Annotated in this window: 47 protein-coding genes, 7 tRNA genes, 2 other RNA genes and 2 pseudogenes; 53 read left to right on the plus strand and 5 right to left on the minus strand. The window is 49.0% G+C overall.

Features of this window, described 5'->3' with window-relative positions; genetic code table 11:
* Positions 1-180: 180 nt before the first annotated feature.
* The 29 genes from AC506A_RS30680 (at position 181) to AC506A_RS30820 (ending at position 23,371) form a co-directional block, all read left to right on the plus strand.
* A tRNA-Met gene (locus AC506A_RS30680) sits at positions 181-257 on the plus strand.
* A gap of 9 nt (positions 258-266) precedes the next feature.
* A tRNA-Val gene (locus tag AC506A_RS30685) sits at positions 267-342 on the plus strand.
* A 13-nt stretch (positions 343-355) separates the two neighbouring features.
* Positions 356-432: transfer RNA gene (locus AC506A_RS30690), tRNA-Asp, on the plus strand.
* Positions 433-449: 17 nt separating this feature from the next.
* Positions 450-525, plus strand: a tRNA-Phe gene (locus AC506A_RS30695).
* 9 nt (positions 526-534) lie between these two features.
* Positions 535-618: transfer RNA gene (locus tag AC506A_RS30700), tRNA-Tyr, on the plus strand.
* Between the two features lie 14 nt (positions 619-632).
* A tRNA-Lys gene (locus AC506A_RS30705) sits at positions 633-708 on the plus strand.
* Between the two features lie 143 nt (positions 709-851).
* A complete protein-coding gene (locus AC506A_RS30710) occupies positions 852-1,793 on the plus strand; it encodes an MraY family glycosyltransferase (protein WP_495464767.1) in 942 nt (313 codons plus the stop codon).
* 111 nt (positions 1,794-1,904) lie between these two features.
* A complete protein-coding gene (locus AC506A_RS30715) occupies positions 1,905-3,050 on the plus strand; it encodes a PucR family transcriptional regulator (protein WP_495464768.1) in 1,146 nt (381 codons plus the stop codon).
* A 91-nt stretch (positions 3,051-3,141) separates the two neighbouring features.
* Entirely contained in the window at positions 3,142-4,263 is a 1,122-nt protein-coding gene (locus AC506A_RS30720; protein WP_495464769.1) for an ABC transporter ATP-binding protein, read from the plus strand.
* 140 nt (positions 4,264-4,403) lie between these two features.
* A complete protein-coding gene (gene hprK / locus AC506A_RS30725) occupies positions 4,404-5,342 on the plus strand; it encodes an HPr(Ser) kinase/phosphatase (protein WP_495464770.1) in 939 nt (312 codons plus the stop codon).
* Positions 5,343-5,414: 72 nt separating this feature from the next.
* Entirely contained in the window at positions 5,415-6,428 is a 1,014-nt protein-coding gene (lgt, locus tag AC506A_RS30730) for a prolipoprotein diacylglyceryl transferase (RefSeq protein ID WP_495464771.1), read from the plus strand.
* Positions 6,429-6,439: 11 nt separating this feature from the next.
* Entirely contained in the window at positions 6,440-7,096 is a 657-nt protein-coding gene (ppaX, locus tag AC506A_RS30735) for a pyrophosphatase PpaX (RefSeq protein ID WP_495464772.1), read from the plus strand.
* Positions 7,097-7,104: 8 nt separating this feature from the next.
* Complete coding sequence (locus tag AC506A_RS30740) at positions 7,105-7,593, plus strand: acyltransferase (protein WP_495464773.1); 489 nt, start codon at positions 7,105-7,107, stop codon at positions 7,591-7,593.
* Between the two features lie 178 nt (positions 7,594-7,771).
* Positions 7,772-9,040, plus strand: coding sequence for an ATP phosphoribosyltransferase regulatory subunit (locus AC506A_RS30745; RefSeq protein WP_495464774.1), 1,269 nt, complete (start codon positions 7,772-7,774; stop codon positions 9,038-9,040).
* A complete protein-coding gene (gene hisG / locus AC506A_RS30750; RefSeq protein WP_495464775.1) occupies positions 9,037-9,717 on the plus strand; it encodes an ATP phosphoribosyltransferase in 681 nt (226 codons plus the stop codon). The genes AC506A_RS30745 and hisG overlap by 4 nt, the downstream gene beginning before the upstream one ends.
* A 69-nt stretch (positions 9,718-9,786) precedes the next feature.
* On the plus strand, positions 9,787-11,076 hold the full coding sequence (hisD, locus tag AC506A_RS30755; RefSeq protein WP_495464776.1) for a histidinol dehydrogenase: 1,290 nt from the start codon (positions 9,787-9,789) through the stop codon (positions 11,074-11,076).
* Between the two features lie 45 nt (positions 11,077-11,121).
* Entirely contained in the window at positions 11,122-11,724 is a 603-nt protein-coding gene (gene hisB / locus AC506A_RS30760; RefSeq protein WP_495464777.1) for an imidazoleglycerol-phosphate dehydratase HisB, read from the plus strand.
* A gap of 1 nt (position 11,725) precedes the next feature.
* Positions 11,726-12,349 (plus strand): imidazole glycerol phosphate synthase subunit HisH, encoded by a 624-nt coding sequence (hisH, locus tag AC506A_RS30765; RefSeq protein ID WP_495464778.1) that lies wholly within the window; start codon positions 11,726-11,728, stop codon positions 12,347-12,349.
* Between the two features lie 48 nt (positions 12,350-12,397).
* The gene (hisF, locus tag AC506A_RS30770; protein ID WP_495464779.1) at positions 12,398-13,156 is read left to right on the plus strand and encodes an imidazole glycerol phosphate synthase subunit HisF; all 759 of its coding nucleotides are present in this window, start codon (positions 12,398-12,400) and stop codon (positions 13,154-13,156) included.
* Complete coding sequence (gene hisIE / locus AC506A_RS30775; RefSeq protein ID WP_495464780.1) at positions 13,153-13,836, plus strand: bifunctional phosphoribosyl-AMP cyclohydrolase/phosphoribosyl-ATP diphosphatase HisIE; 684 nt, start codon at positions 13,153-13,155, stop codon at positions 13,834-13,836. The genes hisF and hisIE overlap by 4 nt, the downstream gene beginning before the upstream one ends.
* Before the next feature lie 275 nt (positions 13,837-14,111).
* Positions 14,112-15,062 carry a ribose-phosphate diphosphokinase gene (locus tag AC506A_RS30780; protein ID WP_495464804.1) on the plus strand — a complete coding sequence of 317 codons (951 nt, stop codon included), beginning with the start codon at positions 14,112-14,114 and terminating at the stop codon, positions 15,060-15,062.
* A 143-nt stretch (positions 15,063-15,205) separates the two neighbouring features.
* Positions 15,206-16,948, plus strand: coding sequence for a tetratricopeptide repeat protein (locus tag AC506A_RS30785; RefSeq protein ID WP_495464781.1), 1,743 nt, complete (start codon positions 15,206-15,208; stop codon positions 16,946-16,948).
* A 26-nt stretch (positions 16,949-16,974) separates the two neighbouring features.
* Positions 16,975-17,922: a thioredoxin-disulfide reductase gene (gene trxB / locus AC506A_RS30790; RefSeq protein ID WP_495464782.1), complete on the plus strand. Its 948-nt coding sequence runs from the start codon at positions 16,975-16,977 to the stop codon at positions 17,920-17,922.
* Between the two features lie 358 nt (positions 17,923-18,280).
* Positions 18,281-19,231, plus strand: a complete 951-nt coding sequence (locus AC506A_RS30795) for an ROK family glucokinase (RefSeq protein ID WP_495464783.1) — start codon at positions 18,281-18,283, stop codon at positions 19,229-19,231.
* 49 nt (positions 19,232-19,280) lie between these two features.
* Entirely contained in the window at positions 19,281-20,150 is an 870-nt protein-coding gene (rapZ, locus tag AC506A_RS30800) for an RNase adapter RapZ (protein ID WP_091225630.1), read from the plus strand.
* Positions 20,151-20,157: 7 nt separating this feature from the next.
* Positions 20,158-21,141 carry a gluconeogenesis factor YvcK family protein gene (locus tag AC506A_RS30805; protein ID WP_495464805.1) on the plus strand — a complete coding sequence of 328 codons (984 nt, stop codon included), beginning with the start codon at positions 20,158-20,160 and terminating at the stop codon, positions 21,139-21,141.
* Between the two features lie 6 nt (positions 21,142-21,147).
* Positions 21,148-22,077, plus strand: a complete 930-nt coding sequence (gene whiA, locus AC506A_RS30810) for a DNA-binding protein WhiA (protein WP_495464784.1) — start codon at positions 21,148-21,150, stop codon at positions 22,075-22,077.
* A 103-nt stretch (positions 22,078-22,180) separates the two neighbouring features.
* A complete protein-coding gene (locus AC506A_RS30815) occupies positions 22,181-22,450 on the plus strand; it encodes an HPr family phosphocarrier protein (RefSeq protein WP_090583454.1) in 270 nt (89 codons plus the stop codon).
* A 147-nt stretch (positions 22,451-22,597) separates the two neighbouring features.
* Entirely contained in the window at positions 22,598-23,371 is a 774-nt protein-coding gene (locus AC506A_RS30820; RefSeq protein WP_495464785.1) for an SIMPL domain-containing protein, read from the plus strand.
* Between the two features lie 105 nt (positions 23,372-23,476).
* Here the strand turns inward: AC506A_RS30820 and AC506A_RS30825 are convergent, their stop codons facing one another.
* The 3 genes from AC506A_RS30825 to AC506A_RS30835 form a co-directional block, all read right to left on the minus strand.
* Positions 23,477-23,791 (minus strand): sporulation histidine kinase inhibitor Sda, encoded by a 315-nt coding sequence (locus AC506A_RS30825; protein WP_495464786.1) that lies wholly within the window; start codon positions 23,789-23,791, stop codon positions 23,477-23,479.
* Positions 23,792-24,012: 221 nt separating this feature from the next.
* Positions 24,013-24,594, minus strand: a complete 582-nt coding sequence (gene clpP / locus AC506A_RS30830) for an ATP-dependent Clp endopeptidase proteolytic subunit ClpP (RefSeq protein WP_091225604.1) — start codon at positions 24,592-24,594, stop codon at positions 24,013-24,015.
* 298 nt (positions 24,595-24,892) lie between these two features.
* A tRNA-Arg gene (locus AC506A_RS30835) sits at positions 24,893-24,967 on the minus strand.
* 243 nt (positions 24,968-25,210) lie between these two features.
* Here AC506A_RS30835 and AC506A_RS30840 point away from each other — a divergent pair.
* The 7 genes from AC506A_RS30840 to AC506A_RS30870 all read left to right on the plus strand — a co-directional run bounded on the left by AC506A_RS30840 (position 25,211) and on the right by AC506A_RS30870 (position 33,631).
* Positions 25,211-26,245: a sugar-binding transcriptional regulator gene (locus AC506A_RS30840; protein ID WP_495464787.1), complete on the plus strand. Its 1,035-nt coding sequence runs from the start codon at positions 25,211-25,213 to the stop codon at positions 26,243-26,245.
* 90 nt (positions 26,246-26,335) lie between these two features.
* Positions 26,336-27,340, plus strand: a complete 1,005-nt coding sequence (gap, locus tag AC506A_RS30845) for a type I glyceraldehyde-3-phosphate dehydrogenase (RefSeq protein WP_475784701.1) — start codon at positions 26,336-26,338, stop codon at positions 27,338-27,340.
* 438 nt (positions 27,341-27,778) lie between these two features.
* Positions 27,779-28,960 (plus strand): phosphoglycerate kinase, encoded by a 1,182-nt coding sequence (locus AC506A_RS30850; RefSeq protein WP_495464788.1) that lies wholly within the window; start codon positions 27,779-27,781, stop codon positions 28,958-28,960.
* Positions 28,961-28,981: 21 nt separating this feature from the next.
* Complete coding sequence (gene tpiA, locus AC506A_RS30855; RefSeq protein ID WP_495464789.1) at positions 28,982-29,734, plus strand: triose-phosphate isomerase; 753 nt, start codon at positions 28,982-28,984, stop codon at positions 29,732-29,734.
* Between the two features lies 1 nt (position 29,735).
* Complete coding sequence (gpmI, locus tag AC506A_RS30860) at positions 29,736-31,268, plus strand: 2,3-bisphosphoglycerate-independent phosphoglycerate mutase (RefSeq protein ID WP_495464790.1); 1,533 nt, start codon at positions 29,736-29,738, stop codon at positions 31,266-31,268.
* A gap of 115 nt (positions 31,269-31,383) precedes the next feature.
* On the plus strand, positions 31,384-32,676 hold the full coding sequence (gene eno / locus AC506A_RS30865; RefSeq protein WP_091225610.1) for a phosphopyruvate hydratase: 1,293 nt from the start codon (positions 31,384-31,386) through the stop codon (positions 32,674-32,676).
* Between the two features lie 178 nt (positions 32,677-32,854).
* Positions 32,855-33,631 (plus strand): sugar phosphate isomerase/epimerase family protein, encoded by a 777-nt coding sequence (locus tag AC506A_RS30870; protein ID WP_256256685.1) that lies wholly within the window; start codon positions 32,855-32,857, stop codon positions 33,629-33,631.
* A 315-nt stretch (positions 33,632-33,946) separates the two neighbouring features.
* On the opposite strand, the gene AC506A_RS30875 is transcribed toward AC506A_RS30870, so the two are convergent.
* Positions 33,947-34,867, minus strand: coding sequence for an AraC family transcriptional regulator (locus AC506A_RS30875; RefSeq protein ID WP_495464791.1), 921 nt, complete (start codon positions 34,865-34,867; stop codon positions 33,947-33,949).
* Between the two features lie 141 nt (positions 34,868-35,008).
* On the opposite strand from AC506A_RS30875, the gene AC506A_RS30880 reads away from it, so the two are divergent.
* The 6 genes from AC506A_RS30880 to AC506A_RS30905 all read left to right on the plus strand — a co-directional run bounded on the left by AC506A_RS30880 (position 35,009) and on the right by AC506A_RS30905 (position 41,939).
* Positions 35,009-35,950, plus strand: coding sequence for a phytanoyl-CoA dioxygenase family protein (locus AC506A_RS30880; protein WP_495464792.1), 942 nt, complete (start codon positions 35,009-35,011; stop codon positions 35,948-35,950).
* Positions 35,951-36,063: 113 nt separating this feature from the next.
* Positions 36,064-36,300, plus strand: coding sequence for a preprotein translocase subunit SecG (gene secG, locus AC506A_RS30885; RefSeq protein ID WP_090986128.1), 237 nt, complete (start codon positions 36,064-36,066; stop codon positions 36,298-36,300).
* A gap of 274 nt (positions 36,301-36,574) precedes the next feature.
* A complete protein-coding gene (gene rnr / locus AC506A_RS30890; protein ID WP_495464793.1) occupies positions 36,575-39,643 on the plus strand; it encodes a ribonuclease R in 3,069 nt (1,022 codons plus the stop codon).
* A gap of 114 nt (positions 39,644-39,757) precedes the next feature.
* Positions 39,758-40,237, plus strand: a complete 480-nt coding sequence (gene smpB, locus AC506A_RS30895) for an SsrA-binding protein SmpB (RefSeq protein WP_495464794.1) — start codon at positions 39,758-39,760, stop codon at positions 40,235-40,237.
* A gap of 195 nt (positions 40,238-40,432) precedes the next feature.
* Positions 40,433-40,798: a transfer-messenger RNA gene (ssrA, locus tag AC506A_RS30900) on the plus strand.
* Between the two features lie 205 nt (positions 40,799-41,003).
* A complete protein-coding gene (locus tag AC506A_RS30905; RefSeq protein WP_495464795.1) occupies positions 41,004-41,939 on the plus strand; it encodes a DUF5677 domain-containing protein in 936 nt (311 codons plus the stop codon).
* On the opposite strand, the gene AC506A_RS30910 is transcribed toward AC506A_RS30905, so the two are convergent.
* Entirely contained in the window at positions 41,932-42,327 is a 396-nt protein-coding gene (locus AC506A_RS30910; RefSeq protein WP_495464796.1) for a recombinase family protein, read from the minus strand. The genes AC506A_RS30905 and AC506A_RS30910 overlap by 8 nt on opposite strands.
* Positions 42,328-42,981: 654 nt before the next feature.
* Here AC506A_RS30910 and AC506A_RS30915 point away from each other — a divergent pair.
* From AC506A_RS30915 to AC506A_RS30965, 11 genes and pseudogenes are all read left to right on the plus strand, one after another.
* Positions 42,982-44,631: pseudogene (locus AC506A_RS30915) on the plus strand (reverse transcriptase domain-containing protein); the annotation flags it as partial.
* 39 nt (positions 44,632-44,670) lie between these two features.
* Positions 44,671-44,973: a transfer-messenger RNA gene (ssrA, locus tag AC506A_RS30920) on the plus strand.
* A gap of 207 nt (positions 44,974-45,180) precedes the next feature.
* Positions 45,181-46,422, plus strand: a complete 1,242-nt coding sequence (locus tag AC506A_RS30925) for a chitobiase/beta-hexosaminidase C-terminal domain-containing protein (RefSeq protein ID WP_495464797.1) — start codon at positions 45,181-45,183, stop codon at positions 46,420-46,422.
* Positions 46,423-46,664: 242 nt separating this feature from the next.
* Positions 46,665-47,180: pseudogene (locus AC506A_RS30930) on the plus strand (TerD family protein); the annotation flags it as partial.
* 78 nt (positions 47,181-47,258) lie between these two features.
* A complete protein-coding gene (locus AC506A_RS30935) occupies positions 47,259-47,927 on the plus strand; it encodes a vWA domain-containing protein (protein WP_495464806.1) in 669 nt (222 codons plus the stop codon).
* A gap of 187 nt (positions 47,928-48,114) precedes the next feature.
* Positions 48,115-49,890: a sensor histidine kinase gene (locus AC506A_RS30940; protein ID WP_495464798.1), complete on the plus strand. Its 1,776-nt coding sequence runs from the start codon at positions 48,115-48,117 to the stop codon at positions 49,888-49,890.
* Complete coding sequence (locus AC506A_RS30945; RefSeq protein WP_495464799.1) at positions 49,887-50,966, plus strand: response regulator; 1,080 nt, start codon at positions 49,887-49,889, stop codon at positions 50,964-50,966. The genes AC506A_RS30940 and AC506A_RS30945 overlap by 4 nt, the downstream gene beginning before the upstream one ends.
* 128 nt (positions 50,967-51,094) lie before the next feature.
* Entirely contained in the window at positions 51,095-52,807 is a 1,713-nt protein-coding gene (locus tag AC506A_RS30950; protein ID WP_495464800.1) for an extracellular solute-binding protein, read from the plus strand.
* Between the two features lie 88 nt (positions 52,808-52,895).
* On the plus strand, positions 52,896-53,786 hold the full coding sequence (locus AC506A_RS30955) for an ABC transporter permease (protein ID WP_495464801.1): 891 nt from the start codon (positions 52,896-52,898) through the stop codon (positions 53,784-53,786).
* Positions 53,787-53,801: 15 nt separating this feature from the next.
* Positions 53,802-54,689, plus strand: coding sequence for a carbohydrate ABC transporter permease (locus tag AC506A_RS30960; RefSeq protein ID WP_495464802.1), 888 nt, complete (start codon positions 53,802-53,804; stop codon positions 54,687-54,689).
* Positions 54,690-54,864: 175 nt separating this feature from the next.
* Positions 54,865-56,139 (plus strand): hypothetical protein, encoded by a 1,275-nt coding sequence (locus AC506A_RS30965; RefSeq protein WP_495464803.1) that lies wholly within the window; start codon positions 54,865-54,867, stop codon positions 56,137-56,139.
* Positions 56,140-56,442 lie beyond the last annotated feature (303 nt).

Raw genomic sequence — 56,442 nt, forward strand, 5'->3', positions numbered from 1 at the left:
GAATACTAATCGGTCGAGGGCTTATCCTACGAACATTCGCTCGGATGTTCAACTTCGGATCAAGATCAGCTAAACAAGACCTTCGCAAAGGTTCGTATCCAGTTTTCAGGGCGTAAGTTAACCTGATTATTACGGCTGCCTCAGTCGTGATGGACAAGCAGTATTTTGAGGCAATTGTGTGGCGGTGTAGCTCAGCTGGCTAGAGCATTCGGTTCATACCCGGAGGGTCGGGGGTTCGAGTCCCTTCGCCGCTACCACACCTATATGGAGGCTTAGCTCAGCTGGGAGAGCATCTGCCTTACAAGCAGAGGGTCGGCGGTTCGATCCCGTCAGCCTCCACCATAATTTTAAATGCGGAGCCGTGGTGTAGTGGCCCAACATGCCTGCCTGTCACGCAGGAGACCGCGGGTTCGAATCCCGTCGGCTCCGCCATTTAACTAAAACAATAAGGCTCGGTAGCTCAGTCGGTAGAGCAGAGGACTGAAAATCCTCGTGTCGGCGGTTCGATTCCGTCCCGAGCCACCATTTTCTTGTGGAGGGCTAGCGAAGTGGCCAAACGCGGGAGACTGTAAATCTCTTCCTCACGGTTCGGTGGTTCGAATCCATCGCCCTCCACCATTCCTTTACAGCAAGAGCCATTAGCTCAGTTGGTAGAGCACCTGACTTTTAATCAGGGTGTCGTAGGTTCGAGTCCTACATGGCTCACCATTTCATAAACCATTCACCTGTAGGTCATTGACCTGCAGGTTTTTTTGTTGTTTTCTGCCGAATATTACATAGGAAGTCAGAGTATTTCAACCTACTGCGGGTAAACTGAACACAAAGGGCTGTTCAGGGGGTTACACAAAGAGATGAGATACGTATTAGCTGCCGTGCTTTGTTTTGCCATAGTTGCCGTATTGGTGCCGATTCTGAGGAAGTATGCGATTCGCATGGGTTTTGTAGACAAGCCATCTTCGCGTAAAATCCATCGCACTCCCATTCCGCTAATGGGCGGAGCTGCGCTCTATGCAGGGATAGTGATCACTTTGTTTATATTCCAAGGTGCAACGCCGCTTAGTATGACGATCAGTATTGGCGGCTTAATGCTCGTAGTAATTGGTTTAGCAGATGATGCGGCAAAAGCAAACGGAGCGGAATTTCCGGTGTGGCCACGTGTATTGGTTTATATAGCTGCAGCGATCCTGCCGCTGTTCTTTGGTATTCGAATCGAGGGGCTTTCAAGTCCGAACGGATTAATCAATTTTCCGGCATGGCTAGGCATGATAGGTACCATTATCTGGGTGTTTGCGCTGATCAATATGATTAATTTCATTGATGGTGTGGATGGACTCGCTTCTGGGGTCTCGACATTCTCTTCATTAACACTATTTATCGCTGCGCTGCTAAAACATCAACCATCGACCGCGCTGCTCGCCGTTATTCTGGTTGGGGCATGTTTGGCGTTTCTGATTTATAATTTCTATCCGGCAAGAATCTTTATGGGGGATGCCGGCGCTGCCTTCCTAGGTTATGCCCTGGCCGTTACGGCAGTCGACGGCGCGTTCAAGAGTGCCACCCTTGTCACGGTGGCTGTACCGCTTCTGGCACTCGGCGTGCCCATTCTGGATACAGCAGTCGTCATGCTCCGCAGACTGCTTTCAGGCAAAGGACTGCACCGGGCGGACAAGCTTCATACCCATCATGTATTGATGCGCTGGGGGTTAACCCAGATACAAACCGTTTCATTCATATACCTCGTAGCCGCGCTGTTCTCCTTATTATCGATTGTTCTGCTGCTTGCCTTAAGCTGAAATAGATCCCAATCTATGGTACAATGTCCCAAGAAGAAACAGCTTTCGCCGTCCAGATACGACAAATGGTGAAAAAATTCTTCCTAGAATATATAGGATAGGGGCAGGCCGATGAGTGAAGCAAAATGGATGGCGCAATTGCAAACTGTTCTGGATTGCCCGGTCCGAGAGCATCAATTGCCAATTCAAGATTGGAGAATGCTGACCGAAGATCTTACCAGCACACAAGAGCAATCATCACTTACAAATAATACGGTATCCATTGGCGATTATGTCCACGGTACCGAAGGTACGGTCTGGTTTGTCATGAATGTTAATCTGCATACAGTCGACCTCCTGGAAATTGAGCGGAGCCAATTAACCGAGAAGGAACAGCGTCTGATCAGCTGGACGTTATCCGAAATGCTTGCTGTACGGACCAAGAGCTACGAAGGCGTTACGGAGTCTGAGCGATACGCGAGAGAACTTGGTGCTTGGATCGATGAGCAGCTTGATTCTGCTGAACCGAAGCATTCGTTACCTGAGCGTCTTATTGCACGTGGAAGATTGTTCTCTTCGATGATTCCTTTCATGCTCGTCTGTGAGCAGGCTGAATCCGGACGCTCCAGCTACAGCGAGCTGGAGAAACTGCTTCGTACATTCCTTGCGGAAGAAGTCATCATCATTCCTCTTAAGGAGCAAGAATGGCTTGTATTAGGGCCGGTTTCACTTATTCATGAAGCACAGTCCGAGGAACGTGATGACGAAGAAGAGGAATCAGTCGAGGAAAGCTTAGCTTCCATTGTAAATGGGCTGCATGAAATGCTGACCAGCGAATGGATGGGCGAGTGTCATCTTGCCGTTTCTCAGCCGATCTCCCCGGCAAATTCACTAGTTGGAACGACAGCCCTGCTGCGTGAGACGGTTCATCTGGGACGAACCTTTCATATCGGGTCCAATATTCATTTGCCGTGGCTGCTGCATCTAGAGCGTCTGTTAAACACCATTCCTGAAGCGCACCGACTTAAATTTGTAGAACAAGCGTTAAAGCGTACGGATGCTTTTCTCGATCCGGAGATCCTAACCACATTGGAAACGTTCTTCAGTCTAGACTGTAATGTAAGCGAGACTGCGAAGAAACTCTATATTCATCGGAATACACTTCTGTACAGGCTTGATAAGCTGAAACAAGAGACAGAACTCGATGTTCGGCAGTTCCGCGATGCAGTACTCGTCAAAATTATTTTACTATTGTATAAAGTGACGAAAAGGTCGTAGTTTTTTTGTAAAGTATGTGCATAGTCATTAGGACAGCACTGATATACACTAAGGTTATTGAATTACACTATTTCTTTTAGGGGGAAATACAATGGCTGGTGTACGCTTAGAGCACGTTTACAAAAAATATGCGGGAACTGATCTCGCTTCCGTAAAAGATTTCAACCTCGACATTAAAGACAAAGAATTTTTGGTTCTTGTCGGTCCATCGGGTTGCGGTAAATCCACAACACTTCGGATGATCGCAGGTCTGGAAGAAATCTCCGAGGGTAAACTGTTCATTGGCGAGCGTCTTGTTAATGACGTTGCCCCTAAAGACCGTGACATCGCGATGGTATTCCAATCCTACGCTTTGTACCCACACATGAACGTATATCAAAACATGGCTTTCGGCCTTAAACTTCGTAAATTCAAAAAAGCGGAAATCGACAAACGTGTTCGTGAAGCCGCTAAAATTCTTGATATCGAGCATTTGCTAGACCGTAAACCAAAAGCATTGTCCGGTGGTCAACGTCAGCGTGTTGCCCTAGGCCGCGCAATCGTTCGTGAACCACAAGTATTCTTGATGGATGAGCCTCTTTCTAACTTGGATGCTAAACTTCGTGGTCAAATGCGCGCGGAGATCTCCAAACTGGCTAAACGTCTTGAAACAACTGTTATCTACGTAACGCATGACCAAATCGAGGCAATGACAATGGGTGACCGTATCGTCGTTATGAAAGACGGTATCATTCAACAAGCTGCTTCCCCGGAAGAGCTGTACAACCACCCAGTTAACATTTTCGTAGCAGGCTTTATCGGCGCTCCTTCGATGAACTTCATCACGGGTACGCTTTCCGAAGCTGGCGGTTCCGTTCGTTTCAAATCGACTAACATCGATGTACTTGTTCCAGAAGGCAAAGCACAACAATTGAAAGATAAAGGCCTTCTTGGCAAAGAGATCATTCTTGGTATCCGTCCAGAAGATCTGCACGAAGAGCCAGTATTCCACGAGGCTTCCCCGCAAACAATCGTGAACGCTCACGTTGAAGTTGCTGAGAACCTTGGTCACGAAATGTTCTTGTACCTGAACGGTCTTGGCAAAGACACAGTAATCGCTCGTGTTGACGGCCGCTCCGGCGTTAAAGAAGGTACAAATGTGAAGCTTGCTCTTGATATGAACAAAGTTCATGTCTTCGACAAAGAGAGCGAACTGAACGTATTTGAAGTATAAGATAAGGCGCTGAGCCTTTACTGACAACCGCCCGAATTATCGGGCGGTTGTTTTTATTTGTTATTTCCGATACGATAACGATATCTGGTTATTTAATCTAACAACTCGTAGCTGGCTGCGATTTTGAGGAGGCCGAAATAGTGGCTAAGAAAGTGAAAGTGTCCGATCTGGTAAGTCAATTTCAGCTTGAAATATTAAGTGGAGAAGACGGACTCCGCCGCAGCATTACGTTAGACGATTTATCGCGCCCCGGACTTGAGGTAGCTGGTTATTTTGACTACTATCCGAAGGAACGTGTACAGATTCTGGGGAAGACAGAAATTACGTTCATGGATACGCTTAGCAAACAAGAACGAGTAGACCGCATGGAACGGCTGTGCGATGATGAGACGCCATGTTTCATCATAACCCGTGGCATGGATGCACCGGCCGAGCTGCTCGAGCAATCGAATTTGAAGCAAATACCGGTACTTCGCAGTAATGCGGCAACAACGATTTTTTTAAGTCGAATAACCAACTTCCTTGAACGGAAACTGGCACCGTCAGCTACAATTCACGGTGTTCTTGTCGATGTCTATGGAGTCGGTATGCTCATAACGGGCGGCAGCGGAATTGGTAAGAGTGAGACAGCGCTAGAGCTGGTGAAACGAAGCCATCGCCTTGTAGCGGATGATGCTGTTGAAATTCGTCAAACCTCTGATGGACAATTGCATGGAACAGCACCTGAACTTATTCGTCATTTACTTGAAATTCGCGGTCTGGGTATTATCAATGTCATGACGCTGTTCGGCGCAGGCGCTGTTCGCAACATGAAGAAGATCAGTGTTGTCATTAAGCTGGAGAATTGGCAAGCGGACAAGCAGTATGACAGACTCGGTCTGGATGAAGAAACAACGAGAATTATCGATACCGATGTGCCAATCGTTACCGTTCCAGTACGTCCGGGCCGAAACTTGGCGGTCATTATCGAAGTGGCTGCGATGAACTTCAGGCTGAAACGTATGGGGTATAATGCAGCGCTTCAATTTACGAATAAATTGACAGAGACGATTGCTGAAGATGCGGATGATTTTGATTGATTACTCGTTGAGGCTAAAGAGTATGAAGTCTGATTATATCCCGATTATGGTGAGAGAAGGAGCCGTTGACGCATGTATGGATTACGTTTAGATCCAATTGCTTTTTCGCTGGGCCCTATTACTGTGCATTGGTACGGTATCATCTTGGGTACGGCAGCGCTTGTGGGACTGCTTCTTGCAGTTCGCGAAGGAAAGCGGTTCGGTTTATCACCGGATTTCTTCATGGATTTGCTGCTGCTTGGTGTACCGTCTGCTATTTTAGGCGCGCGGATCTATTTCGTAGCGTTCAAGTGGGACGAGTATAAGGGCAATTTGCTCGATTTCTTCAAGATCTGGAATGGCGGTATTGCGATATTTGGAGCACTCATAGGTGCTTTCATATGCGGTATTATTTATTTTCGATATAAAGGCTACAGCTTCTGGAGAATCGCGGATATCTGTGCGCCGTCGCTTATTGCCGGTCAGATGATCGGTCGTTGGGGGAATTTCGTCAATCAGGAAGCGTATGGCGGACCTGTTGAAGAGAGCTTCCTGCGTGACACGCTTCATTTGCCGAATTGGATCGTAAATGAAATGAATATTGATGGTATATTCCATCATCCAACGTTCCTATACGAATCGCTTTGGAACCTGCTTGTTCTGGTAGTGCTGCTTGTCATTCGCCGTCGTCCGTTCTTGCGGGCAGGTGAACTGTTGATGACTTACTTCATCGGTTACTCTATCGGACGTTTCTTCATTGAAGCGTTACGTACAGACAGCTTGGCTTTCCATGGCGCTTCGTGGGCGGCTTCGGTTATGGATGCACTATGGTCGCCAATGGGCATTGTTTTCGATCAAGGTTACTTGAACCCTGCAGAGGGCAATATTCGGATTTCTCAGCTGGTATCGGTACTGTTGATTATTGCGGCGGTCGCTATGATCATTGGACGCCGTACTACGGGTGAAGCGAATGCGCGTTATAGCGATCCCGTTATCAATTACAAAACCGGTTTACCAGCAGGTGCAGCACCAGAGAAAAAGGTTGATCGCACTGAGCTGGATAAAGAATCCGCTGGCGGTCACGGAGAATCGACATTAAAGGAGTAATAAATAATCGCATGGCAGCAGTAGTGAAAACAATGTTGTTTGACTTAGACGGCACGATTATGGACACGAATGAGCTCATCATTCAATCATTCTTGCATTCCTTAAAAGGAATCGTCCCTCCTGAGTTTGATCGGGAGCATATTATACCGAGCATGGGACAGCCGCTTACGATGCAAATGCAGCTGTTCTCAGGCCGTGAAGATGTGACGGACCTTGTTGCGGCTTACCGTGAAGTCAATCTTAAGATGCATGATGATTATGTATCGGCTTTCCCACAGGTGGTGGAAGTGTTCGCGCGGCTGCATGAAGCCGGAATACGGATTGGAATCGTTACGACCAAAATGCGACTGACGACGGAACGCGGTTTACGTTATGTAGGTTTGTATGAATACGTGGAGCCAGGTGCGATCGTGACGATTGAAGATGTGGAGCATCCGAAGCCTCATCCAGAGCCGGTACTTAAAGCGTTGGAAGCATTAGGTGCAGATCCGGCGACGACGATGATGGTCGGCGACAGTGTTGTCGATATTGAAGCTGCCGAAGCGGCAGGGGTCATCTCAGTCGGTGTAGCGTGGTCACTGAAAGGTGAAGCGAAGCTGAAGGAAAGCGGTGCGCGTCATGTGATCCATAACATGCGCGAGCTGTACGCATTCGCGGGATTGGAGTAGAGCACCACTTGAGAAACGTTGAGCGTTATCCGGTCGAAGGGCCAAATGCCCTGTGGCAAGTATACCGTACGGTCAGCAGATTTAAGGCCGTACGGAATTTCGTCTTCATCCAGATAGCGCGTTATTGTCCTTCATTGCCGGTGAAAAATTGGATTTATCGCCATGTGCTTGGCATGAAGGTAGGGCGCCACTGTGCGTTTGCACTCATGGTGATGGTGGATGTTTTCTTCCCGGAGAAGATCAGTATTGGGGACAACTCGATCATCGGCTATAATACGACGATATTGACGCATGAGTATTTGATCAAAGAATACCGGCTTGGCGAGGTTCGAATCGGTTCAGGTGTTATGATTGGTGCGAACACTACGATCCTTCCCGGCGTCGTCATCGGAGATGGGGCCATTGTTGCGGCAGGATCGGTTGTTCATAAGGACGTGCCGCCTGGCGCTTTCGTCGGTGGAAATCCGATTGCACTAATACGGAGTGGAACGGATTAAGGTACATAATTGCACTCTTTGCGGGTCAGAAACGGAGAGCGATGCTCTCCGTTTTTTCTATATCTACAGGATTGACGAATAGGGGGGCGCGTGTTATTATTACGACTAATCCTTTATTTTGGCAGTATGGTAATATGGTAACACGTTAACTAACTAAAGCACTGTGGGTGAGCATATAATGTCTAAACCGAAGGTATTTGAGAAGCCGATTGGCGTGAAAGATTATTTGCCTCATGCTGTAACGAAGCTGAGACAAATTGAGAATCAAGTGCTTGCTTGTATGAGCTCGTGGGGGTACGAGCAAATTATGACCCCTACTATGGAGTATTACGATACAGTCGGTGTCGCAAGCTCGACCTCCGACCAGAAGCTGTTCAAGCTGCTTAACAATCGCGGTACGACGCTTGTGCTTCGCTCCGATATGACGGCGCCGATTGCACGTGTCGTTTCTTCCGTATTGAAGGATGCGCAGTTCCCTGTGCGTCTCTCTTATCATTCCAATGTGTTCCGAGCGATTGAAGAGGAAGCAGGCCGAGAGGCGGAATTCTTCCAAACCGGCGTTGAGCTTGTCGGAGACGCCTCGCCTGAGGCGGATGCAGAAGTGGTTGCACTTGCGATCGCTTCGCTTAAAGCAGCAGGCGTGAACCGTTTCAAGATTGCAATCGGGCATGTTGGCTTCCTGAACGGTCTATTCGAGGAAGCATTGCCGGGGCAGGCGGCTGCTCAAGAAGAACTGAAGGCTTATTTGCTTGGGCGAGATTATGTCGGATATCGCGAAGGCTTGCGGAAGCTGACGCTGCCTGATGCTATGCGCAGCGAGCTGGAAGGTATCACGCGTTTGCGCGGCGGGCAGGAGATCTGCAACCAGGCTATGGCGCTTAGTCTGGATCAGACGGCTCAGGCTTCGATTCAGCATCTTTGCGAGATGTGGGACGTGCTTGAGGCTTATGGTGTATGCGAGCATGTATTGATTGATTTGACGATGATTGGCGATTTTAAATACTACACCGGCATGACGTTCGAAGGCTATGCGGCGGATCTCGGATTCCCGGTAGTGAGCGGCGGCCGCTATGATAACTTATTGAAACAGTTTGGTCGTCCTGCACCTGCGACAGGTTTTGCGCTTAAGACAACGCGAATTCTGGAGCTTATCGGGGACCATGCAAGTGAAGCGAGAACGGAGCGCGTACTGATTGGGTATGACACTGCTGGTCGTGCTGCGGCACTTAATAAGGCGCGTGAGCTTCGTGAAGAGGCGGACACGGTTAGCGGTGGCAGCAGTGGCGATGCTGTCGTAGTGGTGACGGAGAAAATGGACGGAGCTGATGCTCAGCAGGCTGTGCTTGCTGCATCGGATTCGGTCGACGGACAGGTGAACTACAAGGGCGTCACGTTTACGAAGCTGTTGACGTTCTTCGGCGGCGGACAGGGGGGGACTTCAAGATGAGCATGATGAGCAACGGTATATACACCGGCGATACATCGGGACGTGAGCTGCTCAAGGTCGCGATGCCGAAGGGACGCATCTATAAAGTGGCATCGAATCTGTTTCGGGAAGCAGGCGTGCCGATCCCAAGTGATTTTGACGACACACGGAAGCTTATTATCGAACTGCCGGAGCTGGGCATGTCCTTCATCATGGCGAAGCCCGTCGATGTACCGACCTATGTCGAGTACGGCGTCGCGGATATCGGCATTGTAGGCAAGGATGTACTCATGGAAGAAAATAAAGACGTCTATGAACTGCTTGATCTTGGTATCGCCAAATGCCGCATGTCCGTTATCGGACTGCCGGATTGGAAGCCGGTCATTCATCCTCGTGTGGCGACGAAGTATCCGAATGTGGCTTCGCAATATTTTCGCGAATTGGGGCAGCAAGTTGAGGTCATCAAGCTAAACGGCTCTATTGAGCTGGCTCCGCTTATTGGGCTTGCTGACCGAATTGTCGACATGGTGGAGACGGGGCAAACGCTTCGCGAGAATGGCCTTGTGGAGATGGAAGAGATCTTCGGCATTACTAGCCGGTTGATTGCCAATCGTGTCAGCTACAGAATGAAGAATGATGCCATTCAGAGCCTATGCGACAAGCTGCAGACTGCGATAGCGGCTAAAGCAGGCGTATAGATAGCGAGAGTAAGCCGCCGCTAAGCAAGGTGCTTATGCGGAAGAAGAAGTGAAAGGAGCGGTGGCGTTATGCGGAAACTGCGTGCGGAACAGTTTGGATTAACACGTAAGGTGGACTACGGCTCACCGGAACAAAACGAAGCGGTACGTCAAATCGTAGAAGCGGTACGTACCGAAGGAGACGCGGCATTGCTGCGTTATACAGAGCAGCATGACCGTGTAAAGCTGGATGAATCGCGGCTGCGTGTCACAGAGAGCGAGATACAAGCCGCCTATGATCACGTAGAAGCAGGGTTTCTAACCGCTATACGTGAAGCTGCGGCGAACATTCGAAAATTCCATGAGAAGCAGATGCGCCAATCCTGGGTGGATGTACAACCCGACGGTACGATGCTTGGACAACTGCTTAGACCGCTCAAGCGTGTAGGCGTATATGTCCCAGGCGGGAAAGCAGCTTATCCATCTTCGGTGCTCATGAATGTGATACCTGCGCAGGTTGCAGGTGTACCGGAAATCGTAATGGTGACGCCTCCGGCAACGGGCGGCAAAGCAGGAATCGATCCTTATATTCTTGTAGCGGCTGCAGAAGCCGGCGTGAAGGAAATGTACCGTATTGGCGGTGCGCAAGCGGTAGCTGCTCTGGCTTATGGCACAGCGACGATTCCGCCGGTCGATAAGATCTGTGGACCGGGCAACATCTACGTGGCCCTCGCGAAGCGTTCGGTTTATGGTGTTGTCGCCATCGACAGCATCGCAGGTCCAAGCGAGATCGTTGTGCTGGCCGACGAGACGGCAGATCCGGCTTACGTGGCCGCGGATCTGCTGTCGCAAGCCGAGCATGATGAGATGGCGTCTGCGATTCTTGTGACGACATCAGAAGCGCTTGGCGATGCAGTCGCTATTGAAGTTGAGCGTCAGCTGGCGCTGCTTCCGCGTGAAGGCACAGCGAGGCAGTCCATTGACGGCTACGGCGCAATTCTGATCGCCGAAACGATGACTGAAGCAATCGATGCGGTGAACCGCATGGCGCCGGAACACTTGGAAATTATGACGGCAGAGCCGATGGCGCTGCTTGGTCGAATCGAGAATGCCGGTGCGATCTTCGTCGGACCGTACAGCTCTGAGCCGGTCGGCGATTATTATGCCGGCCCGAATCATATTTTGCCAACGAACGGTACAGCGCGATTCTCTTCTCCTGTGAATGTGGATGACTTCGTGAAGAAGTCGAGTCTGATTTACTATAGCAAGGATGCGCTGCTCGCAAACGGCGATAACATTATGACGCTCGCCCGCCATGAAGGGCTTGAAGCGCATGCTAGGGCAATTGAAATCCGACTGGAGCGGGAGCGTAACACTTAGTCAGCTCCATCAAAATATAAGGTACAGTGGAAAGAAGGATATTACATGGCAGAGAACCTCGCAATCCGCGCAGCTGAAGTTGCGCGTAAGACGAATGAAACGGACATTAAGCTGGCTTTTGGAGTCGATGGAACCGGGATCTCCAAGATTGATACGGATGTTCCTTTCCTGAATCACATGCTGGATCTATTCACGAAGCACGGTCAATTCGACCTCACAGTGGAAGCACGCGGCGATGTGGATATTGATGATCACCATACGGTTGAAGACATCGGCATTTGCCTAGGTCAAACGCTTCGTGAAGCACTGGGCGACAAGCGCGGCGTTAAGCGTTACGCTTCGGTGTTCGTACCTATGGACGATGCGCTGGCACAGGTGGTTATCGATCTGAGCAACCGTCCAGCTTTCGAATATCGCGCGCAGTATCCGTCCCAGCAAGTAGGCAGCTTCCAAGTAGAGCTGGTGCACGAGTTTCTGTGGAAGCTGGCGCTTGAAGCGCGTATGAACCTGCATGTAATCGTTCATTACGGCGTGAATACGCATCATATGATCGAAGCGGTGTTCAAGGCGCTCGGCCGTGCGCTGGATGAAGCGACAAGCATTGACCCGCGTGTGCAAGGAGTGCCTTCGACGAAAGGAGTGCTGTAGGATGATCGCGATCATCGATTACGGCATGGGCAATCTGCACAGCGTCAGCAAAGCCGTGGAACGACTCGGGTATGAAGCAGTCATCACCGCCGATGCACAGGAGATCATGGAGGCGGACGGTGCGATATTGCCTGGGGTTGGCGCCTTCGGCGATGCGATGCAGAATTTGCAGAATACCGGTCTTGAAGAAGTCACACGTTTCTACGCCGCATCCGGCAAGCCGCTGCTCGGCATTTGCCTTGGCATGCAGCTGCTGTTCAGCGAAAGCGAGGAGTACGGCCAGCATCAAGGTTTGGGGCTGCTCCCCGGTAACGTCATCCGCTTCCGAGGGGACTTCAAGGTGCCGCATATGGGCTGGAACAAGCTGACCTTCAAACAAGAGAGTCCGTTGTTTAAAGGGCTTGAGGAGGGACATGTGTACTTCGTCCATTCCTTCCATGCCAAGCCGCAGCGCGGAGATGATCTGCTCGCGATTACGGACTATAACGGTCCGGTGACCGCCATTGTCGGCAGAGGCAATGTGTACGGCATGCAGTTTCATCCGGAGAAAAGCGGCGAGCTCGGCATGAGCCTGCTGCGGAATTTTCTCGCGTTGACGACAGAATCACGTGAAACCGCTCGATAGGTGCGAGTGGTGTTCTACATATCAAGCTAGAAGGGAGGCGGCATTCAGATGCTGGCTAAACGTATTATTCCATGTCTGGACGTGAAGGATGGGCGGGTCGTGAAAGGCGTCAACTTTGTCAACTTGCGCGATGCAGGCGATCCTGTAGAGCTTGCGGCAATTTACGACAAGGAAGGCGCGGACGAGCTTGTTTTCCTTGATATCTCCGCTTCGGTTGAAGGCAGAGCGACGATGATCGAGGTCGTCAAACGAACGGCCGGCGAAATTACGATACCGTTTACGGTGGGCGGAGGGATCTCCCACGTCGATGATATGAAGCGGCTGCTTCGCGCCGGAGCCGATAAGATCGGCATCAATACGGCAGCGGTTAAGAATCCGTCGCTCGTGAAGGACGGTGCTCGTAAATTCGGTTCCCAATGTATCGTTGTCGCGATCGATGCCAAGTTTAATCAAACTTGGGGCGAGTGGGAAGTGTACACGCACGGCGGACGTACAGCGACGGGTATTAAGGCGCTTGCTTGGGTGAAAGAAGTAGAATCGCTTGGAGCGGGTGAAATTCTGCTCACAAGTATGGATGCGGACGGTACGAAGGATGGCTTCGATATTAAGCTGACGCAGGCGGTATCGCAGTCAATCAGTATCCCGGTTATCGCATCCGGCGGTGCAGGCAAGGTGGAGCATTTCTACGATGTATTTCAGCAGGGTCATGCGGATGCGGGTCTTGCAGCAACGATTTTTCATTATAAAGAATTGACGATCCGCGATGTGAAGGATGACTTGCGGCTGAAAGGAGTCGAGATCAGGTGAGTACTGGACAAGGAATTGAAACGGTTGCTGCAGCGATTAAATGGAATGAGGCTGGCCTCGTACCGGCAATCGTGCAGGATGCCAATAGCAAAGAAGTTCTCATGATGGCTTACATGAATGAGGAGTCGCTTGGTCGTTCGATCGAGACGGGCGAAACATGGTTCTGGAGTCGTTCGCGCGGCGAATTGTGGCATAAAGGAGCGACGAGCGGTCATACGCAGCAAATCGTCTCGATGCACTATGATTGCGATGGCGACACGCTCTTGCTTCGCGTGGAACAGACCGGACCGGCTTGCCATACGGGCACGTACAGCTGCTTCACGAATGAAGTGACCGGCATTCAAGGCGTAGACGCTAATGCGACAACGCTGACTAGCGACCGTTTTGCAATGTTGAACCAGCTCGAGGCTGTAATCGCACAGCGTTATACTGAGCGCCCTGAAGGTGCGTATACGACGTATCTGTTTGAGAAAGGCGTCGATAAGATTCTAAAGAAGGTCGGCGAAGAGTCGGCAGAAGTCATTATCGCAGCTAAGAACAAAGATAATGACGAGCTCCGCTGCGAAACGAGCGACCTGATCTTCCACCTGATGGTGCTGCTCCGCGAGCGTGGCTTGTCCTTGGATGAGGTCATGGCTGAGCTTGGCAATCGCCACAATAAATCCAAGCAGCCGAAGTAAATGAAGTCGCGGCTAGCTATATGGGGAACCGAGCCTGATTGCCAGTGCTCGGTTCTACGACGTTTTGCCATAAAACGTTCATAAATCGGGACAAACCGCGATAGATGTTGAAAGACGCCGAGAACGCGTAATTGGTGCGGATAATGGGTCTTTTTGCGCATTTGATCGTTTTTTGAAATATTACGATTTCCATGTATAATGAAGGGTGTCGAATCAAGCGGTGTTTTTGATGCATGTAAATAAAAAGTGGTCTAATCGCTCAGGAGGGTATTATGTTGTTTAGCGACAAGCTGCGTATTTTCTCGGGGTCCTCGAATCCCAAACTTGCGGAACGGATCTGCGAGAATCTAGGTCTGGAGCTCGGTAAAATCAAAGTGTCTCGTTTCAAAAGCGGTGAAATTTATGTTCACTATGAGGAAACGATCCGTAATTGTGATGTATTCCTTGTACAGTCGTTCTCACATCCGATCAATGATCATTTTGTCGAACTACTCGTCATGATCGATGCGGCGAAGCGTGCTTCCGCACGTACCGTCAACATCATTGTGCCGTACTACGGTTATGCACGCCAAGAGCGCAAGGCTGCTCCACGTGAACCGATCTCGGCTAAGATGCTTGCGGACGTACTGACGACCGTTGGTGCAAACCGCGTAATTACGATTGATCTACACGCACCGGCGATCCAGGGCTTCTTCAATATCCCAGTGGATCATCTGACGGGACTTGATCTGATCAGTGATTACTTGAAATCGAAGAACATTAAGAATCCGATTGTGGTATCTCCGGATGCGGGCCGTGCCTCAACTGCTGAGAAGCTGGCAAACTATCTGGATGCACCGTTCGCGATTATGATTAAGAAACGTCCGGCACACAATGAATCCGTCATTACGCATGTTATCGGTGACGTAGAAGGCCAGACTCCAATAATTATCGAGGACTTGATTGATACAGGCACGACGATCGTCAATGTTGTTGAAGGTCTCAAAGAACGCGGCGCTGAAGATGTGTACGTGTGCGCAACGCATCCGCTCTTCTCCGGCCCGGCTATACAGCGATTAGACCATCCGAATATTAAAGAAGTCGTTGTAACGGACTCTATTGCGCTGCCGGAGAACCATTCCGACCGCTTCACAGTATTGTCTGTAGCTCCAATTTTAGCCGAAACGACGCGCATTATCATTGAAGGCGGCTCCATCAGTACGCTCTTCAAAAATGCCGGAATCTAGGCAACATACGGCCTGTACGCAAGGCTAAACTCCGAAATCGCGGGCGAATGCCCGCGATTTCCCACATATTCTTTCGTGTAAGGATAGGCCGCGCTATGGTATAATCGTAGAATATTTGATGTACCGGGGAGGTGCCTTTTGTTATGAAAGAAAAGAAAATTGCGGTAGCCAGCCACAGCACGAAAGTCATTCCGATACAATGGGACGCAACGTTCTTCTTCGAGCGAGCGGTTCGGTCGATGGATCGTTATCATTATGACAAGGCACTGAAGTATTTCCGCCGCGCGGCCGAGTATGAACCGGATAATCCGGTGAATCATTGCAATATGGCCGGCATTTTGTCAGAAATGGGCAATTACGAGGAATCGAATCGAATCTTGTCGTCGATTGTGAACGAGCTTGATCCGGAGATGACGGAATGCCATTTCTATATGGCAAACAATTACGCCAACATGGAGAATTACGAAGCAGCTGAGGATTCACTCGTGCGCTACCTGGAGGAAGATCCCGAAGGTCAGTTTCTCGATGAAGCCGAAGAAATGATGGAGCTGCTCCACTTTGAGCTGGAGCGTCCGATGAAGCTGGCGTACATTAAGGCGCGCGAAGGATTCTTCGAGCATGACCGTGCGAGGTCCATGCTCGAAGAAGGCAAGTTTGTCGAAGCTGTGCGACTGCTAGAGAGTATTGTCGAGAAGAACGGCGAATTTCTTGCGGCTCGCAACAATCTAGCGTTGGCCTACTACTATATGGGCATTTTCGACAAAGCTATGGTCACTATTCATCAGGTGCTGGACATTGAACCAGGCAATTTGCATGCCTTATGCAATTTGGCGATTTTCCATCAACATGCGGGCGACCAGGAGCAACTGAAACCGTTAGTGGAGATGCTTTGCAAAACCGTGCCATTCCATCAGGAGCATGTGTTTAAGTTGGCTACAACAATGGGTATTCTAGGGGAACACGGCGAGGCGTACCGTCACTTCACTCGTCTGCTGAAGGATGCTGCGCTGAAGTCGGATCCGTGTCTCTACCATTATGCTGCTGTTGCGGCCTGCAATATGGGGCGCTACGAAGAGGCTAAGCGGTTATGGCATCAGGTGAGCAAGCTGGATGCCGAATCGCATGTGCCAGGCTACTATCTGGAACAGCTTTCTCTTATGGAGAAAGGCTTGAATACGGCGCCTACGAGCTACCATTACCATCTTCCGTTCGAAGAGCAGTTTAAGCTATGGGAGAAATCAACCGAAGCACTGCCCGATCATATGAAGCGGGATCCGCTCGTCCGTTCGTCCTTCTTCTGGGCACTGCGACATGGCGACAGGCATACGAAGCTGCAGGTTATCCAAGCACTTGGTATGATTGCCGACAATGAAGTGAAGGATGCGCTGCGTGATTTTATCGTGGAGCCGCAGGAAGATGACTATTTGAAACGAATAGCGATCTTCGTGCTTCGTTCCATCGGTGTGCATGAATCTCTTCAAGCGGTGCTTGAAGGGAAAGAAACGGTTATTGAACATAGCCGGATGCCGTCGAGACTTCCGATCTGGGAGGATAAATGGCAGTCCGTCCTCGAAGCAGCATTGATGCGGATGAACAAGCATTATGATCTGGTTCAGCAACATGATTTGTTGACGCTGTGGATCGAGTTTCTCTCGCGGATTTACCCGAATGTGCCGAAGCTTGGGAAAGTTGAAAGCTGGGCTGCTGCGCTTGAATATTTGACGGCCAAAATGCACCGAAGAGAAATTTCGTACCACGAGGTATCTCAGCGGTATGGGACGTCGATTGCGACTGTTAGTAAATGCGTCAAACGCATTGATGAAATATGCGGCATCAAAGAAAAAATGAGAATGACATTCCCGGGACTTGCGGAGCGTCGCGACTAGGAGAGTCCATGGTAGGAGGTACAACTGTGCACAAAGCAATTATTATCGGAACAGGCCCTGCAGGGCTGACAGCCGCGATCTATCTGGCTCGTGCAAACATGAAGCCACTTATTATTGAAGGTCCTGAGCCTGGTGGACAATTGACGACAACGACAGAGGTTGAGAACTTCCCGGGTTTCCCCGATGGCATTATGGGTCCTGACCTGATGGCAAACATGCGTAAGCAAGCGGAGCGTTTCGGCGCGGAATTCCGCACTGGCTGGGTCAATTCTGTCGATACTTCGAAGCGTCCGTTCACGCTGCAGGTTGAAGGTCAAGGCGAGCTTCAAGCCGAATCCCTCATTATCTCGACAGGTGCTTCGGCTAAATACCTAGGTATTGCTAACGAACGCGAGAATGTTGGACGCGGCGTCAGCACGTGTGCAACATGTGATGGATTCTTCTTCCGCGGTAAGAAAATTATCGTGGTAGGCGGCGGCGACTCTGCAATGGAAGAAGCGAACTTCTTGACGCGTTTCGCTTCGGAGGTTGTACTTGTTCACCGTCGCGCAGAAATGCGCGCTTCCAAAATCATGCAAGATCGTGCGCGTGAGAACAGTAAGATTACTTGGGCGCTAGATCGCACACCGCTAGAGGTTGTGGCAAACGATATGGCTGTAACCGGCCTTAAAGTGCGTAACAACCAAACGGGTGAAGAGGAAGTTATCGAAACAAACGGAATCTTCGTTGCAATCGGCCACACACCAAACACGAAATTCCTCGGCGGCCAGTTAGAAACAGATGAGACAGGCTATCTGATCGTGAAGCCGGGTACATCCGAAACGAACATCCCTGGTATATTCGCATGCGGCGATGTACAGGACAACAAGTACCGCCAAGCGATTACAGCTGCGGGAAGCGGTTGTATGGCTGCACTTGATTGTGAGAAATACCTTGAAGGTCATGCCGTCCATGACTGGAGTCAATCCTTATAAAAGGAAGCTGCATGCTGCATCAAGCGTGTATTTGCACAAGTGAATGACGTATGGATGACGCTGTCCGTAGCAACGGACAGCGTCACTTCATGTTAGCGCGGATAGGGCATTTTCTTACAAAACTTATTCTTGCCTGAGACCTGCACTTTCGATGGGACGGCGACAGCCGTTTCACCTTGAAATATAAGAAGATATAGGTTTCACCCTATACGTAGCTTATATTTCTCCGGAATGAAACGCACTGCGCCACCGATAGGATGGCGGCAGCCGTTTCACCTTGACCAGTTGGAAGCGTTCGCTTATAGTTTAGTTGGAACAGAAGTAACCCCAGATCCTTATATTATAGAGGTGGCCTATTATGTCTGAGAGAATAGTCGTTGGTGTAGATATTGGCGGTACAACAATTAAGGTTGGTATTTGCAGTATGGAAGGCGCATTATTGCATACGTATGAAGGAGCGACTGAAGTCGAGAAGGGCTCTGACGCCGTTTGCGCGAATATCGCTGACTATGCAAAGCTGATCGTCGAACAGTCCCCTTTCTCGTGGGAGCAAGTAGAAGGCGTAGGTATCGGAATTGCAGGCTTCCTCGATATTCCGAACGGGATCGTGAAGCAGTCGGTTAATCTGTTCTTTGATCATGTGCCTCTGAAAGCGATTCTCGAAGAGAAGCTTGATAAAAAAGTACTAGTCAATAATGATGCTAACGTTGCAGCACTTGGTGAAGCATGGGCGGGAGCAGGCCGTAACATTGCGGATTGCGTTTGCTACACGCTTGGAACAGGTGTTGGCGGCGGTGTAATTATAAACGGTAAGATCGTAGAAGGTTTTGCTGGCATGGCCGGCGAGCTTGGTCATATTCCAATCGTGCCGGATCTCGAAGCGATTCAATGCGGCTGCGGCAGAATGGGCTGCTTGGAGACTGTTTCTTCCGCAACGGGCATTATCCGTATGGCGAAAGATGCTGTCGAACGCGGAGACCGTACTTCGCTTTCGTTCGTTCCGAACATTATGGCGAAGGATGTCGTTGATGCAGCTAAAGCCGGCGATGAAGTAGCGGCTCGTATCGTGGCTCGCGCAGCTCATTACTTGGGCAAGTCGATGGCTACAGTAGCGGTTGTTCTTAACCCGCAGCGTTTTATCATCGGCGGCGGCGTATCCAAAGCAGGCGAATTCCTCTTTGAGCAAATTCGTGAAGCATTCAAGAAATCAGCACCAGAGATGGCGCAAGAAGGCGTTGAGATCGTACCAGCTATTCTTGGCAACGATGCAGGTGTTGTCGGCGCAGCAGGTCTAATTATACGTGCGTAGAAAGTCTTGGTAGACGGTGGGGGGATTGAGTGTGGAAGCGGGAACAGCGATGGCAAAGCTAGTCATCATTACAGGCATGTCCGGTGCAGGTAAAACGATTGCGGTACAGAGCCTGGAGGATCTCGGATTTTTCTGCGTAGATAATCTTCCGCCGGTGCTCATTCCGAAGTTTGCGGAGCTCATAGAACAGTCTAATGGCAAAATCGGTAAAGTTGCGCTCGTCATTGATTTACGGGGACGCGAATTTTTCACGGCATTGTCTGAATCGCTGAACTATATGAAAGAGCACTATACGATTGGGTATGAGATTCTCTTCCTGGATGCAACGGATGGCGTGCTCGTGCAGCGCTATAAGGAAAGCCGACGACTTCATCCGCTGGCTCCGGAAGGATTACCGCTGGAAGGCATTAAGCTGGAAAGACGCATTCTCGAGGATCTGAAAGGCTGGGCGACGCAGGTTATCGATACAAGTAACTTGAAGCCGGCTCAGTTGAAGGAACGAATCATGTCTCGCTTCACGAACTCGGATCTGAATACGATTTCTATCAATGTCACCTCATTTGGATTCAAGTATGGAATTCCAATTGATGCCGATCTCATTTATGATGTTCGTTTTCTTCCGAATCCACACTATGTCGATCATCTGCGTCCCAATACAGGTCAAGATCCTGAAGTGTTCGAGTATGTGATGAAATGGCCGGAAACGCAGGCGTTTCTCACGAAGCTGCTCGATATGCTGCAGTTTCTTATTCCCCTCTATCGGAAAGAAGGAAAGAGTCAAGTCGTCATCGGGATTGGTTGTACGGGCGGGAAACACCGTTCGGTCGCGATTGCCGAATATCTAGGGCGAATGCTTGGCAGCAGTGACACAGAGCTCGTTCGAGTCAGTCATCGAGATTCAGATCGTGATCGGAGCTGAGGTAAACGTGACAGAACGGAGAAAAGAACAGAAGCCCCGAATTGTCGTCATCGGCGGGGGCACAGGGCTATCGGTCATGCTGCGTGGATTGAAAGAGAAGCCGCTTGATATTACGGCCATCGTAACGGTGGCCGATGACGGCGGAAGCTCCGGTATACTGCGTAATGAACTGCAGATGCCGCCTCCGGGCGATATCCGCAACGTGTTGATTGCCCTTGCTGACGTTGAGCCGCTTCTCTCCGATTTGTTGCAATATCGGTTTAGTTCCGGAACCGGACTTGCGGGTCATAGCTTAGGCAACTTGATGCTTGCTGCAATGACCGACATATCCGGTGATTTCGTGTCCGGCGTTCGGATGCTCAGCAAAGTACTTGCGGTTCGCGGACGTGTACTGCCGGCTGCAGGTGAAGCGATTGTGCTGAAGGCGGAAACGGTTGATGGCAGCATTATTACAGGGGAGTCGAACATTCCGAAGGCAGGCAAAGCGATCAAGCGAGTCTTTATTGAGCCTGCAGATGTCGAGCCGCTGGAGGAAGCAGTTGAGGCCATCCGTGAAGCTGATGCGATTCTGATCGGTCCGGGCAGCCTCTATACCAGCATAATCCCGAATTTGCTAGTGCCTAAACTGGCGCAAAGCATTGTCGATTCCAATGCAGTGAAGATGTTCGTATGTAACGTGATGACGCAGCCGGGGGAAACCGACAATTATTCGGTAAGCGACCATTTGGCTGCTGTACATGCACATATCGGTCATCATCTGTTCGATTATGTCATCGTCAACGACGGTGAGATTCCGGAACAGGTGCAAAATAAGTACGCCGAACGAGGTGCAAAAGCTGTACACCTTGATCTTGAAGAAGTGAAACGGCGCGGCTATGAAGTCATTGCAGACCGGCTCGTACTGTTTCGCACGTATTTGCGTCATGATGCAGCTAGGTTAAGTCATCATATTTATCAGCTTGTGGAAAACTGGATGGAACGAAAGAGGTGAGTTACATTGTCTTTTGCGGGACAAACCAAAAAAGAATTGACGCTCATCGAAGCCGATCCGTGCTGTGAGAAGGCGGAGCTCTCTGCACTGATTCGAATGAACGGCTCGGTTTCGTTGTCGAGCCGAAAGGTAATACTCGATATATCGACGGAAAATGCGGCGATTGCAAGACGGATCTATTCACTTATCAAGAAACAATTCGCCGTTCATACGGAGCTGCTGGTTCGCAAGAAGATGAGATTGAAGAAGAATAACGTCTATATCGTACGGATTCCGGCCACCGTGCAAGAGATATTGAGTGATCTCAAAATTGTCTCCGAGGGCTTTATGTTTAATCAGGGCATCGACCGGGACATCATTCGCAAGTCATGCTGCAAACGCTCCTATTTGCGCGGCGCGTTCCTGGCCGGGGGTTCCGTAAATAACCCGGAAGGTTCGTCCTACCACCTGGAGATTGCCACCATGTATGAAGAGCACTGTCAATCGCTCGTGGAACTGGCGAATAAGTTTGACCTTAACGCCCGTTGTATCGAACGTAAGAAAGGGTTTATCTTCTACATGAAAGAAGGCGAGAAAATTATCGAGCTCCTCAGCATCGTCGGTGCCCATCAAGCGCTCTTCAAATTCGAGGACGTCCGCATCATGCGTGACATGCGTAACTCGGTCAACCGGATCGTCAACTGCGAAACGGCGAATTTGAATAAGACGATTGGTGCTGCTGTGAGGCAGATCGATAATATCAAGCTGCTCGATCGTGAGGTGGGGCTGGATACACTACCTGATAAGCTTCGAGAGGTGGCACATATACGGCTGATGCACCCGGATTTGAATTTAACGGAAGTCGGCGAGATGCTCAAGGGCAAGGTGAGCAAGTCCGGTGTGAACCACCGTTTGCGCAAAATCGACGAGTTGGCCGAAAAATTAAGGAACGGTTAAGCATATAGCTAGTGTAGACTTTAGAAAAGTGATATAATAACGAATAAAATGACTTGGTGCAAGTGATCGCAAGATTGAATTTCGTATAGGGGGTAAGGTTTCCATGACAAGGCATCCGGTTGTCGTTCGACTGAAGACAGGTCTTCATGCAAGACCGGCCGCACTTTTTGTTCAGGAAGCGAACAAGTTTTCTTCCGAGGTGTTCGTAGAGAAAGACGATAAAAAAGTGAACGCTAAATCGATTATGGGTATTATGAGTCTTGCTATCAGCTCAGGTACTGAGGTTACAATTAGCGCGGAAGGTTCCGACGCCGATCAAGCTGTAACCGCTTTAGTCAACCTGGTTAGCAAGGAAGAGCTAGAAAACCAATAATAAGACATAAACGACTCGAAGAAGCTCCCTATTGGGGGTTTTTTCTATTTTATGGCCTAATTATTGGCTATAAGGCGCAACAAAGCATTGGAGAGCAGCGTCTGAGTATATAGAACCAAATATGGAGATTGAAGGGGGCTGAACGTGATGATGAAGTTGCAATCTAAATGGCTGATGGTACCTGTACTGGCACTGGCGGTAGGCGTAGGGGCAATGTTTGGGGCAAGCAGTCATGGCAGCAATGAGGTGTATGCGGTGGATAACGGAAGCATTGTACAGAAGAGCACGATTACGGTAGCGGGTACAGGAAAGCTGGAAACAGCCCCGGATGTGGCATACTTGAGCGTGGCAGTAGAAGCGCGCGCGGCATCTGCTAAAGAAGCCCAAGCGAAGAATGCGACGCAGTTCGCAGGCTTGAAGAAGGTGCTGTTTGATACGTACAAGATGAATGCCAAGGACGTGAAGACAGTAGGATTCTATGTTCAAGCAGAATATGAATACAACAGCAAGGACGGCACAAGCAAGATCAAAGGTTATCTGTCCGTGCACAACATTCAAATTACAACGCGTGACCTGGATGGCATCGGAAAATTGCTGGATGATCTGTCGGAGAATGGCGCTAACCGTGTAGACGGAGTGCAGTTCAACACGGAGAAACAGGAGCAATACGAGATTCAAGCGCTTGAGAAAGCGATGGCTAACGCCAAAGCGAAAGCGTCAGCGCTCGCCAAAGCAGCTGGCAAACAACTAAAGGAAGTCATCAGCATCTCACAAAACGGGATGAACAGTGGACCGATCTACTACGGCCGGGATCAAATGGCACCTGAATCGGCATCCATGGATGGTAAGGCGACAACAAGTGTGCAGACAGGTGTAATTAACGTTTCTGCGGACGTTACAGTTGTCTATGAAATGCAATAATAATACAGCAGCATATTAGCAAAAAAATAAGGCAGACCGCTCTCCAGTGTGGAGAAGGGTTTGCCTTATATGATGAACTGGCAGTTATGCTGACTGCAACCTAGGTTAGGCTAACGATTTCCGGTCATCGGTAGTGGACAAGCCGCGCTGCTCAATGGCATGTTCAATCAATGCAATAAACTCTTCGGACAGACGCATTGCTCTAGCTTCATGATAGACTTCAATGAGATGAGTGTCGCTAAGCGGGCGCAGCAGGAGAGACTTGTCCTGCATAGGCAAGAAGAGATTTTGATTATCTGTGTCAGTTGGGGCATGCTGAAAATTTGGTTCAAACGATGGCGTGTAGGAAGTAAAAACGCTGCCAGAATCACTGGATCGAATGAAATTTCGCACGCTTGCGAATGGGTTCGTAAGTTTCATGCGTGTGCAACTCCGTTTATATTAGATTTCCGAAACGTAACCTAAGTGACGGTGGATATGGAATCATTTAGTACATCTTATCATGATTCATTGGAGCAGTCCGCACCCATTCAGCGCTTCAAATTGTTATTGACAGACCATATGAACTGTGATAAATGAACAAGAAAGAGCGATAATCCCGGGAAGGATTATCGCTCTTTCTTGTTCATATCACCATTGGCTTAAAGTTTCTCGATAACCTTGTCAACAAGGCCATAAGCTGCTGCTTCTGCAGCAGACATGAAGTAATCGCGGTCGGTATCGCGCTCAATCTTCTCAAGCGTTTGACCCGTGTTCTCCACCAAAATGCGGTTGAGCGTATCACGAGTTTTCAAAATATGCTTCGCACGGATCTCGATATCGCTTGCTTGACCTTGCGCACCGCCGAGCGGCTGATGAATCATCACTTCGCTGTTAGGAAGCGCATAACGCTTGCCTTTGGCACCGGCTGCAAGTAAGAATGCGCCCATCGAAGCCGCCATGCCTACGCAAATCGTGGAAACTGACGGTTTAATGAAATTCATCGTATCGAAAATGGCGAGACCTGCAGAGACCGAACCGCCAGGGCTGTTGATGTAAAGCGAGATGTCTTTATCCGGATCATCGGCTGCAAGGAACAACAGCTGCGCGATAATGGAGTTAGCCACCATATCGTTGACAGGCGTGCCTAGGAACACAATTCGATCCTTCAGCAAACGGGAGTAAATGTCGTAGGCGCGTTCGCCGCGGTTGTTCGATTCGATAACCATTGGTACGAAACTCATCGTAAGTCCCTCCTCAAGAACATTCAGATAGTGGTGAAACGCAAGCACAGCAACCGAAGCGAATTGCATGAATTGCGGCTTCGATAGTGAACTGCTATTAAATTCATCATAACGGATTACGATTTAAAAGTCAAAGATGGTCAAATTGTCTGTAAACAAGCTAAACAGGCTCAGAAGAAGGTTACTTTCGAGCAGAAATGGAGATGCTGTTTGAGGTGAGCTTCTGCCTGAAACATGAAGAAGGACCCTCCGATAATTCGGAAGGTCCTTCATTATGAGACATTCATTATAGTTGTAATGGCGCGCCCGCGAGGAATTGAACCTCGATCTCAGGCTCCGGAGGCCTACGTCATATCCATTGGACCACGGGCGCAAAGTGACAGCGAAGATAAGTATATGTGATTGTGGAAAGAAAAGCAAGGCTGAAAATTAAATTAAATTTGTGCAAATCGTGACAGTAAACGGTTTCATTAGGCAAACTGATCTTGCCCCTGCAATGAGTTTGGGTTACAATATGTGTGGGACTTAAAATGAGCATGTGGGACGGAACGCGTCCATGCGATTGTCCCAAAGAGATACGAAAGCCTCTCTCTGCAACAGGAGTTGATGTTGGAAGATGCAATCTCTCATCGAAATACAGCAGCAGCTTCTGCCAGACTTACTTATCGTCATGAGGAAAAGGTATCTTATTCTCCGTCAGGTCATGCTCTCGGATATGATCGGTCGGCGCACATTAGCAGCTTCACTCGATATGACTGAGCGGGTGCTGCGTGCGGAAACGGATTTTCTCAAAGCACAGGAGCTTCTCCACATTGATGCCGCAGGGATGCGAATCAGTGATGCCGGCAAACGGCTGCTTGAGGACATGGAACCTTTCTACAAAGCGATGTTCGGATTGTCGGAGCTGGAAGAGAGAATTCGCAAGCATTTTGGATTAAAGCAAGTTGTTATCGTCTCCGGTGATTCCGATGCTTCCCCTCATACAAAGCGGGAGCTGGGCCGAGCAGGTTGTGCGGTGCTGAGCAAAGCGATGAAGAACGATGATGTCATTGCCGTAACCGGCGGATCGACATTGGCCCAAGTCGCCAACCAGCTGACCACGCAAACACCGCTCAAAGGCAATTGGTTCGTACCGGCACGCGGTGGACTTGGCGAAAGTTTGGATTACCAAGCAAACACGATCGTTTCGACAATGGCTAAGCGTACAGGTGCGCAATACCGGATGCTTCATGTGCCGGACCACTTGGGCGAAGAAGCGTACACTTCCTTGATGCAAGAACCTAACGTGAGGGAGATTGTGGAAGTGATTCGCAAAGCCCGCATCGTCATTCATGGGATCGGGGACGCTATGGTAATGGCTCGTCGCAGACGTGTGGATGCGGCAGTTGTCGATGCTCTCAAGGCTGAAGGAGCGCTTGCAGAATCATTCGGGTACTATTTTGACCGAAGCGGTTCTGTCGTTCATAAGATGCTCACTGCAGGTCTTCGAATCGAAGACATTATGGAAACTGAGGTTGTCATTGCGATTGCAGGCGGCCGCAGTAAAGGTGAAGCGATCGCAGCTGTGATGCGCTTTGGACATGATGATATGCTCGTCACCGACGAGGCTGCTGCACTTGAAATTGCAGCAATCATCGATCAGGAAGAGTAAATGATGTGATCTTGACGAGTGGACTGCCGGAAACCGGTGTCCAACGCCTCGTCTTGAGATAAATGAAATTATGCCTAGGAGGAAACTAAAATGGTAAAAGTTGGTATTAACGGATTTGGTCGTATCGGCCGTAACGTGTTCCGCGCAGCATTGAATAACCCGAATGTACAAGTGGTGGCTGTTAACGATTTGACAGACACAAACACACTGGCTCACCTGCTTAAATATGACACTACACATGGCAAGCTGGAAGCTACTGTAGAAGCTAAAGAAGGCGCGCTGATCGTAAATGGCCGTGAAATCAAGGTTTTTGCTGAACGTAACCCTGAGAACCTTCCATGGGCTTCTGTAGGCGCTGAAATCGTTGTTGAATCTACTGGTATTTTCACAGCGAAAGACAAAGCTGAGCTTCACTTGAAAGGCGGCGCGAAGAAAGTAATCATCTCCGCTCCAGCTACTAACGAAGACATCACAATCGTAATGGGCGTTAACGAAGATAAATACGATGCTTCCGCGCACACGATTATCTCCAACGCTTCTTGCACAACGAACTGCCTTGCACCATTCGCTAAAGTAATCAACGACAAATTCGGTATCGTAAAAGGTATGATGACTACTATTCACTCGTACACTAACGATCAATCCGTATTGGACGTTCCACATAAAGACCTGCGCCGTGCTCGTGCTGCTGCAGAAAACATTATTCCTTCATCCACAGGCGCTGCTAAAGCAGTATCCCTTGTATTGCCTGAGTTGAAAGGCAAATTGAACGGTATGGCTATGCGTGTTCCTACGCCTAACGTTTCCGTAACAGATCTTGTTGCTGAATTGAAAGTTAACGTAACTGTTGACGAAGTAAACGCAGCATTGAAAGATGCAGCTGAAACTTCCCTTAAAGGCATCATGAACTACTCCGATGAGCCGCTTGTATCGAGCGACTACAACAGCGACCCGGCTTCCTCCACAATCGACGCTTTGTCGACTATGGTTGTCGAAGGCAACATGGTTAAAATCATTTCTTGGTACGACAACGAGTGGGGCTACTCCAACCGTGTAGTTGACCTTGCTGCTTACATCGCTTCTAAGGGGCTTTAAGACATCCCCCTAGAAGGACGATCCCCCTAAGTCCCCCTTGAAAAGGGGGATTCCGAGGGTTCCCCTCTGGACACCCTATATTCGTCGAAGGAGCTGCTTGTGGCAGCTCCTTCGCGATAGTTTGCGGGTAATCCCGCCATACGAACATCGTGATACGCCTCATGGCGGTTCACGGGATCGTAAGCTTTCATGCGGCGCTCCCTAGTTCAGAGTTCAAGTACAAGAGATTATGACGCATCGGCGCTTCCCTTAGGGAAGCTGATGCTCGTTTTTTTAGATACGGTTGCCCGTTGCAACCTGCAACGCCGGTTTCCCTGCGGGGAACTAACACAAAAACATATAGATATAAACCTGCAGATGACTGCGGGATGGATAGCAAGTGGAGGATTTAAATATACTTAAGACCTTTATCATGGGGTTCCCGGGAGGATTTCACTAATGAACAAGAAGAGTGTGCGTGACGTTGAAGTAGCCGGTAAACGTGTATTTGTTCGTGTGGATTTTAACGTACCAATGGAGAACGGTGCGATTACGGATGATACGCGTATTCGCGAGACGCTGCCTACCATCAAGTATCTAATCGAGAACGGTGCGAAAGTGATTTTGGCGAGCCACCTGGGACGTCCAAAAGGTCAAGTCGTTGAAGGCATGCGTCTAACTGAAGCTGGTGTACGTTTGTCGCAATTGCTCGGCAAGCCAGTTGTCAAAACAGACGAAGCTGTAGGTGAATCGGTAAAAGCTCAAGTAGCTGCTCTAAAAGAAGGCGACGTGCTCTTGCTTGAGAATGTTCGTTTCTATGAAGGCGAAGAGAAGAATGATCCGGAATTGGCGAAAGCTTTTGCCGAATTGGCTGATCTGTTCGTAAATGATGCTTTCGGCGCTGCTCACCGCGCTCATGCATCGACTGAAGGTATCGCACACTATTTGCCGGCTGTATCAGGCCTTCTGATGGAGAAAGAGCTTGACGTGCTTGGCCGCGCTCTCTTGAAGCCAGAGCGTCCGTTCACGGCGATTGTTGGCGGATCTAAAGTAAAAGATAAAATCGACGTTATCAACAAAATGATCGAAATCGCAGATAACATCATCATCGGCGGCGGTCTTTCCTATACGTTCTTCAAAGCACAAGGTCATGAGATCGGCCAATCCCTGTGTGACAACTCCAAGCTTGATCTGGCACTTGAGTTTATCGAGAAAGCCAAAACGATGGGCAAGCAATTCCTGCTGCCGGTTGATATTGTCATTACGGACGAGTTCAGCGCGAAAGCAAACACGCAAATCGTTGATGTTGACGGCATCCCAGCTGAATGGGAAGGCATCGACATTGGTCCGAAAACACGTGAGCTGTATGCTGATGTAATCAAGAATTCCAAGCTGGTTGTATGGAACGGACCGATGGGCGTATTTGAAATCGAGCCATTCTCGCACGGTACTCGTGCTGTTGCAGCGGCTTGTGCAGATACAGCAGCTTACACGGTTATCGGCGGCGGCGATTCTGCTGCAGCTGCAGAGAAGTTTGGTCTGGCTGACAAGATGGATCACATCTCGACTGGCGGCGGCGCATCATTGGAATTCATGGAAGGCAAAGCGCTTCCTGGCGTTGTTGCACTGAACGATAAGTAAGGGATAAAGGGGCGAATAACGATGCGTAAACCAATTATTGCAGGCAACTGGAAAATGTTCAAAACGGTTTCTGAAGCGACTGCTTTCTTCGCAGACGTTAAAGGCAAAGCAGAGGTTGACGGTGTTGAAACGGTCATCTGCGCGCCATTCACAACATTGCCTGCGCTTGTTGAAGCGGCTAAAGGCACAGCGATCGCAATCGGTGCACAAAATGTCCACTTCGAGGACAACGGTGCATTCACGGGTGAAATCAGCGGCGTTATGCTGAAAGACCTCGGCGTTCAATATGTAATCATCGGTCACTCGGAGCGCCGCGCATATTTTGCGGAATCCGATGAGATTGTAAATAAGAAAGTCCATGCTGCATTCAAGCACGGTCTCACGCCGATCATATGTGTTGGCGAGAAACTGGAAGAGCGCGAAGCAGAGCAAACGAAATCGGTTTGTAAAGTACAAACGGAAGCAGCTTTCCAAGGTCTGTCCGCTGCACAAGCTGCAGAAGTAGTTGTTGCGTATGAGCCTATCTGGGCGATCGGTACAGGCAAATCCTCGACTTCGGCTGATGCAGAAGACGTGATCTCGTTCATCCGCGATGTTATCGCTGGACTGTACGATGCAGCAACGGCTAACGCAGTTCGCATTCAATACGGCGGCAGCGTAAAACCGAACAACGTAAGCGAATATCTGGGTCAATCCAATATCGACGGCGCTTTGGTTGGCGGTGCAAGCTTAGAGCCTGCTTCCTTCATCGCACTTGTCGAGGGGGCGAAGTAAGATGACAGCTCCAGTTGCACTCATTATTTTGGACGGATTCGGTTTGCGCAACGATGTTACCGGCAATGCGGTTGCACAGGCGAATAAACCCAACTACGACCGCTACTGGAATTCCTATCCGCACACGACATTAACGGCGTGCGGAGAGGCAGTAGGCTTACCGGAAGGACAAATGGGCAACTCCGAAGTTGGCCATTTGAACATCGGCGCAGGCCGCGTCGTCTATCAAGACCTGACTCGCATCAGCAAGTCGATCCGCGACGGTGAATTCTTCGACAACGAGACGTTGATGGGTGCCATCCGTCACGTGAAGGAGAGCGGCAAGAAGCTGCATTTGTACGGCCTGCTGTCTGACGGCGGCGTACACAGCCACATCGCTCACTTGTTTGCACTGCTTGAGCTTGCGAAGAAGGAAGAAATCGAGGAAGTATACATCCATGCGTTCTTGGACGGCCGCGACGTATCGCCGGACAGCGCGAAGGGGTACCTCGAGCAATTAACCGCCAAAATCGCAGAAATCGGCGTAGGCAAAATTGCGACTGTACAAGGTCGTTACTACGCGATGGACCGCGACAAGCGATGGGAGCGGACCGAGAAATCGTACCGCGCAATGGTTTACGGAGATGGCCCGCAATATACGGATCCGATCAAAGCCGTTGTGGAATCCTATGAGAAATCAGTCTATGACGAGTTCGTCATGCCGACTGTGATCGTGAAAGAAGACGGCAGCCCGGTTGGCGTCGTGGAGTCCGAAGATGCGGTTATTTTCTTCAACTTCCGTCCTGACCGTGCGATTCAGCTGTCGCAAGTGTTTACAAACAGCGACTTCCGTGGTTTTGACCGCGGTCCGAAAGCGCCGGAGAATCTGTATTTTGTCTGTTTGACACTATTCAGTGAAACCGTTGGCGGCTTCGTTGCGTATAAGCCGAAGAATCTCGATAACACGCTGGGTGAGGTGCTCGTGCAGAATGGGAAGCGTCAGCTTCGCATCGCAGAGACAGAGAAGTACCCGCATGTAACGTTCTTCTTCAGCGGCGGTCGCGACGCAGAGCTTCCGGGCGAGACGCGTATTCTGATACCTTCTCCGAAGGTAGCCACTTACGATCTTCAACCGGAAATGAGCGCGTATGAAGTAGCGGCTGCAGCTGTGAAAGAAATCGAAGCTGAGCGTCAAGATGTGATCATCTTGAACTTCGCAAACCCGGATATGGTAGGTCACTCCGGGATGCTTGAGCCGACAATCAAAGCGGTTGAAGTGACTGACGAGTGTCTGGGTCAAGTAGTGGAAGCGGTGCTGGCTAAAGGCGGCGTATGTCTGATTACGGCTGACCACGGCAATGCTGATATGGTGATTGATGAGAACGGTCGTCCGTTCACAGCCCATACGACAAACCCGGTTCCATTCATCGTCACGAAGCAGGTTGGTCCACTTCGTGAAGGCGGCGTCCTCGCGGATATCGCGCCGACTATTCTGTCTCTTGCAGGTCTCTCGAAGCCGGAAGAAATGACAGGAACATCGCTAGTGCAAGGCTAGGAACGGCAACTGAAAAAATGCCTAGGCTCGTTTACTATATTCATTCATGCGTTTAATGATTAATGTCGATAAATGGGTATAAGAATCAATTAAAATTAAAGGAGTGTTTTCGAACATGTCTATCATTACTGACGTTTATGCACGCGAAGTGCTTGATTCCCGCGGTAACCCTACCGTTGAAGTTGAGGTTATGCTGGAGTCCGGCGGCAAAGGCCGCGCAATCGTTCCATCCGGTGCTTCCACAGGCGCTTACGAGGCTGTTGAGCTTCGTGACGGCGACAAATCCCGTTACCTGGGTAAAGGCGTTCTGACAGCTGTCGAGAACGTAAACACGATTATCGCTCCTGAAATCATCGGTCTGGATTCGCTTGATCAAGTATTGATCGACCGTAAAATGATCCAGCTTGACGGCACGCACAACAAAGGCAAATTGGGTGCTAACGCAATTCTTGCTGTATCCATGGCTTGTGCACGTGCAGCAGCTGACGCGCTTGATGTTCCACTTTACACATACCTAGGTGGATTCAACGCAAAAACACTTCCGGTTCCGATGATGAACATCGTTAACGGCGGCGAGCACGCTGATAACAACATCGACGTTCAAGAGTTCATGGTTCTGCCGGTTGGCGCAGAAAGCTTCAAAGAAGCACTTCGTATCGGTACTGAAATCTTCCACAACCTGAAATCGGTTCTGAAAGATAAAGGCCTGAACACAGCAGTAGGCGACGAAGGCGGTTTCGCACCGAACCTTGGTTCCAACGAAGAAGCAATCACGACAATTATCTCCGCTATCGAGCGCGCAGGCTACAAGCCGGGCGTTGACGTATTCCTCGGTATGGACGTTGCGTCCACTGAGTTCTACAAAGACGGCAAATACCACCTCGAAGGCGAAGGCCGCTCGTTCACTTCCGCTGAGTTCGTGGACCTGCTTGCTTCGTGGGTTGAGAAGTACCCAATCATCACAATCGAAGACGGCTGCTCCGAAGACGACTGGGAAGGTTGGAAATTGCTCACTGACAAATTGGGCGGCAAAGTCCAACTCGTTGGTGACGATCTGTTCGTAACGAACACAGAGCGTCTGTCTGACGGTATCGATAAAGGCGTAGGTAACTCCATCTTGGTCAAAGTAAACCAAATCGGTTCCCTGACTGAAACATTCGATGCCATCGAAATGGCAAAACGCGCCGGCTACACAGCTGTAATCTCCCACCGTTCCGGTGAGTCCGAAGACAGCACAATTGCAGACATCGCAGTAGCGACAAATGCAGGCCAAATCAAAACAGGCGCTCCGTCCCGTACGGACCGCGTTGCGAAATACAACCAATTGCTTCGCATCGAAGATCAATTGGGTTCGACTGCACAATACGCAGGCAAAAGCGCGTTTTACAACCTGAAAAACTTCAAGTAAGTTTCAAAGGAAAAACGGCTAAAGCCAAAATGGCATAAGAGTGTCCCAAAAGGTGAGGTAGTTTAAGCCTAGGCATTCGCTATAATTAGGGAGAGATGACAGGGCGCAAGACCTGTTGCTCTCCCTTTTGTGTTGGAAAGAGCAGGAAGAGAAGAACAAAAAACTATAGAGCTATGAGGTGGAAGCATTGGCTAAACCGGTTGTTGGCTTACAGTTGTATACGCTTCGTGATCAAACGGAGAAGGATTTCATCGGTACGATTCGCAAAGTAGCGGAAATGGGCTACAAAGCAGTAGAATTTGCAGGCTACTTCAACACTCCTGCGAAGGAATTGAAAGCATTGTTGGACGAGCTTAATTTGCAAGCGCCTTCAGCGCATGTTGGTTTGAACTTCGGTGAGCCTGAGAAAATCGAAGCCGATCTAGCCAAACAAATTGAATACGCCAAAGAAATTGGCCTTCAATATATCGTGACGCCATGGGCGCCGCTGCCTGAGAACCCGACGGCAGAAGATGTGAACAAGCTTGCAGACATTCTGGCTGCAGCTGGTAAACAAGTATCGGAAGCGGGACTTATCTACGGCTATCATAACCATGATTTCGAATTCAAGCTGGTTGATGGCAAGCCGGTCATTGACCTGCTGTTGGAGAAAGTCCCTGCAGAATACCTGATTGCTGAGTTTGACTTCGGCTGGGTACACATGGGCGGACAGAACCCGGTTGATTATGCGAACCGCTATGCGGGCCGTTTGCCTTTGGCGCATTTTAAAGATTTTGGCCAAGGCCGCAGCGACACCGAGGTGGGTAAAGGTATCGTGAATTTGAAAGGCGTATTGGACGTAGCCGAGCAATCGGGCATTCAATATATTTTCGTGGAGCAAGAGCAGTTCGTGTCCTCGTCGCTTGAGAGCGCGAAGATCAGCTTGGATTTCTTCCGCGAGAATGGCTATCTGTAAGATAGTAGGATCCCGCGGTCCCTGGTGAGGGGCTGCGGGATTTTTTTGTGTTGGGGTTTGGAGGGAGAAGGCCGCTAACGAACCGTGAGGGTCTTATTTGCGCGAAATCAGATGCTTTTCGGATCTAACGAACCGTGAGGGCGTTATTTTGAGGAAATGGAGCAGAAATGGGCAGTTCGACACGTAATAGCGCCTGTAGGGTTCGTTAGATTTTTAAAACCCATCATTTGGCTGAAATAAGAGCCCTGTGGTTCGTTAGAATGAGCGGCCATGGTGAGAGTGCGAGTGCGTGGTCAGAGTACGGTTGTGGTGTGGTTAAATAAACCGGGATGTTTTGCGGTATTGGCCAGGCGGCATGCCGGTATGCTGCTTGAACCACTTGGTGAAATTGTGGATAGAACCGATATGAAGCTCATCTGCGATGGAGAGAAGCGTTTGCTCGGAGTGAGTGAGCAGCTCTTTGGCAAGCTGCAGCTTACGGCTCATGAAATAATCGTAAGGGGTCGTTCCCAGTTGTGCCCGGAAGAGCCTTGCAATATGATCAGGGTGATAGGAGCTCCACTGTCCAAGCCAGCTGTGATTGTATCGTTCACGGGCGTGCTCGTCGCATTTGGAGGCGATCGCGCTAATGATAGGAGTTAGCGTCAGCTGACTGCGGCCGGTTCGAAGATCCTCTTGTTTCATAGCGGCAATTAGCTCCAGCAGCAGTCCGCGAAGCATCGGGACTGTATACGCTCGTGATTCGGCACTGTAGCTTTCTGCCAGACGGGCAAAGCGGGGTTCGAACCTCTCGACAGACAGCTGCCGCACAACTTGAAACAAGAGACACTCATCGGGCTGCTCGGAATTGCCGACCAGCATCCGGTTATCTCGCTTAGTATCATGAGCCGGATCGAATTTGGCGGTGTCATGAATTGTGATCCCTAAGCTTCTCTCGGAAGGATGATGTTCTTCCCAGCTGAAATGTAAGCCGTACAAGAGAAACGGTGCTATCTCATCTGCGATGAAGTGGTGCACCGTATCGGGTCCATAGTAGAACAAGCTGCCTGGGACGGCAGCGTAACGTTCACCTTGAATGAAGGCCGTTCCGTGACCGGCGGCAACGAAGATAAATTGATGCTCATCGATGACTCTGGGGCCAAACGCGAAGCCCGGCAGACACTGCAGTCTATTGGCATACCAAACGGCAGGCTGAAGGGACTCCCAGCTTATTGTTGGTACGGGACAATTGGACAAGATACGGACCTCCTCTGCTGCAGGATGTCGTTCAGAGTTAAAAAGGCGTCGGATGGAAATAAATACGCCGCTTTCACCTAAGCATATAATGGAATTATGAAGTCGACAATCGACAAATTCCTAGTGGGATGAAAGGGCGGGATGGCGATGGATCCGGCGATCAAACCGGCAACGCGGTCTTTTGAAGATGCGACACCTTTGCTGGCTGTACCAGAGGAACTGAGACGGGAAGCGGAGAAGAAGGGGTATTTGTTTTTCAAACATTTCTTCACTCGTGAGGAAGTGATGGAGCTTCGGGAGCAGATGCTGAACGTCCTGCAGGAAGAAGGGCTTCTGGATCCTGCAGCGCCGCTGATGGATGGCATCGGCAATCAGCCGCTCATTGACGGACTTACGTTCGAAGAACTGAACTGGAATGGAATTGGAACGACGCAACAGGTTTATCATAAGGTTCAGAAGCTGGAATCCTTCCATGCTGTGGCTCATCATCCCAAGCTGCTTGGTTTGTTCGATACGTTGTTCGGTGAACGCACCTTCCCGCATCCTCGCAATATTGCTCGCATTATGCTGCCTAGCGACAAACTGAACGTGACGCCGCCGCATCAAGATTTTCTCCATATTCAAGGCAGCTACAATACGTGGACCTGTTGGGCTCCGATTGGCGACGTGCCTAAAACGCTTGGCGGTTTATCGGTACTTGAAGGCAGTCATGATACGGGGCTGCTTACGGTGACGGCTAATCCCGGTGCCGGTGGACTGGAGTCGATTCTGTGCGGGCTTGGTTATGAATGGGCAGAGATCGACTATGAAGCGGGAGATATTTTGATTTTCCACAGCTTGACGGTGCATAAGGCACTCGCTAACACGATCCCGGGACGAGTTCGCTTGTCGCTCGATTTGCGGTTTCAACCTGCCAGCCTGCCGATCGAGAACGCATCCTTGCTGCCGCATGGGCCATTCGAGTGGGATGAACTGTACGAAGGTTGGACGCGCGAGGAGCTGCAGTACTACTGGAAGAAGGAGCAGTTCACGTTCCTGCCGTTTAATGATGAGATCCGCTGGCAGAAGGACAAAATCTGTTAGCTTGTATTAGCCACCTTGCTATGGTACAATAATATTGCTGTTTCTAGGTCTTGTCTCCTTAGGCAAGGCACGGCAAACTTTAAATTTGCTCCTTGTGCGCAGGAGGTGGAACTATGGAAATCACTTTTAAAATTTTGCTTATCATTTTCTCCTTGGCTCTGATCTCAGTTGTACTTTTGCAAAAAGGGAAGAGCGCTGGGTTGTCGGGTGCTATTTCCGGCGGTGCTGAGCACTTGTTCGGTAAAACCAAAGCACGCGGCTTGGACCTGTTCTTACAGCGTATGACAATTGCAGTCGCAGCAGGCTTCTTCATCACTGCTCTGGTTGTTGCGTACCTAGTTAAGGCGTAATGAAATAAGATGTACAGAAAGCGGGCTTAAGGCTCGCTTTTTTTGTTGCTTGTCGAAGCTGGAAGAAGTTTACTGAATCATGCAGCAGGCGAAAATTGTTATTTTTGCCGGGCTGGCGCGGATGGTGGCCATACCTTTCGTGTATACTATATAGTATATGGCAATCTATCAACCGACTGCTGCATAAGCACTGATTGGTTTGAACGAGCTTTTGGGTCGTTCGGCATTCAGCAAAATGGGATTGACGGCATCGCGGTACATGAGGTGAGAAGTTATGGTAACAGAGCAGCAGCTGCTGGAGTATATGCGTGAGCAGGCGTACAAGCCGATGACCTACCAAGAGCTAGATAAGCAGCTGGGCGGAGAGGGAGATGCGGCGTCGTTCCGCAATTTCCTGGTGGTGTTAAACGAGCTGGAGAATGAGGGTAAAATCGTACGGAATTCCAGCGACCGCTACGGGCTTCCGGAGCGGATGAATTTGGTGCGCGGACGGGTTCAGGCGCATGCGAAAGGTTTTGCATTCTTGATTCCTGAGGATAAGGGACATGGCGATGTCTACATTAACGCCAATGATCTGAAGAGTGCGATGAATGGCGATATCGTGCTCCTGCGCGTCACATCGAAGAGCGCATCCGGCGGTCGCATGGAAGGCGAAGTCGTGAAGATTATCGACCGCGCTGTGACGCAAATTGTCGGAACATTTGATCATCATGAGTCGTATGGCTTCGTGCTGCCGGATGATAAACGGATTAATCGGGATATTTTTATTCCACAAGGTCAATTCAAAGGTGCGGTATCGGGGCAAAAGGTTGTCGTGCGCATCGTGTCCTACCCGGAAGGCCGTTCGGCAGCAGAAGGTGAAATTATTGAGGTGCTCGGTCATAAAGATGACCCGGGCATTGATATTCTCTCCATTATTCGGAAGCATCAGCTGCCTGAGAGTTTTCCGGATGACGTGATGGCAGAAGCGGAAGCTGCGCCGGATTCGATCACGGAGGATGAGATTGCACGCCAAGGTCGCCGCGATTTGCGCGATAAGGTCATTGTGACGATCGATGGCGAGGACGCGAAAGACCTTGATGATGCAGTCAATGTTGAACGCCTTGAGAACGGCAACTTTGTGCTGGGCGTGCATATTGCCGATGTCGGTTATTATGTAAAAGAAAACTCGGCGCTGGACCAAGAAGCGTACCGCCGCGGATGCAGCGTGTACTTGGTCGACCGCGTTATTCCAATGCTGCCTCACCGCTTATCGAACGGGATCTGTTCCCTGAATCCGAAGGTAGACCGGTTGACGCTTTCCTGCGAGATGGAGTTTGATGCGGCGACGCTCAAGCGCGTGCGCCATGAAGTGTTTACGAGTGTCATTCGGACCAAAGAACGGATGACCTATACGAATGTACGCAAAATCGTCGCGGACGAGGATCCTGAAGTGATGGAGCGTTATGCCGATCTGGTGCCGACGTTCAAGCTGATGGAAGAGCTTGCGATGCGTTTGCGCGGCATGCGGATGAAGCGGGGCGCGATTGATTTTGACTTCATCGAGTCCAAGGTCATTGTGGACAGCGATGGCAAAGCGATCGATATCGTGAAGCGCGAGCGTTCGATTGCAGAGTCGATTATTGAAGAGTTCATGCTTGCAGCTAATGAAACGGTTGCGGAGCATTTCCACTGGCTCAAGGTACCGTTCCTGTACCGAACGCATGATAATCCGGATCAAGAGAAACTGCTGCATTTCGTGCAGTTTGCGGCGAACTTCGGTTATACGATTAAAGGCAAAGGCGGAAGCGTCATTCATCCGCGTGCGCTGCAAACGCTGCTTGAGGATGTGCGCGGTTCGAAGGAGCAGACGGTTATTTCAACGGTCATGCTCCGTTCGATGAAGCAGGCAAAGTACGATGCAGAGAGTCTCGGCCACTTCGGCCTTGCCGCTGAGTTCTACTCGCACTTCACGTCGCCGATTCGGCGTTATCCCGATCTTGTCATCCACCGCGTGATGCGGGAAGTGTTCGAGAACGGCGGCACGCTGACGGATGCTCGTCAAGAGGCGCTAACCGCGCGGATGCCCGATATCGCGCAGCAGTCGTCGGAGCGGGAGCGCTTGGCGGTTGAAGCGGAACGCGACACGGAGAAGCTGAAGAAATGCGAGTACATGCTCGATAAGGTCGGCGAGGAATTCGACGGCATCATCAGCAGTGTGACGAGCTTCGGCATCTTCGTGGAGCTGCCTAATACGGTCGAGGGGCTCATTCGTTTGAGCGAGCTCTCGGACGATTATTATCACTTCCACGAGCAGCACATGCTGCTGATCGGCGAGCGGACGTCGAAGACGTATCGCATCGGCGATGAGGTGCGCATCCGCGTGGAGCGGGTGAACATGGATGAGCATACCATTGATTTTGGGATGCTCGAGAATAAGAGCGCAGACGGCGCTGACCGTGCGCGCGAGTATGGGTTTGGCGGCGGCCGCAGCGGAGCCGGCCGTGGCTCGCGCAGCGGCGGCGGCCGCGAGCGTGGCGGCGCAGCCGCTGCGCAGCGCAGCGCCAGCGGGCGCGGAGGCGCAGGCGCGCGCGATGGCCGCGGCGGCGGGAGCGCGCCAGCAGCGGCGGCGCGCGAAGCGGCCGTGGGGCCGCGCGGACGCGGCCAGCGGCGCGGAGGCGCAGCCGCGGCGGAGCCGGGCGTGACGCGCAGCGGAGCGGGAGCGCCGCAGGCGCAAGAGCGCAGCGGCGGCGAGCGCGGCGGACGCCGGCGCAAGGGCCGCGGCGGCGAAGCCGGGCGCAGCGGCGGAGCGGCGACGCAAGGCGCGGGAGTCGCGCCGGTGCGCCGCGAAGGCGATGCACGCGCGTGGAAGCCGGAGGATGATTTCAATCTCGATCGGCTTCTAGGTACGGATGGCAGTGGCGGCGAGTCCGGTGAAGGTAAGCGTAAAGCAGTTCGCACCGATATGTGGGGCTTGCCGATCCTGAACGCAGGATCGCTTAAGGATAACGGCGAAGATCCGGATGCCTACCGTTCACGCGGACGTGATGGCGGCGGACGAGGACGTTCCGGCGGTGACCGCGGGTTTGGCGGTCGTTCATCCGGCTCAGGTCGCGGCGGGGCATCCCGTAGTGGCGGTGGAGGAAGCGGTGGTAATGGCGGTGCAGCTGGCGGAACCGGCTCACGCCGTAAGAAGCCAGTTGGCGCAGAGTCTCAAGCAACGCCGGCACCTGATGCTGGCGGAACTAGTAGCAGCACCGGCAGCGCCGGAAATACAGGTACTGCTGCCAGCGGTTCGAAGCCCCGCAAGAAGAAGAAAAACGGCAACTCCACTGCCGCTTTTGTTCGGAAGAAACGCTTATAGTACGCGGTTCGAGCTTGCTTTTACCAAATCTTGATTTCAATCTGTAAAGTTGTTACAATGGACTCCTGACTGATATGGTTGGGAGTCCGTTTATTACGGGGAGAGGTGATTAGCGTGGCGAAGAAGAGTGATGGCAAACAGCTCGCACAGAATAAGAAGGCTTCCCATGACTATTTCATTGAGGATACCTTCGAAGCGGGTATGGTGCTTATGGGAAGTGAGATTAAGTCGCTTCGAATGGGACGAGCCAATATTGGCGATGCGTTTGCGACCATTCGTAACGGTGAGATTTTCATTCACAATTTGCACATCAGTCCTTTCGAGCAAGGTAACCGAAGCAATCCGGATGATCCAACCCGGACTCGCAAGCTCTTGATGCATAAGGTACAGATTCATAAGCTGCTTGGGTTATCCAAACAAGAGGGCTACGCAATTGTTCCGCTTAAGATTTACGTTCGCAACGGTTATGCGAAGCTGCTGCTCGGCCTTGGTAAAGGGAAGAAGCAGTACGACAAGCGCGAATCGGCAGCGAAGAAAGATGCACAGCGCGACATTCAGCGTGCTTTGCGCGAGAAGCAGAAGGTTGCCAGATAGTACATTGGTTGTTATGGTGATCGTCGCCAACACTTCCAGCAAGACATGCCTTCATTAAGTCGGCACCTGTGTTATACTAAGTAAGCAACGAACGAAGTACATGCTCACCTAATGAACTGCTGAACGTTTGGCAGTACAGTCGGCTAGAGCGTCTTACCTGCTAAACGGAACGTATGGAGCCGTTTATGCGATATTGGGGGCGTTTATGGATTCGACGGGGATAGTACGAGCATGGGTTGCGGGTAGTGGGGACGCGTCCACTTCATCAACGCTAAAGCCTATTAAACGGCAAACAACAAAACAACTACGCTTTAGCAGCTTAATAACCTGTTAGCGTGCTCCTACCTAGCATCGCCCATGTGACTAGGCTAGGGGCTAACCAGTAGTGGGATACGCCGCTTCGGTCTCCGCCTGGGGTCGACGGAAGAAGACAATCAGGCTGACCCAACGTATAGCCGGTTACGGGGCGATACTCGGGTGACATCAAAACTGTGACTACACCCGTAGAAGCCTGTGTGGCGTTGTCTTCGGACAGGGGTTCAAATCCCCTCGCCTCCACCAAACATGTGAGAGAGCACCTTGTTAGGTGCTCTTTTGCTTTATACATAGGGAAGTTACGAAGGGTTAGTTGCGGTTAGGAACCTTGATTTGATGGGGCTTTCGGCAACGGCTGATAATAAATAGCGAGACAGTCTCGCGCAGGGTTCGATAACAACCTCGACTGATATGAGAGAGGTTAATTACTCTAGAATTGGCAGGTGAGAACATGGATGCAAATCACGACATATTAAAGCGTAACCAATCAAGTGAGATTAGAAAGCTTTCTAAGTATGCAGCGGACAATATCGAGGAATTCGTTAATTTTGGAACTCATGTTCTTTCGTGGTTATTAGATACCAAAATTGACGAGGCGGACCCTACTATAGACTTGCTTTTGCGTGATTACTTGGATACCGTCGACTCCATTTCGTTACTTCTTCGAGCTGGATCAAGTGATACATCGCTAATTCTGTTACGTACAGCATTTGAAATAGCTATGAGTATATTGTTTATTCTACAGGACAATACAGAGCGCCGAGGTCTTGCATATCAGATTGCTCATTTTAAACATATAGAGAAACAAAATAAAAAAGTTGATAAAGGCTCTGATCAAAATGCAAGCTTTATGGATGTTCTGGCGAAAGATCGTAATGCTAAAAATATTATTGATCAAATGGCAAAGAAGAATCGCAAGCCTGTAATAAGGGCTATCGAAGAATTGCTCAATAAAGAGCCGTTCTCTGCAATAAATGAAGAATGGAATCGATTAGAGCAGTTAAAGAAGAAATCTGGATCAAAAATAGAGTGGTACAATCTATTTGACGGACCACGTAATCTTCAGGAGTTATGCGCACGTCTTGAACACAATGCGCTCTATGAGATTTTATACAGCTCATGGTCGCTAGTCGCTCACGGTAAAGCTTCAATGAAAGGACAGCTAAATAAAGGGAATATAAAGCGTCTACGATCGCCATTGGAAATTCAAGATGTCTTAAAGTGGACAATGAATATTACATTGGAAATGTATATACAGTTGCTCAGAAGCAGGCTGCCACACAAGTCAAAGTTGTTAGGCCTATGGTACATTCAAACGGTTCGTCCAAACTTTATGGACATTACAAGTGAAAACAAGAAATTAATTAACTTAATCGGCCTTAATTGAAGAGGAGCGAGATTACCCTGCTCCTCCAATTAATTTTGCGTCCGATATACGACTCATTAAAGATAATGGCACGGATGGTGCTTGCAGACCATTGACCGCCTTTCTGAGTTGGGATGCTGCGCTCGATGAGTTGGGCAGTTATTTTCTTATATCCAGCATTTTCATACGCATACTGATTGAATCTCCAGCGGATTATATCTATTTCTTCCCGTGGCCCTAACACCCAGACTGCCTTAGTTTTTTGATTTCCCATTGCTATGTGCTCTGTTCGATAGCCATATGGGGGTGTACCGCCATTGTTGTATCCCTGCTTGACATTCTGTGTCATTCCCTTGCGTACCTCGACGGCAAGATTAGCGTTGAAGAATTCGGACATGACTTCCAGCATGCCCTCAAGGAGCTTGTCCTGCGGCGTTTCGACCTCGGTTTATTCAGTAATGGATATATTCTAAGGAAAATGCAACTGCAATTGGTTATGAGACAGGGCTTGGCATCCAGGATCTCGACGACCTCTTTGAGTAAACATATTTGCCTCTCGAATATCGGATAGAGTAAGCCTTATTGAATGCAGACAGCGCCTACGTGGCGCTTTTCTTTTGCCCCATACAGGGTTAACTGTTGATTCCGTATAGTCCCACATGTACGGTGGTGTGAGAGGACGGGGGCTAGCCGCCTCCTCCTACTCGATTTGCTGAAGCGATCTGGAATCAGGCTTCCCCGTTTTGAGGCAAGATTAACTAAGTTGAAGAAAACGAGGAATACAAGATTGAGCAATGGATCAGCAAACAAATTCAAGAAATTGTAAAAACCGATCTTATGCTTTATATTTGGCTGTAGTATAATATATTAAGCAAACAAGGTGCAGTTGAACTTTTGATGGTGATAATCGCTGTCTTATATTCCAAAGGTATGCACATATCTCTACGCGTATTTTCTCGTTGTCTATCCAAATTGTCTCATATGGATCAACGTTATGATTTAGAAAGGTAGAACTGCACCTGTTTGCCTACTTCTAATAGAGGTGACTAATATCAGCGTTCTAGTGCAATCTTTGTTACAAAGCTCAGACGAAGAGATAAAAAACAAACTTAAAAGCTTAGTTGATTTTGAAGATGTCGCATTTCTTCTGGAACTGCCCACTGAATTTCTATGGAAGATTCTTATAAGAGACAAACAAATTAACTATAAGTCTTTTCCTTTAAGTAAAAAAAGTGGCGGTTATCGTACAATTTACTCTCCTTCAAAGAACCTGGCAATTCTTCAAAAAAAGCTTGCTTATATTCTCTCTTTAATTTTTTCTCCCCACAATCGAGCACATGGTTTTATAGAAGAGCGAAGTATTGTTACTAATGCTTCTGAGCATTTAAAAAAAATCTATGTATTAAATATAGATTTAGAGAACTTCTTTGAGAGCATCTCGTTTGCAAGGGTGAGAAAGATGTTTATTTCTTACTTTAAGTTGAATGAAACAGTATCAACAACTCTTGCAAATATATGTATTCATCCTAATGGTTTCTTGCCTCAAGGGGCGGCAACTTCTCCAATAATTTCAAACATTCTCGCTAAGAGTTTAGATAAAGAACTCTTAGAACTCTCACTAGATATTAAGGGAGTTAAATATACACGATATGCTGATGATATCACCTTCTCTACTAATAAGAAGATTTTTCCTAGAAGTATTGCATTATTGAACGAAAACGAACAGGTAGTGTTAAGTGAAAAATTAGTTCAGATCATTAAGAAGAATGGTTTTAAGGTGAACGAGAAAAAAATAAGATTGCAAGATCGTAAAGGTAATCAATCTGTAACAGGGATAATAGTAAATGAAAAATTAAATGTAACTAGGAAATATATTCGTAGAATTCGTTCCATTTTGAATTGTGTAGAGAAGAACATTGAAGATATTGATGCTGCAAGGGAAGTTTTTGAGCGTAAATACCCATTCCGCCAAAGGGCGAAAGGGAATTGCCCTGAAATGTTCTTAGTACTCCGAGGTATGATTACTCACGTAGGTCATGTGAAGGGGAAACATGATCCAATTTACTTAAAATTAGCAAATCGCTTTAATCGTATATCTCCAAAGAAAAGAGTTATTACGTCAACTGAAATGCAAATGAATAAAAGAAAAGTTTATGAAGACTATACTTATGTAATAAATCAAGATGAAGATATTAAACGTGTTTACGATCCAAAAAAAGATAAACTTGTAGATCTTTATTATGGACAAGGGACAGGCTTTTTGCTTAAAGGAATAGGCGTAGTTACTAACACACATGTACTTGGTACAGTAGTAGAGGCCTTAAATAATGGTGCTAAATTTCCTAATGATTATCGTATTCATGCATATAAACATAATTATCAACTAGCTTGTTCTCTGAAGATTATGTGCTACGACCTTGAAAGAGATATTGCAATTCTGATACCCGATGGAATAGACTACTCATCTATTGGATTTGATTACAATAAGAGTATTACGAAAGGGCAGTCTATTGATTTGATCGGATATCCGAATTATCAACAAGGGCAAGAGATTAGAGTTGAGAAGGGGTTTGTTCAAGGTAAAAGGATTCATAAGGGGAACCAAGGCGAGTACAATCGCCATGAAATATCATCAACAATTTTTGGAGGAAACAGTGGCGGTCCGATTGTTAATGAAAATTCAGAAGTTGTAGCTATTGCTGTAAAAGGAGCAACCATGAATGGCGTAGTGCCAAATGAGGTAATTCCTATAGCTGAAGTTATCAAGCTAGCTCAGGACCATGGCTTACTCGACGAAAGAATAATGAAGGTACATTAAAGGCTACACACGTGCTCCTACCTAGCATCGCCCATGTGACTAGACTAGGGGCTAACCAGTAGTGGGATACGCCGCTTCAATCTCCGGCTGGGGTCGACGGAAGAAGACAATCAGGCTGACCCAACGTATAGCCGGTTACGGGGCGATACTCGGGTGACATCAAAACTGTGACTACACCCGTAGAAGCCTGTGTGGCGTTGTCTTCGGACAGGGGTTCAAATCCCCTCGCCTACACCAAATGTAAATCCACTACCGCATGAGGTAGTGGATTTTTGCTTTTTCGACTCCTGTTCAAGGATTAGCTGCTCCAGCTCCTCCTTCAAGAAATAATAAATGAACCAAGACATGAGTGTGTCTTGGTTCATTTAACTTGACAAGGAAACTGAACAAAGCATGATGAATATATATCCTTAGTGGAGATAAATCATCGAGGGGGTGGGATTTTTGGTTAACAGAAAGGTTGTTTGGATTTTTATTGCAGCCCTCGCATATCTGCTGGTATTGTCCAGCTCGATCACTTCCATTGCCGCGCCAATTGAAGTAGGATCCGGCGGCGGACCTTCGGAAAAGATCTCCCTTACCGTTTCTCCTCCTTCTGGAGCGACTGTTCACCCTTTCACCTCAGTCGTCATTAATAGCAAGGAAGCAAAAATCTATTATACAATCAACGGCTCAGAACCCACCACGAGCAGTACGGTAGGCAAGGTCATAAAGATTCCGGGCACGCCGAATACGAAGTTAACCATCAAAATTTTGGCGGTAGCCGCCGGAAAAACCGATTTCAAAGGTGCTTATACGTACCTCGTCGATAACAAAGTGATTCCACCCAAAGTATATACCTACCTCAATAACGGCATCGACACCGGCAATAATGTTACGTTTCTTTCGATCGCCAATAGCGAAAAGATAACCTTCCTTTCTGCAACCCCGGGAGTGAGCATCCATTACTCGATCGATCAAGGAAAAACAGCTACACCGTGGAAAGGCTCTCCCGATCGTTTCTATGGCAATCCGGGCCAAACGATTCATGTCTTTGTTGAGACTGCAAAAATACACTTTCAAACCTACAGGTCCCACTTTTACTTTATATTCCGGTACGATCCCCCGACCGTTACCCCAGTCAGTGGATCGACTCTTAAGCCGTCGGATCTGATTCGTTTCAAGAAGGACGGTTTTTACAGCGAAGCAAAGTTTCATTATCGAATTGACGGCTACAATCCGACGCACGACAGTCCATCCGGCGAATCCGTACAAGTGCCTTCGAACTTTAAGTATAATTCCGTCCTTACGTTGAGAGCGATCTCGACGGAAAAAGAAGTAAGCGAATTTGCATCGCAAAACACGCCCGACAGTACAGTAGGGGTTTACCAATATTGGGTCGGGGACCCGATCCCCAAGCCGGTCGCGAAACCGGCCAGCGGAGCAACCGTTCCGGAAAACGGCACAGTAAATCTTAGCTCTACAATGCCGGGTTTATCGTTCCGCGTCACAACGGACGGATCTACCCCTATCCTAAACAGTCCGAGCATGAGTCAAATCAAGATGAAAGCAGCTGCGGGCTCAACCGTAACGATCAAAGCCATTGCTGTCAAAGACGGTAAGTTCTTCAGCGACGTTTGGACGGGGACGTACAAGATCGTCAAAGCTGCTGTATCGACAACCACAGTCGCCGCGTCTACTGCCTAGCCGTCAAACGGCACCATAGTGCCCATTTTTACGAGTAAGTAGGAACCGTCTTGATCATTTCGGGGCGGCCGGCAGTGTTGTCCCGCTAATTGAAAACTAGAGGTCAAGGGAAATGTAAAACCACATCCGCATGAGGATGTGGTTTTTGCTTTTCCCGGACATGCAGCTTTAATCCTATTGGAGCATTCTCATTACTTTTGAAGTACAATTGGAACACGTTGATAAAAAAGGGAGATCATCCTATGCATCTACTTAAAGGGCAAAAGATAGAAATTACAAAAGGTAGACAGTTATCCGCACTTAGCTTTCAATTTGGTTGGACTATGAAGGAAGCGACGATGAGCATCGATGCAGCCTGTTTTATTTTATCGGAGCAAAGTCAATGTGAGCGGGATGAGGATTTTATTTTTTACGGGAATCCCTTTGATCGTTATGGTGCAGTTGCACATCGTGCAGCTACACAAGGAGGCCAAGAGACGATTGAGCTAAATCTATCGAAACTGCCGAAAAGCGCTGCAAAAGTAGCCTTTTCTGTGACTATACATACTGGGGACGAACAAGGGCATACGGTAAGTGATGCGAAAGACTTTTATTTAAGGCTTGTAGATAGGATTACGGGAGAAGAATTATTTCGTTATGAATATGGACATGATCTTTCAAAAGAGACAGCGATTGTCGTAGGTGAGTTGTATCGATATAACGAGGAATGGAAGTTTAATTCCATTGGCAGTGGATTCAATGGGGGGCTGGCCGCGCTTTGCACCAATTATGGGCTTGTAGTCGAGCAGTCGGAAGAGGTTGTCGAAGCTGTAGCTGTCGCGGCGGAAGAGATCGTATTGTCCAAAATAGATTTGCGTAAGAAAATTGTGGCGTACACGTTGGAAAAGAAGAAAATGACCGATATATCCGCTAGAGTAGGCATCGTGCTTGATGTTACAGGTTCTATGCGGACCTTGTATAAGAATGGGACGGTCCAGGAAGTTGTTGAGCGAATATTGGCCGTGGCTAGCAAATTTGATGACAATGCTGCTTTGGATGTGTGGGTCTATGATCATGAATTCAGCCGATTACCCACTGTGACGGAGCGAGATTTCATATCCTATGTATCTACTCAAATTATTAATAATACAACTATCCATAAGTATGGCCGAAATGATGAGCCTCGAGTTATGGATGATGTGATAAAGAAATATACCATCGAAGAAAATTCAAACCTGCCTGTATTCATTATCTTTATCAATGATGGAGGCGTAGTGAAGCCGACTAAAAAAGTGATCGTAGACTCCGCGATTCAACCGATATTTTGGCAGTTCGTAGGGATTGGAGATGCTGATTTTGAAGTATTAAAGCAACTGGATACGATGGAAGGGCGGATTGTCGATAATGCCAATTTCATTCATTTGAAAGATATTTCAGCGGTATCCGATGAAGTGCTGTATGACCAGCTCCTGAATGAATTCCCGAAGTGGATCAAGGATGCGAAGGAGAAAAGAATTATCCGGTGATAATTTCGCCTCCACCAAAGCAAAAAACCACATCCGCATGAGGATGTGGTTTTTACTTTTCTAGTTTGTGGAGTGCACCCTTCCCACCCACAATGAAGGATAATCCTGCCACGCAGCGAATATCATTCCTTGCCTATAATATTGTTCCACACCTATTGTAAGTGCGGAGGTGCACGGTATTCGCTCAATGAAGTCTACTGGAACGGCTCATAAGAAGCTAAGCTTCTTGCATATGCTGCGCAATCGGTTTGTTTTCTCCTCTCTTCGCAAGCGGATCATGGTTTTTCTAATCGTTGGCTTTGTGGGATGCGCGATCCTGGTGTCGTCTGTTTCCTACAATGCGATCTACACGATGCAGCGCGATAAGATCAAGACCTCTATGGCGTTTGATTTGTACCAGCAGACGTCCATTTTGAATCAGATGTACAATAATTTGCTTCAGGTTACGCAGCAGATGACACCGCAAGGTACGGTGGGCAATCTGATGGAGACGTATATCAATACTGCGGACATTTATAGTCAGCGTCTTCTCTCTCGCGATATTGCCTACAATATCGGATTGATTACGTTTTCGAATCCGGCTATGGAGCTGGTGATGTATTATGATCCTGCAAGCGGGAAAGCTTCTTATTCGAATTTGCCGCTGCGCGGAGATTTTACGCTGCAGGCTTTACCTAATGTCGCCGGCAGCGGGGAGCTGAAATACCAATCCCCGCATAAATCTTTATGTCGATTCAGCGATGACCAGGTTGTGTCGGTCACACGGGAGATTAGATTCTCAGACGGAACGCAGCTGGTTGTTTATGTGGAAGCCAAGTCAGACATGGCCACGGATATGAAATCGCTCCCAGAAAACTTGAATATGCCCTATACGCTTGTTTTCACCGATACGGCGGGCTTGGTGACCTTTAGCAGCAATCCAACTGCCTATGAGGTTGGCCAAAGCCTTGTGTTAAACGGGCAATCGGGTATGACGAGCAGTTATGTATGGAACCGATTGAGAGGCGATTATGGATACGACATCACGCTGCTGCTTCCCGTATCCAGCTACAATCACGAACTCTACACGTGGAAGAATCATATGTATTGGATTCTCGCCATTGCTCTTCTGATGATGTTTATGCTCACGCTGCTCTTGCGGCGGCTCATTAACAGGCCGTTTCGATTAATCGAGATGGAGATGAGAACGTTTGGCAAGGGATACATGGGTACCAGCCAATATCATACGGGGATCGATGAATTCGATCGGATATTGGGCCAGTTTAATATAATGAAACGTCAAATTCAACTTCTGATCATAGATGTGGAGCAAAAGGAGAAGCGTCGTCATCAGCTGGAGATTGAGAAGCTTGCTTACCAAATCAACCCGCATTTTCTAATGAATACGCTCAATTCGGTACGCTGGCTGGCGGTGATGCATAAGCAGGCAGAGATTGAGAAGTTTGTCTCTTCGTTGATTTTCTTGCTCAGCTACAACTTGGGCAAATCAGAAGAGTCGGCTACCTTCAGGTCGGAAATAGAGGTCATGCGAACCTATCTGGAACTGCAGCAGATGCGGCATGATTTTGAGGTGAAGCTGGATGTTGGGGAAGGGACCTATCTCGATAGTCCTGTCGCGAGGTTCATCCTGCAGCCCATTGTGGAAAATGCCGTCTGTCACGGCCTTGACGATAACGGGAAGCTGGAAATCAGCATTTCGTCCGATGAAACGACGCAGATGGTAAGCATAACGATCCGCGATGATGGCAAAGGGTTGAGTCATGAGACGCTGGCCTTGCTGCAGCGCGACACGCCGGACCAGCAGCAGACAGGCTGGGGGATTGGACTTCGTTATGTCCGATCCATGCTGGAATCATTTTATGGTCAAAATGCCCGTATGGGTATAGAAAGCACTCCGAATCAGGGGACAACGGTTACGTTAACCCTTCCTTTTCTCACGCATAGAAAGGAGCGAGCGATTTGATTCGTGTATTAATTGTTGACGATGACAAGCTTGCGCGCAAAGGCTTGATTTCGATTATGCCTTGGTCCAATCACGATATGGTGGTTGTAGGAGAAGCGGCGAATGGCGCGAAAGCGCTGGAGTTTATGGAACGGCATGAGGTGGATCTCATGTTCGTAGATCTCTCGATGCCTGTCATGTCCGGAATGGAGCTGCTTCAAGTTACGCGCCAACGATTTCCGGGCCTGCGCTCGGTTATATTATCGTTTCACGAAGAGTTTGAGAATGTACAAACCGCTTATCGCATGGGCGTGCTCGATTACATATCCAAGGTACGTCTGGAATCGGAGGATGACGAGCAAATATTGAACCGAATCCAGCAGCAAATGACAGGCGATACGTCTCTTCATACACCCAAGCCTAGTGCAATACCCAAACCCGCGCTAACTAACTCTGAGCAAAGCGCCGGCTCACGAGAGGAAGAAGAGTGGCACAAGCTGGAGCAGGATTGGCGCTCTCACTACTGGCTCTTTAATGAATCGATTTTCCAGCGACTATGCAAACAGACCGTAGAAGCGAAGGTTCCCTTTCGCCGTCTGGAAGGGCTGTTCATGCGTGTGCTATCCCAAATGGAGACGGTCATTCCACTGGATGCCGAGCTCCGCGCTGATGCAGATGACGCCCGGTCGGGGGTTGAATGGCTGCGCGATTATAGGAGACGCGTTTATGCGCGGGTTGCTGCCTCCTCCGATTTTACGAATACGACAACCAGTATTCTCAAGGCAGTATTGTTCATCCGCGAGCAGGCTTCGAACACGCTGCATGCCGAGGACGTCGCGGATCACGTACATATGAGCAGGAGCTATTTTAGCCAATGCTTTAAGAAGCTGACAGGTTCGACGTTCAATGATTACTTAAGACAAGAGCGAATAAGAGCCGCCGAACGGCTGCTGTGCGAAACCAATCAATCGATTTCGTGGGTTGCTCATGCGGTAGGTTACAGCGACTCCAAGTATTTCTCCCAGCTCTTTCATGAACAGACCCGTCTGCTGCCTTCCGAATTCCGGGCACAGTTCCATAATAAGGTAGATGAATGATTGCAATCGATCGAACAAATATCTACCTCAGCTCCTGTAACCGCCACAAAAGACGGCACATCCGTCTGACTTTTTTTCTCCGCCTCCCATGTACAATGAGAAGGCAAGGAACTATGGGGAGGGATTAGATGAAAAGGAATATGGCAATGCTGCTTTCCGTCGCACTGCTTGGTCTAGGTTTGACAGCATGCACGTCGAACGATTCATCGAATGACAATTTGAAAGCGTCTTCAAATTCAAACTCTACAAGCCCGGCACTTTCGGGAGATGACCTGGCTTTCTCCAAATTCCCGAAACCTGTTGATGTTCACATCGGCATGGTGGTGGATCCGACTGACAAAACGCTGCCTGAAGGCGACAGTGTAAGCAACAACCAGTACACGCGTTACCTTAAGGAAAAGTACAACATCAACATTATCGTGGACTGGACCGCAGCCACAGGTAACGATTTCAAACAGAAGGTCAGCTTGACGATCGCATCAGGCAAGCTGCCTGACGGTATGGTCGTCGACGACCGCTCCTTCATGACTAAAGCGGCCAGCTCAGGGCTGCTGTACGATATTACCGATCTGTTCCAGCAGTATCAATCCTCGCAAGTGAAGGACATTATGGCGAGCACCGAAGGCCGTGCATTGGAAAATGCCAGCTACGATGGCAAGATGGTTGCACTCCCGAACATTACGGTGGATACGGATGGCGTTCACGTCCTATGGATTCGCAAGGATTGGCTCGACAAGGTGAATCTGCCCGCGCCGAAGACGGTTGCGGATATCGAGAAAACGGCCAAAGCGTTTATTGATAACAAACTTGGCGGGGACAAAACAATTGGTATCGCCGGCCCTTCCAAAAATACATTCCCTTATTCCACGTTCCTCGTTTCTTCTAACAATATGGCAGGATTTGATCCGATCTTTGGCGCAATGGATGCGTATCCGGGCTACTGGCTGGATAATGGCGACGGAACAGCATCGTACGGAACGCTGTCGGACAATACGAAAAAAAGCTTGGCTTTACTGGCTGACTGGTACAAAAAAGGGCTTATTGATCCCGAAGTGGGCACCCGTGACAACGTAGGGGATCCGATCAATGCCAATCAGACGGGGATTTTCTTCGGTCCATGGTGGAATGGCGGCTACGGCAACGGGGACTCCTTCAAGAACGATCCGACTGCGAACTGGCAGGCTTATCCGGTATATACCGACGATAACAAGTGGAATACGCATATGAAAACGACGGGCAGCACTTACACCGTTATTAGCAAGAAAGCAAAGCCGGATGTCGTTAAAGCCATCCTCATCATGAATAATGCTCTTGTACGCGATGAAGCGACCTTTGATTTGTCGGTTAACGTGGGCTGGTATCCGCTTCGCAACGTTATGGCTGCGGCCAATGAGACGGAATACGAGTATGCCGAGCTTCTGAAAGTGCTGAAGGGCGAGACTAATCCTGAGGATTATAATAAGCCGAACAGCTTGTACAAGTTGATGTATTCGGATGCGAAGAAGGTCAAAGACGTCGTTAAGCCTCCATATGATGATTTAAATGTGAGCAACTTCAACACAACGAACTTCGGCGACTTCCAGCGCATGTACTCCCTCTTGATCGGTGACCGACCGTTCACAACGGTTCCAATCGATAAGAAGGTCTTTAGCATCACCTACAACCAGACCCCGACGATGGAAACGAAGTGGGCGAACCTCAAGAAGATGGAAGACGAGACCGTTCTGAAAATCATCCTCGGCCAAGCGTCCATCGACTCCTTCGACAAATTTGTTAGTGACTGGAAGTCTCAAGGCGGAGATGAGATCACGGCGGAAGTCGCAAAGTTATTGAAGAAGTAATCATGCAGAAGCTTGCGGAAGGCACTGACGGTTTCGGTGCTTTCTGCACGTTTTGCTATCCTGCTAGGGTGACGGGAGGTTAGCCGTAATGAGGAAAATGGACCATCAGAAGCACTACTACTTGATGCTGCTGCCCGGTATGATTTGGCTGATCATGTTCAGTATTGTGCCTATGTTCGGAATTCTGATGGCATTTCAGAATTTTAATCCGGGGTTGGGATTGCTCAAATCCCCGTGGGTCGGTCTTGAGAACTTCAAGTATATGTTTCAGCTTAATGACAGCAAGTCGGTCATCATCAATACCTTTATCATCGCTATCGGCAAAATCGTATTCAATTTGCTTATTCCGCTCATCTTTGCCATTCTGCTGAACGAGCTCCGCAGCCTGCGCTACAAAAAGCTGGTTCAGACCGTCGTTTACCTGCCGCACTTTCTGTCGTGGGTTATTATGTCGACGATTGTAATCGGAATTTTCGGCTATTATGGCGTTATTAATACGATCATTGGCATGTTCGGCTACGATCCTCAACTTTTTATGGCGGATGCGGGTATATTCCGGCAGTTGGTCATCGGTACCGATGTATGGAAAGAGTTTGGTTATAACTCGATTATCTATCTTGCGGCGCTTACAGGCGTCAATCTCAATCTGTATGAGGCGGCCGCCATTGACGGTGCTAATCGCTGGCAGTTGATTAGGCATGTCACGCTGCCTGCACTAACGACCACGGTTGTTTTGCTAGGGGTCTTAAGTTTGGGAAATGTGCTTAACGCCGGATTCGATCAAGTGTACAACCTATATAATCCGCTTGTGTTTTCAACCGGAGATATTTTGGATACATGGGTGTACCGGCTGGGCTTGCAAAATCTACAATTCTCGCTGGCGACAGCGGCCGGATTGTTCAAATCGGTCATTAGCTTTGTGCTGATTTTCATATCCTATCGACTGGCTTATCGCTATGCCGATTACACGGTATTCTAAAAGGAGGACGCTGCATTGGTCAGAAATACAACGTTAAGCTCACGGACGTTTGAAATTGCCAATATCATCGTCCTCGGCGTCCTGCTTATTAGCTGCATCTACCCGCTGTGGTACACCTTCTGTGTATCGATCTCCGAGAAATCCGCGGCTAATGCAGGCTTAGTTACGATTTTCCCCATCGGCTTCTCCTTGACGCCGTATAAGGAAATCATCAGCGACAGCCTATTCTTTAACGCGTTCTGGATTTCTATCCAGCGCACCGTGCTCGGCACATCGTTCTCCTTGCTGCTGACGGTATTAATGGCTTACCCGCTGGCAAGGCCTAAGAGAGATTTTAAAATGCGCAATACGTTCATGTGGATCCTTGTCTTCTGCATGCTATTTAACGGGGGATTGATCCCGTGGTATCTCACGATTCAAAACTATAATATGATCAATTCGATCTGGGCTTTAGTGCTTGGTGGGGGCGTACCGGTATTCGATGTGATCTTGATTATGAACTTCTTCCGCAATCTGCCGAAGGAGCTGAATGAGGCGGCCGTCGTCGATGGTGCCGGTCCTTGGGCGATCTTGTTTCGGGTGTATATCCCATGCTCCATCCCTGTGCTTGCAGCAGTGGCGTTGTTCCTTAGCGTTTATCACTGGAACGAGTTCTTTAACGGTTTGGTGCTGATGAACACCGCCGATAAATATCCGCTCCAAACTTATATCCAGCAGCTTGTCGTCAACATTCCGGTTGGCACCAGTCTGACCCCGGAACAATATAAGAAGCTGTCGGAGCTGTCGAACCGGACGCTGAATGCGGCCAAGGTGTTTATCGCGATGGTACCGATGCTGATCGTGTATCCTTTCCTGCAAAGGTACTTCGTATCTGGTATTATGCTGGGGGCGGTAAAGGAGTAAGGCCAGGCTTGAGCTGGACAGGTGTAAACCACATCCGAATGGGGATGTGGTTTTTGCTTTGTTATCATCCGAGAAGAAAACGATTACATAAAGACTTGACGAGCTTTAATTTCCAAATTATGATGGCTTGTATTGAAACGTTTCAATTGAATCCGTTATCGAAGGAGTGAGTGTTATGAAGCAAACGACTGAAGTATACGAGCAGTTGTCGGAGAAGGTAAAAGCGTTCGCTGATCGCCAGCATGTCGACTCTTACCGCTTGATCGATGCGTGCCGCAATCCGCGCACGGGTTTGTATGGCGACGCCTATATGAGTTTTGGCGCTAATCCAGAGTCGATGTGCTCGGTAGCTGCGACAGGGGTCGGATTAATCAGCCTATGTGTTGCGGATTATGAGGGCTGGGATGGCTTGGCAGCAGAGAAGGTCAAGCTCACGCTGAACGCCGCTCTCGGCAATGTGGATGGCTGCCGTCCTGCAAGGGACGAATCGACCGGCTTTTTCGCTCATTTCATTAATATGGAGACGGGCGATAACATAGGTTCCGAAATATCGACGATAGATACGACTTTGTTGGTGGCCGGAGCACTGTTCGCAGGACAGCATTTCAAAAAGGTAGCGCCGGAGATTGATGCGATGGCTCATAAGTTGTTGTATCAGATGGATTGGAGTGTCGTCATCGCCGATAAGGATAAAGGTGTAATCAATATGATTGTCAAAGACGGCAAAGGAATTGCACCGCTGCCGGCTTTTAACGAATATGTAATGGTGGCTTATTTGGCCAAGCTCGCTCAGCCGGATCATCCGGAAATAATCGAGCTGTGGGACAATACGTTTGCTGTCGACAAAATCAATCATTATCCAATGAAGAACTACCGGGACATTCCGGTCATCACCGATACGAATACAACCGATCAGCATCTGGCGTTTCTGTCTTCATTCGTGCATCAGTTCCCTTATTATTTAGTGCCGGATTATGCGATGAGTGAGACCTACAATAAGTATTATGAGAATGCTTGCCTAGCCGACCGGTTGAAATGGAAGGAGCTAAGCGATGTGCCTTCCTACGTATGGGGGTATGGAGCGGGCGCCAATGACGGTCTTTACAACACGTACCACGCCGATAAAATCAACGATTCCCCGGGGAACGTCGCTTCCGCTTATGTAGTTGCTGGTTTCCTGCCGGTATACCCTGCGGGCATTCACGACATGTATGCGATGTATCAGTTGCACATCCCATATGACATGTATTCGAATCCGCAAGACGCGGAAGATGAAGCCAAATATAAAGCTGCGTATAAATACGGCTTGCATCGCTACTCTTGGTGGCATCTTGAAGGAGCAGAGCGCTGGTATCCCGAGAAGGTGACGGTCATCGATTGGAGTTCGATGTTGTACGGCATGACGGCGTTCAAACGGGGAATGTCCTTCTTTACCGACCGGTTAAAATAAACAGAATGCAAAAGAAAACACTGACCGCATGTAGTCAGTGTTTTTCTTTTGATACCGAAGGCCTCAAGCGCTTATTTGCCACTGGCGATTTTGTATTTACTCGAGTCGTTGGCGAATTAAATATCTGTATTATTTTTCCTGTTGCGCTAGTTGCGGCATCATGGTATATTCTATTTCTGCCTCCGAGACATTAACTTGGAAGCGGTGATCGAGACAAAACAAGTTGAAAAATAAAGCTTGCAATCATGTTTCGCATCATGATATACTCTAATTCCGGTCATGAGCCGGAAGGAAATAAACCAA

The organism is Paenibacillus sp. N22P23 (assembly GCF_059383735.1).

What these genes read in the sequence shown, in the direction of transcription:
- AC506A_RS30710 (WP_495464767.1), top strand. Translation starts at nt 852, where the DNA reads ATGAGATACGTATTAGCTGCCGTGCTTTGTTTTGCCATAGTTGCCGTA.
- AC506A_RS30715 (WP_495464768.1), top strand. Translation starts at nt 1,905, where the DNA reads ATGAGTGAAGCAAAATGGATGGCGCAATTGCAAACTGTTCTGGATTGC.
- AC506A_RS30720 (WP_495464769.1), top strand. Translation starts at nt 3,142, where the DNA reads ATGGCTGGTGTACGCTTAGAGCACGTTTACAAAAAATATGCGGGAACT.
- lgt (WP_495464771.1), top strand. Translation starts at nt 5,415, where the DNA reads ATGTATGGATTACGTTTAGATCCAATTGCTTTTTCGCTGGGCCCTATT.
- ppaX (WP_495464772.1), top strand. Translation starts at nt 6,440, where the DNA reads ATGGCAGCAGTAGTGAAAACAATGTTGTTTGACTTAGACGGCACGATT.
- AC506A_RS30745 (WP_495464774.1), top strand. Translation starts at nt 7,772, where the DNA reads ATGTCTAAACCGAAGGTATTTGAGAAGCCGATTGGCGTGAAAGATTAT.
- hisG (WP_495464775.1), top strand. Translation starts at nt 9,037, where the DNA reads ATGAGCATGATGAGCAACGGTATATACACCGGCGATACATCGGGACGT.
- hisD (WP_495464776.1), top strand. Translation starts at nt 9,787, where the DNA reads ATGCGGAAACTGCGTGCGGAACAGTTTGGATTAACACGTAAGGTGGAC.
- hisB (WP_495464777.1), top strand. Translation starts at nt 11,122, where the DNA reads ATGGCAGAGAACCTCGCAATCCGCGCAGCTGAAGTTGCGCGTAAGACG.
- hisH (WP_495464778.1), top strand. Translation starts at nt 11,726, where the DNA reads ATGATCGCGATCATCGATTACGGCATGGGCAATCTGCACAGCGTCAGC.
- hisF (WP_495464779.1), top strand. Translation starts at nt 12,398, where the DNA reads ATGCTGGCTAAACGTATTATTCCATGTCTGGACGTGAAGGATGGGCGG.
- AC506A_RS30785 (WP_495464781.1), top strand. Translation starts at nt 15,206, where the DNA reads ATGAAAGAAAAGAAAATTGCGGTAGCCAGCCACAGCACGAAAGTCATT.
- AC506A_RS30795 (WP_495464783.1), top strand. Translation starts at nt 18,281, where the DNA reads ATGTCTGAGAGAATAGTCGTTGGTGTAGATATTGGCGGTACAACAATT.
- rapZ (WP_091225630.1), top strand. Translation starts at nt 19,281, where the DNA reads ATGGCAAAGCTAGTCATCATTACAGGCATGTCCGGTGCAGGTAAAACG.
- AC506A_RS30815 (WP_090583454.1), top strand. Translation starts at nt 22,181, where the DNA reads ATGACAAGGCATCCGGTTGTCGTTCGACTGAAGACAGGTCTTCATGCA.
- AC506A_RS30820 (WP_495464785.1), top strand. Translation starts at nt 22,598, where the DNA reads ATGATGAAGTTGCAATCTAAATGGCTGATGGTACCTGTACTGGCACTG.
- AC506A_RS30825 (WP_495464786.1), bottom strand. Translation starts at nt 23,791, where the DNA reads ATGAAACTTACGAACCCATTCGCAAGCGTGCGAAATTTCATTCGATCC.
- clpP (WP_091225604.1), bottom strand. Translation starts at nt 24,594, where the DNA reads ATGAGTTTCGTACCAATGGTTATCGAATCGAACAACCGCGGCGAACGC.
- AC506A_RS30840 (WP_495464787.1), top strand. Translation starts at nt 25,211, where the DNA reads ATGCAATCTCTCATCGAAATACAGCAGCAGCTTCTGCCAGACTTACTT.
- gap (WP_475784701.1), top strand. Translation starts at nt 26,336, where the DNA reads ATGGTAAAAGTTGGTATTAACGGATTTGGTCGTATCGGCCGTAACGTG.
- AC506A_RS30850 (WP_495464788.1), top strand. Translation starts at nt 27,779, where the DNA reads ATGAACAAGAAGAGTGTGCGTGACGTTGAAGTAGCCGGTAAACGTGTA.
- tpiA (WP_495464789.1), top strand. Translation starts at nt 28,982, where the DNA reads ATGCGTAAACCAATTATTGCAGGCAACTGGAAAATGTTCAAAACGGTT.
- gpmI (WP_495464790.1), top strand. Translation starts at nt 29,736, where the DNA reads ATGACAGCTCCAGTTGCACTCATTATTTTGGACGGATTCGGTTTGCGC.
- eno (WP_091225610.1), top strand. Translation starts at nt 31,384, where the DNA reads ATGTCTATCATTACTGACGTTTATGCACGCGAAGTGCTTGATTCCCGC.
- AC506A_RS30880 (WP_495464792.1), top strand. Translation starts at nt 35,009, where the DNA reads ATGGCGATGGATCCGGCGATCAAACCGGCAACGCGGTCTTTTGAAGAT.
- secG (WP_090986128.1), top strand. Translation starts at nt 36,064, where the DNA reads ATGGAAATCACTTTTAAAATTTTGCTTATCATTTTCTCCTTGGCTCTG.
- rnr (WP_495464793.1), top strand. Translation starts at nt 36,575, where the DNA reads ATGGTAACAGAGCAGCAGCTGCTGGAGTATATGCGTGAGCAGGCGTAC.
- AC506A_RS30905 (WP_495464795.1), top strand. Translation starts at nt 41,004, where the DNA reads ATGGATGCAAATCACGACATATTAAAGCGTAACCAATCAAGTGAGATT.
- AC506A_RS30910 (WP_495464796.1), bottom strand. Translation starts at nt 42,327, where the DNA reads ATGCTGGAAGTCATGTCCGAATTCTTCAACGCTAATCTTGCCGTCGAG.
- AC506A_RS30940 (WP_495464798.1), top strand. Translation starts at nt 48,115, where the DNA reads ATGAAGTCTACTGGAACGGCTCATAAGAAGCTAAGCTTCTTGCATATG.
- AC506A_RS30950 (WP_495464800.1), top strand. Translation starts at nt 51,095, where the DNA reads ATGAAAAGGAATATGGCAATGCTGCTTTCCGTCGCACTGCTTGGTCTA.
- AC506A_RS30955 (WP_495464801.1), top strand. Translation starts at nt 52,896, where the DNA reads ATGAGGAAAATGGACCATCAGAAGCACTACTACTTGATGCTGCTGCCC.
- AC506A_RS30965 (WP_495464803.1), top strand. Translation starts at nt 54,865, where the DNA reads ATGAAGCAAACGACTGAAGTATACGAGCAGTTGTCGGAGAAGGTAAAA.